Source organism: Paenibacillus daejeonensis DSM 15491 (genome assembly GCF_000378385.1).
In the GTDB taxonomy this organism is placed as follows: Bacteria; Bacillota; Bacilli; order Paenibacillales; family Paenibacillaceae; genus Paenibacillus_D; species Paenibacillus_D daejeonensis.
The window spans coordinates 57,672-105,186 of the sequence record NZ_KB899678.1 but is presented as its reverse complement, the minus strand read 5'-3'; the positions used below and the strand labels follow the sequence as shown (position 1 = coordinate 105,186).

Sequence of the window (47,515 nt, the reverse complement as noted above, 5' to 3'; positions counted from 1 at the left end):
AGAGGATTCGGGTTGTCGCTCCGGTACCTGCCTCCACGAATCCGAAGAAAGGCTTGCCGCACGATGCGTTTACCTATGATCCGAAGGCCGATGCCTACCAATGCCCTCAAGGCAACCGAAGCGAAAAGAAAAGTTACATTAAGCAAAGCCAAGGCTGGCAATACAAGTTTAATGCAGAACAATGCAACGCTTGCCCTATGCATGAGAGATGCACCACGAGCGAGAAAGGGCGAACGGTATTCCATAGCATTTTTTATGCGCAATATGAACAAGCACGCAAACACAATGCGACGGTCACAGGCGCTGCTGAACTTCGCAAGCGCGGGCGCATTGAGCGAAAGAACAATGAGCTCAAGAACCATTGCGGTCTGGGTAAGGTGTGGACCTGCAGCAAAGAAGCAGCTGCAATTAAAGCGCATCTTGCCGGCATCGTCGTCAACCTCAAAAGGGTCTCCAGGCGCTTTTCGCCTCCCGGTTCGGGGTTAATTAGACATGCAATTTGAGCCAAAACCCACGCACCAACCTCCTCAAACCTAGACTACCTGAAGACCTCTTCCATGCCTGTTTTTCGATATTTCCGCACATATTCTCATTTATTCATAGTTAATAGACAGTCACATATCTGCAGCTATAATACCTTAATCGCCACTTTCTTTGCATTTTTGTGACGATAGCGGCACCTGTGGCCGTTAGAATTGCTAGCTCCTCAAAATAGCCAAAATAAGCGCTTATGTGGCCGTTAGAACAATTTAGAACAAGTTAAAGTCGAGCATAACGCAGCGCAGGAGGTTGCCGTTTTATAGATCTGAGCGGTATGATTGTCTAATCAGATACGGTAGGATGGTGAACCAATGACTAATAAACGGGACACATTTTTCAATTGGGCCAAGGAAAATGGCTGGACAATCATCGAAAATAAGCAGAGTGTACTTCATTTAAACGAAGGTTTTCGAGCCAGATATAAAGACATCCCAACGAGCTATGTAGAGTTTTTGCGTACCGTTAAGCAATGCGTGGCCCCTGATGAGTTGACCTGGTTCCTATGTGAAGACGACTACAACGGTCGTTCCGATTCTGAATTCACGTGGGATGCATTCGAACAACTCAGCTTGGAAGCAGCGATGGATGACACTATCTGGAGAGCAGAAATCACAGCTTGGTGGGATCAGCATTTGCCCATTATGATGTCGGTCGACGGGGGGTATTCGTTCTATGCCATTGAGCTCGCAACAGGCGCGATTGTTCGAGGCTCAGAGCCGGAGTTCGAAGAAGTAGACGTCGTAGCTCATCGTTTGGATGATTTTTATACCTATCTTCAACGGACGTAAGTGAAACATTATCAGTTCATATACGTATTGCAGAGGAAGGAGTGATGTTGAATGAATAGACTGACTGCACTTGAAATACATAATAAAGAATTTGACCGTAAGCTTCGCGGGTACGATGAGGATCAAGTGAACGAGTTTCTGGATCAGATTATCGTAGATTATGAAGCCTTCGAAAAACAGATCCGAGAACTCAAGGAGAAAGTGGCGCAGTTGTCGAATCAATCTGATACAAGATCTCTGAATAGCGCTTCCGACACGAGACAAATCCATCAGCGGATTCGCGAACTCGAAATTTATTGTTTTGGCAATGCAAAGGACTAAACGTACCACGAATCTCCAGGCCTAACAATGGTAAGAACGATGTTAGGTCTATTTTTGATTGTAGTTAAGGTTACAGGAAGGACGTGTGAAATGAAGCAGAAGGTGATTGCCGCTTACGATAAACTGGCGAGGGACTATGAAAAGAATGTAGATACAGCGAGTGGGTTTAATGCGTATTATGAACGGCCGGCCATGATGCAGCAATTGCCCCAGGACATGAACCACCTTGCCGTTCTGGATGCTGGGTGTGCCGCAGGGTGGTATACAGAGCAAATCCTTACACGCGGCGCTCAAGTAACCGCAATCGATCTAAGTCCCAATATGACCGCGGCATGCAAAAGACGTGTTGGCGATCGGGCACAGGTGTTCACTTGTGATCTGGCTGGCCCTCTGCCATTTGAAGAGGATGCGTTTGATCTCATTGTAAGCTCGTTGACCTTGCATTATGTTGACGACTGGGACCTGGCCTTACAGGAGTTTCGCCGGGTATTGAAGCCTGGAGGCTGCCTGTTGTTCTCTGTTCATCATCCCTTTATGGATTTCACACATTTTAATCGACCGGATTATTTTGCTCATGAGCTGCTGAGTGAAGTATGGCACAAACAGGAGTCCGGACCCGTTGAGGTTACTTTTTATCGAAGACCGTTACAGGAAATAATAAATACGACTGCCGCACATTTTAGAATAGAATCAATCATCGAGCCCCAGCCAAGTGCAGATTTTAAGCAGGACCCTGAGGCTAGTGCTTGGTATGACAAATGGTTTGACCGGCTATCTACACACCCCCATTTTCTAATCATCAAAGCCAAAAAAAACGAATAGAAACGCTTGACTCTAACGTTAGGTTATAGTGCATACTTCTGGCTATACCAAACTAGGAGTGAAAACAATGAACATTACAACCTTGCGTTCGGATCATATTTATAAGAGGGTAGCTGAGGCAGCTCCCGAGGACAAGGTGGAGCTCTTCCGAAACGAATTGCTGGCCCCCTATATGAAGCAATGGACTATCCAACAGATTCCTTTTCGGGCAGAGCAGGCAAACGGTTTTGACGTGTTGACCATGAATAATATGATGCATCGCTCCCCCGATCAGATTACCACGCAGATTGCAGCTGAGATTGAGCTCATCTCCTCCGATCGTTTTTGGTTGGAATGTGAGCATGCGGTGAAGACAAGTCTGGGCTTATTTGCGGAAAATGGGGTGCAGCTGCGCGAATCCGACTATTTGTTTACGATTCAGTTAGGGAATCCGGAGAGCCGTGCGTTGGTCATTAACGAAGGATACAGCGGTTTTGGCGGCATTCCAGGGTTCATCACATGCACACTCTTGCCGAATGCCTATACGATCCCTCGCATGAAGGCTGCATTGGCGCATGAATGCAACCACAATGTGCGATATCAGTTTATCCAGTGGGACCACACCGTCAATTTGGGCGAGCTCATAGTCAGTGAAGGGCTAGCTGAGAACTATGCCACGTTGCTTTTTGGGGAGGAATATCTGGGCCCTTGGGTAACGAAAACGAGTGGTGACACACTGAACAACCGCATCAAGCCAGTGCTGCGAGAGAAATTGCAGGTAACAGGCTTTGATCAGTTTGCCCCGTACCTGTACGGCGATGAGCTCGCAGAGCTGCAAGGCTTTAAACCGGTCAATATGCCCTACAGCGCAGGTTATGCTTGCGGCTATCATCTGATTCAATATTATTTGAGAAAAACGGGCCAATCCATCTATGAAGCCACAATCACACCTGCTCATCAAATACTCTACGAAGTCAAAGGATTCTGGGATGAAGAAACGACAATTCGCAGTTAAAGATATCGTTCAGATTACGGGCATCACGAGCCGTACGCTGCATTATTACGACAAGATCGGTTTGCTCATACCAAACCATCTAACGGACAAAGGGTATCGCCTGTATGACCAAAGCAGTCTGGAAAAACTGCAAACGATTATGTTTTTAAAAGAGCTGGATTTTTCGTTGAAGAACATTGCAGATATTCTCAAGCTGTCTCGGCAAGAACAAATTGAAATTGTAAAGCAGCAAAGACAAGCCTTAATAACTAGAAAACAACGACTGGAAACGATGATCGAAGCTGTCGAAGACTATGCATCGGGAATGGCAATTGGTCAATTGAAACTTTTTGATCACTCCTCTACTTTGTCAATACAAGAGCAATATGCAAATGAAGCGAGCTTCCTGTATGGTGAAACCGATTCGTATCAAGAATACCTTGCAACCATGGGGGCTTTGTCCCCAGAGGAACAACAAGCATGCTTTCAATCGATGGAAGCTGTATTCATACAACTGGCAGCCCATATTGATCGGGATCCTTCATCATCTGAAGTCCAGCAGCTAATCGAGGCGTGGAAAAGCAATCTCATGCACTTCATGTCTTGCGATGATGAGTTATTGGCTTGCATTGCCACCACCTACAAATCTGATGGACGATTCAGCAGCTACTTGGCGCAATATGGCAGGGAGGACTTTGCAGATTTTCTGTATGAAGCCATTATGAAATATCTCAATCGATAAGAGCTCAAAAATAGCAACCGGACATCGCTCCGGAAGCTATTTTTTTTGCATACCCATTTTTGCATACCCATTGATTATTGAAACGTGTAGCCGGCCAACACCAGCACGTCGCGTGCATTCTCCAATTGCTCCTCTTTGACAAGCAGATAATCCGTGTTATACGTAGAGACTGCAAATACAGGGATCTTGCGCTCCGCCAGGGGTTTGGTTAACGCATACAGAATGCCTGTCAGTCCAAAGTCCAGCACACCTGACACCTGAATGCAACGCCAGCCATGCTCGGCTTCCTTTCTATTCAGGTGATGAGCCGCGGATGTTGGGCACACGATGGATAACTCATCCTGAGTACGAGTCACGGAAAACCAATCTTGCGAGCTGACGACATCTGGAATGGGCTGATGCGGCTCTAATTTAATCACGGAGAGATTGAGAGGGAGGATGTGTAGGTTCATTTGATTCCATGCTCCATTAAGTGAGTTCTTGGTCCGCTCAGCATCTCATGTTAAAGGGAGGATTGCAAGTGAACGAACATCGGTTTTTCTATTGACTGTACGTTCAGTCTTAAAATATAATGACGATAGCTAATCATTTCATTCGAAGGAGGCTTTTATAATGGATCTTCATTACAACATTCAAGGGGAAGGCTCTCCAATCGTGCTCGTTCACAGCCCGGGAGTCGATTCAAGGGAATGGAGGGAGCTCTTGCGGGAGCTTATGACATCATGGCAGGTGATAACGTATGATTTAAGAGGCACTGGCCAGTCTCCCGCGCCGTTGAGTCCCACCAGTCTTGTAGAAGATCTGCGCGGTTTGCTGGATCATCTTGGGTTGGAGCGGGTGACGCTAATCGGACACTCAATGGGCGGGCAGGCCGTGACGGACTTTGCGCTGACCTATCCTGAGCGAGTGGAACGGTTGATTGTGATTGCCCCGGCTTTGACGGGATTTGTGTTCTCGGATGAATTCAATTCTTGGATGGCCGAGGTGAACGCGTTGGCGCCGAATGTGAACGCAATGGTGGACAAGTCACTGGCAGGACCAAATTATGTTGTGACGATGAACAGTCCCTTTAGGGATTTCGTTCGTGAGATGGCCACACTGTATATGACCAGGGTATTTACGGAATGGAAGAGCTATGAGGTAGTCTGGCCAGAGCCACCAGCGGTCACAAGGTTAGAGGAACTCACTGCCGATACGCTGTTTATTCAGGGTACAATAGAATGGCCAGATATGCGGAAGATCGCTGAGGCGTATCGTCGGGTACCTCAAGTTCGATTCATAGAGCTTGAGGGCGGCGACCATTACCTCACATTGACGCATGCTGCTGAGCTTGCCCGCCATATCCAAAAATTCATACAAGGAGAACCTTCTCGTGCCACGAACCAGGGAAGAGAATGAACGTATACGTCAAGCGGCGAGCGATAGAATTCGAACAGCAGCTATGGAGATTTTTATTGAACGCGGATATCACCATGCATCCATCGATGATATTGCCAGCCGGGCTGGCGTTTCAAAGGGCTTGCTCTATAATTACTTCAAAGGCAAAGAAGCGCTCCTCGCGAGTATGGTGCAATACAGAATCGACCAGATTAACGAGGTCATGCAGTCCGCCGCGAACCTGACGGATCCAACGGAACAGCTAAGATCAATCGTCGATGGCGCCATGGATGGCGTCAGGGAGCAGCCAGATGTATACCGTTTCTATTTGCATTTACAAACCCAGCCGGCCGAAGATAAAGTGCTGTTCAAGTACAGCGAACAGTTAAAACAAGCGACCTCAGACCATTTTGAGATCCAGTGCCGTTTATTCGAGAATTTAGGTGCTGCCGATGCCCGCCTGCAGTCGCTGTATTTTTCCTCCACACTTACAGGCATGATGCTGATGATCGCGACCTATCCTGAGGGATATCCCGTCCAGGCTATGAAAGAACAGATCATGGACCAGTTCTGCCCGAAGTAAAGAAGACACTTATCTGCACTTTTTTCTGGCTGTTGAAATAGATAACCTACAGTCACGGATCGATCTTCCGATCGCTGTTGTCCCCAGATTTCTCGATTGTTAACCGCTATAGCGGTTGAAATCCGGGGACAAAGGCGAACGCTTCGCTTCTCCAGATTCGATTCCGTGCCTCTCCGGCTCTTCTTCAACAACTTACTTTTTGCGATTGATGTATACCTCGCATACAACTCAAGCAAGATAATCATGAGGTGATACATATGAGAAGGGGCTGGATGATTGCTGCTTTTCTAATTGCGACAATGTTTATTGAACAGTCCGCAGATGCCATGCATTTAAAAAATAGGGCTCCAAGTCATAAAGACTCTATTGAATGGGTATCTTTTTCGACTTTTCCAACTACGAGAGAAGCACAATTAGAGTACATGTTGACATTGGAATTACAACGAAAGGTTTTATGGGCCCTCCAAGAGAATAACTATCTAGAGCCTGGAATAGACAACCCGTATTGGTTTGACCCATTTGAAGTCTCAATGATGAGACAAAATGAACATGGCTTTGCTGAAATAGTAGTCACAGCAAGAATACACGACATTGTAAATCAAGAAATCGAGAAGAAATATGATTCGTATATCATTTCGTTTCGACACGATTACGATGCTGGATTTTTTGTTACAGGCGTGAAAAAACAGAGTGGATTGGAAAGCGAGTGATAGCTGAATCAGCAGCCGTCCGCAATAAGCTTGATTTTTCATATGTATTTAGCCTTTAGGGAGCGTAGGTGCCCAAATAAGCTTGAAATTTCAAGCTTATGAAGCGATTTTCGTGGTTTTCGCCAGAATAAGGTTGAAAATTCGTGTTTCGCTCGATAGATGAATCCTGTAAGCGCAAGGAAGCAAAAATAGCCTGCTGATAAACCTCAACAGACAAATAGAACCCACACGACTCGTGGGTTTTATTGGTTCCGCTATTCGTTGCTAGGTAGGTGAAGTCTCCAACGACAGCGGCGCAAGCGCGTGGGTCTGGTCAAAGTAGATAAACGCATCATAGCGTTTGGATACGACGGTGGGCACGTAGTTGCCGCGTTCGCGCTCGGGATGATAGACGACGCCGATGGCCCGATGGCCGAGTGCAATATTGTCCAAGATCGCCGTGTCCCCTGAGAACAACAGCATCTTATCCTGCGCGCCAGCCCGGTGCAGCAGCTCTTCCCACGTCTTCTCCATCGCAGCGGGAACCTGCATTGCTTGAGCAGGACTGCCCCATGCACTCCCAGCGATGACGGTCCCTTCATAGGTGCCATACCCTACGGCAAACACCTGGTCGCCATGCTTCTCGCGAAGCAATTGGCCAACATTCACCATGCCTTCTAACGCCATGTCTGTCCATCTCGCATCCCCGATATGTGTATTATGCTCCCACACGACTGCACGAGCATCTGAACCGTGAAACGCCATCAGTTTCTCCAGCGAAGTCACCATATGACGATCCCGAACGTTCCACGACTCTGCATCATGTTGAATCATGGTCCGGTAATACGCCTCCGCTCCTTGAACAGCCAGTGCGTTCAGCTCTGCACTTAGTGCATCTTCCTGATCGCCGTCATCTGTCTGCTGCCATTTGCCCTGAAGCTTCCGCAGCAGCGCCACAACTTCATCCTGACACCCTTCCCCATAGAAAGCCGCCGCAACTCCGTACTGCTGTCCTTCCCGGTTGTGTCCGCCAAAGCACTCAAACACCTCTTTCGCTGCTTGAAGCTCCGTGTTCGCGTGCTTCTCTAGATAGCGCAATATTTCATCCAGTGACTCCCACAAGCTGTATACATCAATGCCGTAGAAGCCTGCCTGCTCCGATGCCGGCTTATCCGAATTGTAGTCCCGCAGCCATTCCGCGAGCGCCAGAATCTCTTCGTTCGCCCACATCCAGGAAGGCCATCTTGCAAATTGACTCAAGGCATCACGAGCGTCGGTTCCAGCGTCTGAGCGACCCTTCACATAACGGTTCAAGGCGTAGCAGGAGGGCCAATCGCCCTCCACGGCAATAAACCGGAACCCGTGCTCTTGGATCAGCTTCTTGGACCATTCTGAGCGATCCTTATAATACTCGGAGGTTCCGTGTGAGGCTTCACCGAGCAGCACGTACTTCGCCTTGGCCATCTTCGCAAGCAGCGCAGTTAAGCTCTCCTCCGAGGGATAGGGTGAGGCATTTTTTTGGATCATCTCCACTACACGTTGTTCCATAGCATTTGCCCTCATTTCCATACGCAAATTGGGTGAACGAGCCAACTAAAGTTTTCCCAGCTCCAGACTTACTATGCAAAATGAAGTATACTAGAAGGACTGTCTATTAGGTGGAGGAAGCGCATGATTACTCGTATTTCTTTGTTCAAAAAACTGATTCTGGCTCTACTCCTGATGTTCCTGGCGATCGTTCTGATCTTCTGGTGGACCTATCAGTTGAATGTTAAAGATATTCAACAGGAGCTCCGTGAAAATAAGCTGGGGGAAGTAAGATTTGTCACCTCTCAATTAACGTCGCAGTTCGAACAGATCTTATTCAACGTCCAGACACTCTCTGAAGACCAATCCGTACGACAATACCCCTACGCGCTGGTGTATGGCGACGACTATTCCCGTTATGAGGCCAAGCTGACCTTGATTGATAAACTGGCCTTGAACAGTGCCTCAACCGCTTGGAACAACACGATTGTGCTTTATTATCCGGAATACGAGCAGAAAGTGACGTTAAATAACCAGATGGCCTCCCAGCCTTTCGAACTGCCAAAAGGGGCTTACAACGAGTGGTTTATTCAGAAGAACTTAGAGGGGGAGGACGACTATGTCCTACTGACCTCCGGCCGTAGAAGTCCGCTCATTATCGAGACCCGGATCTCGCTGGATACGCTACGCCGGCTGTTGTCCCAATATACGTCGGGGAATCCGCTACTGTACAATCCGCGCCTGCAAAAGGTGATTCATGCCGATGCATCCCTTGAATCAGAGGCCGATAACAGCCATATATTGTCACGAATTCAGGAGGATAGCGGATATTTTCATGAAATGATCGACGGCACCAATTACCTGGTTACCTATATGAGATCCGAGTTGTCCGATTTCTATTTCGTCGACTTCCATCCTGTCTCTGCATTGACTGAGCCGATTCGGCGCAATAACCGCTTCTTCGTCGCATCACTTATCGCGTTGCTCGTTATTTCAATTCTGTACAGTCTCATGCTGCGCAGACAGGTAGAGCAGCCTGTTCATAAGCTGCGCAAGGCCATCGACCGCTTTGACAGAGGGGATTATAAAAGCCGGGTCGAGCCGATTCAGTCCGAGGAGTTCCACTTGCTCGGCAGCTCATTTAACCGGATGGCCGAGAATACACAGGTAATGATTGAACAAATATTGCTCGGTGAACTGGCAGTGAAGGAAGCGCGTCTGCGACAATATCAGTCCCAGATCAACCCACATTTCCTATACAATTGTCTGAACTATATTCAGAGCAAAGCCAGTATCGCGGATCATCAGGCTGTGACCGAGATGACCTTGCAATTAGCGACATACTATCGTTACATCCATAAGGTTGAAGAGGCAAGCGCCACGGTAGAAGAGGAGCTGGCCTTCGTCGAAAGCTATCTCTCGATTGTGCATATGCGCAAAAAATCGATTACCTTCCATATCGATGTTCCCAAACCGATTCGCCAATTGCGTATGCCAAGAATGATCCTGCAGCCGCTGGTCGAAAATTGTGTTCAGCATGGCATAGAGCCGGCTCTTGAACCCGGGCGCATTGAGATCAGGGCTCGACTAGAGGGCGATCTCTTGCAGATCAGCATTGAAGATAATGGGGTGGGAATTGAGACGGACCGGCTACAGCTAATCACTGGACATATGGAAGAGTTCACTGTTACAGAGAAGCGAATCGGCGTTGGTGTCCGCAATGTCAATCAGCGGCTGAAGCTGTACTGCGGCACTCGTTCAGGATTATCGATTGAGTCGGAGCAGGGGATGGGGACCAAATATACGATCACGATGGAACAGCAGGAGGACGAACATGCTTAATCTATTGCTAGTGGACGATGAAGCTTATGTCATTGACGACTTGGAGATTGCCTTTCCGTGGCAGCGTTATGGGATCGAAAAGATCTACAAAGCCTACTCCGGCTTGCAAGCTCTGGAGATGGTGGAGCGGCACCCTATCGATCTCGTCATAACGGATATCGCCATGCCCGTCATGAACGGCCTGGAGTTGATTGCACGAATCAAGCAGCTCCAACCGGATCTGGCTTGTATTCTGTTGACTGGGTTCGCCGAGTTTGAGTATGCCAAGGAAGCCATCCAGCAAGGAGTCGTAGAATACCTGATTAAACCACTTGACCATAAGAAACTGGCGGCTTGTCTGGAAAAAACGACGGTCAGCCTGATCGAGAAGCGGGAGCAGGCGGATTCCTATCGGCAAGCACTCCATAGCTTCCACGAGCATCTCCCGGCGCTCAAGGATAAATTGCTGAACGAGCTGCTGGAGAGACGTCCATATACCAATGATCAGCTTCAGGAGAAGTTAACGGAATACAAACTGCAGATTCATGAGGGTGACAGGATCTCCCTGTTACTCGTGCGGCTGGAGGAGCGGTTTAATCGCTATGGCGAGCACAGCCTGACGCTATTCGAATACGCGGTAACCAACATTGCTACCGAGCTGTTCGGTGATCGGTTCGAGGTATGGCACGCCAAGGCGTCCCACGGCTACCTTGTATTCGTACTGTGGCCGAGCCTGATGCAACCGGAGGTTTCCACACCCTGCATGACAGCAGAGCTAAGTGAGCGATCGCGGCAACTGCATGCCAATGTGAATGAATATTTGAAGGGTGGAATCAGTGCCGTCCTGACCGAACCCGGAATATTCCGCCAGGATCTCGTTCCGATGCATGGAAGTGCAGTATCTGCACTTCGAAGTCAGGTAGGGGAGGGGAGCGGGTACTTTCTGTCCTTGGCGGAGCTTCCAAAGAAGGTGCGCTTTCAATCGTTAAGCTCGCTGTACGAGCCTCCTATGTTCAACCAACTGCTGGAAGCCGGGCGATGGGATGAGTTCGACGAACGCTTGAAGCGATTGGCTTCAGAGTACGACGCACTTCATGGCCCGACAGTCGAGCATCTGGATGAAATTCAGAGCGTTCTGATGTCTGCCTTCCATTATGTAGCCCATACGAACCGTGTGCTGCTGACGGAGCTGGTAGGAGATGAGTTGACGCACCGAACGCTCTTCCGCTCCCTGACCCAATTGCTTCAATGGGCGAGGGGAATCGCCAATACGCTGCGGGATAAGCTGGAGACCAGGTCGGTCAGTCAACATGATGCCTTACTGCACACGATCGAAGCCTTTGTCAGCGAGCGGCTCAGCTCAATCAGCCTGCAGTCGATTGCCGATCATGTCCAGCTGCATCCCGTGTATGTGTCCAAGCTGTTCAAGCAGTTGAAGGGGATCAGCATCAGTGAATATATTCTGCGGGTGAGAATGGAGCAAGCGACGTATCTACTCAAGCATAGCCAGGATAAGATTTACGCTATAGCCGAGAAGGTAGGATACTCCAACTCCCAATACTTCATTAAAGTGTTCCGCGATCAATTCGGCAAGACACCCCAGGAGTATAGGGATCATAGCTGAATCTTATGTAAAAAAACAGGCGAAGCCATCTAACTGGCTTCGCCTGTTTCAATAAGACCATTATTTTACGCTGTCATACCATTCATTGACTTCCTTCGTAATGTCCTCGCCTCCAGAGGAGAGGTAACGTTCTACGAACGAATCAAAGTCATCGAGCGGCGTGCTGCCGTAAATGATTTTGTTGATGACTTCCTTCTCCAGCTTGTCCAGCATGTCGCCTTTGGAGAGCATGGTCTTGGTAGGTGCACCAGAGAACATGGTCATCATGGTCGTATCCTTCTGATCGATAACAATCTTGGCTGCCCGAATCTGCTCCGGAATCGATTGCGCCAGAGTTTCTTCGTACAGCGTCTCCGGCTCCTTGCCATCCGCCAGCTCTGCCAGCGTGTTCAGTCGCAGGGAAGGAATAATGGCACCGTCAAATCCAAGCGTATAACGAATGGCATCAATCCAGCCGCCTGGAATCTTGTCACTGTCTTGCTCCCGGTAAATCTCGCCATTTGGTCCAAAGTCATAGTCATAGCCTTCGGCGAATCCATACTCAAATTCGCTGTCTGCTGAAGGATTGGCCCAATTCTCATACAAGTAATTCTGGTAGACGAAGAAAGCATCCTTGTTCTTCATATCTTTATTAATGAGGATCGCTCCTGTACTGGTTGGCGTGCCGTGTCTACCGACTTTACCGTCCGGACCTGCTGGAAGCGGATAAGCCTTGTACTCTGCACCAGGTACGTTTTGCTTGACATCAGGGAGCGGCCAGCCGGTCATCCAGTAAGGTCCAACAATGATGCCCGACTTGCCAGCTGTGAACGCCTCCGCAGCCTTCGGCTCATCATGCAGACCGGCTTCTTTGTCGATGTAACCTTTGGCCATCCAGTCCTTCATGCGCGCCAGACCTTCCTTAATTTCCGGTTGAATCGTACCCCACTGGAGTTTACCCTCATCCGTCAGATTCCACTGGTTCGGCATGGCGCCGAACATCCCGAAGATCCAACCTGCATCGGACATCCATGTGTTCAGATCGTTCTTGAAACCAATCGAGAGTGCAATAGTATCATCTTGCCCGTTGCCGTCGGGGTCCTGATTGACAAAAGCGTCCATGACCGTCTCCAGCTCGTCGAGCGTAGTCGGTGCTTCCAGACCTACCTTTTGCAGCCAATCCTCACGGATATACATGACCGGATCATTATTGTAGGCATTCTCGAGAATCGGAATCGCCATTCGCTTGCCGTCACGAATATACGGGTTCCATACGGAAGGGTCTTCCGCCATCGCTGCTTTGTACGTATCGGATGCATATTTGTCGAATAGTTCACCAGCATCAGCGAATTGGCCCGATTCAATGAGATCACTGGTTAGGGAGCGCGCGCCACGGAAAGCAATGATATCCGGCATTTTTTGACCCGAGGTCAGCATCAACCGCAATTTCGTTTCATAGGCGTTGTTCTGCTCGCTGACGGTCCAGAGGTACTTAATATCGATGTTGAAGCGCTCTTTGGCCCAGCGGGTGTGAACATTATCTTCGATGTTTTCACCGTTTTTGAACTTGATCGAGCTGGTGATTGGAAAGACCGTCGAGATCGTCACCGGCTCGGTATATTTCCCGTCTTCAAATGGCGCGGAGTAGAAGCCGTCTCCTTCATTCGCACTACCTGTGTCATTGGTGTTATTGTCGCTGCTTGCACATGCGGACAGCGCACCTGCCAGCATCGTTGAGGCCATAAGAACCGCTAAAGGTTTTTTTAATTTATTGCTCATGTGGTGGTACCCCCTAAAATTAATAGTCACTCTATGGATGATGATAAAACGTGTGGCATTTCATTCCCGAGAATCGCTTGGCATCACCTCCTTATTCGTACGGAAACCTTATTCCTTGACCGCGCCGATGACGATCCCTTTGACAAAGAACCGTTGCAGAAGCGGATACACGAATAGGATAGGGGCCATACCAATAAAGATTTGCGCTGCCTTGACCGTCCGCTGGGAGATATTCTCCAGATCCTCGGGACGAGCTGAGACTTTGGAGAAATCCTGTTGTACAATGACGGTTTGCAGGAACGTCGCGAGCGGATAGTTTTTGTGATCTGTCATGAAGATTAACCCATCGAACCAGGAATTCCAATGGAAAACCATGGCGAATAAGGATAGAGTAGCTATCGCTGGCAAAGAAACTGGGAGATACACACTGATTAACGTCCGAACATGTCCGGCTCCATCAATTGTCGCGGCTTCTTCCAGCTCACGCGGCACTCTCCGGAAGAAGTTGAGCATCAGAATCATATTCCATACGTTGACGGCAGAAGGCAGAATGAGCACCCACAGCGTGTTCATCATATTCAGATTCTGGATCAGAATATAGAACGGAATCAGACCGCCATTGAACAGCATCGTGAACACGAAAAACCAGGTGTAGAAGTTGCGGCGTCTAAAGGCACTGTTCTCTTTGGAGAGTGGATAAGCAGCCAGAACAACGACTACCATACTGATTAACGTTCCCAACGTCGTCCGTTGTACCGCCACCCAGAGCGATTTCAGGAAATTTTCGTTATCCAGCGTCTTAGCGTAGGCCTCCAGATTGAAATCGACGGGAAGCAGGCCGACCAGATTGGCATTGGCGGGTGCTTTTCCACTGAAGGAAATCGCCAGGATATGAATTAGCGGAATAATACACAAGATGGACAGTACAGCAAGAAACGTATAGTTGAAAATGGAAAATATGCGATACGGCTTTGTTTTATAATACATACGGCAAGCCCCTTCTTTTTAGAAAATACGGTAATTAGCAAACTTGTAAGCCATCCGGTAAGCAGCTACGATCAACACGAATCCGACAACGGACTTGAATAATCCGACCGCAGCCGAGAATCCAAACTGCCCGTCAACTAGTCCAACGCGATAGACGAATGTGTCGATGATGTCGCCCTTATCGTAGACCAGACCGTTGTACAGATTGAAGATTTGGTCGAAACCGGCATTCAGAATATTGCCGAGAGACAGGGTGCCGACAACGATCATGATCGGAATCAGCGATGGAATCGTAATCGCCAAGGTCTGCTGCCACCGACCTGCGCCATCCACCTCGGCAGCTTCATACAGGGCGGGGTTGATTCCAGCCAGGGAAGCGAGGAAGATGATGGCACCGAATCCGAACTCTTTCCAGATATCGCTGACGACGACAACGAACCGGAACCAATTGCCATCCCCCAGGAAGAAGATCGGGTCAATATTGAACAACGCCACCAATACCTGATTCACGAGACCTTTCATCGAGAGCATGTCCAACAAGATGCCGCCCAAGATGACCCAGGATAGAAAGTGGGGGAGATAGACCAGCGTCTGCACGGATCGTTTGAAGGCGGATAAACGTATTTCATTCAGCAGAAGAGCAAACACGAGCGGGGCAATCAAGCCGCCGACCAGCTTCATACTGGCAATGATGAGTGTATTCCACACGACCTGCAGGTTCTCCGGTGTGCTGAACAAATATTGGAAGTGATCCAGGCCAACCCAGTTCGACTGGCCAAAGCCCAACCATGGCTTGAAGTCTTGAAAGGCGATGACGATGCCAACCATGGGGATATAAGCAAAGATAATCGTAAGAATTAGAGCCGGCAGCACCATGCCGTCCAGGGCAATCGTTCGTCGCCAATTGCCACGTCGGCGCTGCCTGAGTCCTGTTGGCGAAGATGGCTTGCGGGTTGAGGGAGGTGTTGATCTGTTCATGTTTCTGCTTCCTTTCTCTAGTTCAGCCTCTGATATCTCTAGTATAGAAGCAGGGGGTAAAGCTGGACATGATGATTCCATAACTTACATAACAAATTGTTAAGGTAGCTTAAAACTTGATATTTGTATGGGTATGCGATATATTGCATATATGAATAGATAGAAATGAGGAACGTTAACTATGCCCGTGCCCAAAAACTTCGTCTCCCCAGTGAGGATGACAGCCAAAGAACGAGCCTTCTCTCAGATTCAACGCTGGATCATTGATGGCACCTTGCAACCCGGAGAAAAACTGATTGACTCTGAATTAGCAGAATCACTTGGAGTAAGTCGAACCCCGATTCGTGAAGCCTTTCAGCTGTTGGAAATGCAAGGGCTCGTATCCACGCACCCGGGGAAAGAAACCAAAGTGAAAGAAATTGAAAAAGATGACATCTTCAAAATGTATTCCACGATGGCCGTTCTTCAAGCTCTTGCTGCTGATGAAACGGCAAAAATCATTACTGCCGAGCAAATGGAACAGCTACGGGCCATAAATCTGGCATTCGCACAAGCCATTCAGAGTGGTCAAGCCTATCAGGCGATGGAGGCGGATGAGCAGTTTCACAACCTGATAGTCGAGCTGTCAGATAATCCTTATGTTGCTTCCTTTTGCGCTTCTCTGCAGATTCATATCCGCCGATTTAAATACGTGTTTCTTAAACAACCGATGACCGAGGCTCAAGCTTCCATCATTGAACATGAAGCCATCATTACCGCTTTCGAGCATAACGATCCTGAACGCGCCCAGGCGATGATGAGACAGAATATTATACGGCCCATGCAAGAGCTACAGAAAATACTTCAGACAAATAGGAGTGAGAGCTGATGAAAGACAACAAGGATCTTCGGATACGCAGTAAGGTGATTAGTGAGGGGGCCAACCGGGTTCCTAATCGTGCAATGCTACGGGCGGTTGGATTCACAGATGAGGATTTTAAAAAGCCGATGATCGGCATAGCCAGCACCTGGAGTGAGGTAACCCCATGCAATATGCATATCAATGATTTAGCCGTTCATGCCAAAAAAGGAGCGCGTGACCATGGCGGCGCTCCGCTGATGTTTAATACGATAACGGTCTCAGATGGCATATCTATGGGGCACGAAGGCATGCTGTTCTCATTGCCCAGCAGAGAGGCTATCGCTGATTCCATTGAGATTGTTTCTGGTGCCGAACGCTTTGACGGTCTTGTGGCCGTTGGTGGCTGTGACAAGAATACGCCGGCATGTCTGATGGCGATCGGACGACTGAATATCCCTTCCGTATACGTATATGGCGGAACGATTCAACCCGGCAACCTCGATGGCAAGAAGGTAGATATCGTAACGGCATTTGAAGCGGTCGGACAATATCATGAAGGAAAAATAACAGCAGAACAGCTCCATAAGGTAGAATGCAGCGTGTGTCCGGGTCCGGGCTCGTGTGGAGGCATGTATACGGCCAATACGATGGCTTCTGCAGCTGAAGCGATGGGCATGAGCCTTCCCGGATCCTCATCGACGCCTGCCATCTCTCCGAATAAGTCAATCGAATGTGAGGCCGCTGGCAAACAAGTCATCTCGCTGCTAGAACAAGGCATTTACCCCAGAGACATCATGACCAAAGAAGCATTTGAGAATGCCATTACGGTCGTGATGGCCTTGGGAGGCTCCACCAATGCATTCTTGCATCTGCTTGCGATTGCGCATTCGGTTGACGTGGACCTCACCTTGGAGGATTTCGAACGAATCCGGCTTCGTGTTCCTCATCTGGCAGATCTGAAGCCAAGCGGCCGTCATGTCATGCAGGATTTGAATGATATTGGCGGCGTTCCAGGCGTCATGAAAGCCTTGCTGGCAGAAGGGCTGCTCCATGGTGACTGCATGACTGTAACAGGCAAGACCTTGGCAGAGAATCTTGCGGAAGCTGAAGCACTCCAGCCCGATCAAGAGATCATCCGTCCAATGGATAAGCCGCTCAAGCCTGATGGCCCCCTGGTGGTGCTCAGAGGTAACCTTGCCCCGGAAGGCGCAGTAGCCAAGATGTCAGGGATGAAGAAGCTACGCTTTGCCGGACCAGCCAAGGTTTACGACAGCGAGGAAGCGGCTACGAAAGCCATATTGCAGGATGAGATCCAGAAAGGCGATGTCTTGGTTATTCGCTATTGCGGACCAAAGGGAGGACCGGGCATGCCGGAGATGCTATCGGTAACCGCGCTCATTGTTGGCAAAGGTCTTAACGGCGAGGTTGCCCTGCTCACCGATGGTAGATTCTCAGGCGGGTCGCATGGATTTGTAGTTGGTCATATCTCACCTGAAGCGCAAGTGGGCGGACCCATTGCCTTGTTGAAGAATGGGGACATCATTACGATCGATAGTGAAACCCAGCAGATGATGTTCCAAGTGTCAGAGGAGGAGTTAGCTGCCCGGGCACAAGCTTGGGTTCAACCCCCGCTCAGAGTAAAGTCAGGTGTACTAGCCAAATATGCAAAACTTGTATCCTCTGCCTCAAAAGGTGCAGTAACTGACCTGTTCTAAGGAAGGCAATAAGGACACAATGAAAGAAGATCTCAATTCCTTGAGAACCAAGGGGATTGCGATCTTCTTGGCGTTGTTGCAGAATCCAGCCAAGCTGAGTGGCTACGCTACATTTTGATTGAATAAGCCCTTGAGGGATGCTAAGATGAAGGGCGACATCATATAAAGAGGGGGAACGTCTTGGAGATCGGGAATATCACGACACTAATCCTATCGATCGCAACGATCGTCAACATTATCTTCGCCGGTATCGTGGTTTTCATCGAACGCCGCGATATCGGCTCAACGTGGGCCTGGTTGATGGTTTTATTTTTTATCCCGGTAGTGGGATTCTTGGTTTACATTTTCTTGGGACGCCAGTTGAAGCAAAAAAACTTCTTCCAGCTCACCTCCGAGGAGCTTGCTTTTTTCCAGGACACGGCGGACAAGCAATTTCAAGACGTACATAAGCATGACGGTCTGCTTCAAACGTATTCCAATCTAGTAAAAATGAATTTGAAATCGTCAAACGCGTTGGTGACGACAAATAATGAAGTAAAGATTTATCATGACGGCCAGGAGAAGTTTGATGCGTTGTTTGCGGATATCCGCAAAGCGACGGACGAAATCAATATTGAATATTACATTATTAAGCCCGACAATCTGGGCAAGCAGCTGCGCGATCTCTTAACCGAGAAAGCCAAGGAAGGCGTAAAAGTCCGCGTACTCTATGATGAGGTCGGCTCGAGACGCATGTCGCCTTCCTTTTTCAGCGAATTGATTAAGCATGGGGGAGAAGTGGCGGCTTTTTTCCCATCCTGGTTTCGGCTTATCAACCTTCGGATCAACAACCGCAATCACCGTAAACTGTGCATCATAGATGGCAAAGTAGGCTATGTGGGCGGATTTAATGTTGGGGACGAGTACTTGGGACTTAACGAGCGCATGGGGTATTGGCGGGACACACATTTTCGGATTACAGGCGGGGCGGTCGCTCTGATCCAGGGTCGTTTCATCATGGACTGGAGCAAAGCTACCAATTATGAGCGCAACAATATCGAAGATCATTTCTCGTTCGGTCCGGATCATCATCCCGGTCATAGTGCCATTCAGATTATATCGAGCGGTCCGAACTCCCAAACCGAACATCTGAAGTACATGTATTTAAAGATGATTCTGAAGGCGAAGCGCAGCATCTTCATTCAGACCCCTTACTTTATTCCTGACGTCAGCTTCATGGATGCCTGTAAAATGGCGGCCCTGTCGGGGGTAGATGTCCGGATTATGATTCCGAACAAGCCAGATCATCCGTTTGTCTATTCGGCGACCCTCTCCCATGTTGGAGAGCTGCTGCCGTATGGAGTCAAGATCCTGCAATACGAAAAAGGCTTCATGCACGCCAAAACCATCGTCGTCGATGAAGAGGTTGCCTCGGTTGGCACCATGAATATTGATCCACGCAGCTTCCGCTTGAACTTTGAAGTAAACGCGCTCGTCTATGACGCCGACATTGCCAAGGAGCTATACGAGCTGTTCCTGCAAGACAGTGAAGTCTGCATGGAACTGACCAAGGAGCTCTACAGCAAGCGTACGATGGTCGCCAAGTTCAAACAGGCGGTTGCAAGGCTGTTGTCGCCGATTTTATAATAGGAATGCTAACACAGTGGCTGCATGCTACTGTGTTTCTTTGATTTTCGAAATCGTTGTTCAAGGTCTAGCGATATGATACAATCTATACATACTTATGAGTATCTAAATAGCACAAAAGGAGATCATATAATGAGCAAAAATGACGTTTACAAGTCAGCTGAACGTTTAGCGTTAGAAAAACCTTATGACCAGATTACGTTTGCTGAGGTAGCTGAGTCTGCGGGAGTGCACTGGACGACAGTCCGTCGATATTTTGGTGGGAAAACACAAATGCGAGATTGGTTGCGGAACAAACAGACTAGTGGTGGAGTGACGCATCGAGATACCCGATACCGTATTATCGAAGCTGCTGGGTCCGTGTTTTCTGAACAGGGTTACAATCAGGCTTCACTCGATTTAGTAGCCGAGTCTGCGGGAATGACCAAAGGAGCCGTATATTGGCATTTTACGAGTAAACAAGAGCTTTTTCTGGCATTATTGGAGCAGCACTTGCATACACAGATTCGAATGTTTTCCAGCAACGCCCATTTCATGCTTGAGTCGGAACACCCACAACAATCATTAGAAAATTGGCTAAAAATGCAATTGGGCGGTTTGTCTGAACCTCAAGGATATCCGGGCCTATTTATGGAATTCGTTGTGGCTAGCCGGGAACCGGATGTACGGGCACGACTAGTTCGGTTGCAACGTGAATTTTTGCAAGGAGTCAGTGATTTTATTGCCGAACTTCAGAATCAAGATAAACTGAATAGACAAGCAGATCCCCAACATGCTGCATTGCTCATTGATTCGATTATGAAAGGAACTGCCGTAGAATGGATGATTGATCCGGAAAAAAACGGTCTAGATACTTATATTGAGACCGTTTCTTCATTCCTGTGGGAATATTTCCGCCCAGACAAGCCTTCTTTATAAGTTAACTGCCGGATGCTTCATTCCCCCATGCAATAAACATACTCAAAAGTATTTGAATCATACATTTACGAGGATGTGATACAGTGAGAGAGAGGTGGAGAAAGAGGATGTACTGGCTAGTGATTGGTGGAATCTTACTCCTGTTTTTATTCATGTACAATCATTATCAATTCAACCAAGCAGAACAAAAGTTTCCTGCGAGCGGAAAATTTGTTTCCGTTGACGGAATTCGTCTTCATTATTACACAACAGGCAGGGAAGGGGATCCACCTGTCGTCTTTTTGCACGGCGGCTTGCTTTCGGGTAATGATTTTCGTCACGTCATGGAGCAGGCTGCTGTACAAGGATATCAAGCGTTTGCATTTGACCGGCCCGGATATGGCTACAGCGAACGGCCCAAGCAAGCAGAACCCGAGGAGCAGGCACGTCTCATCCGCGATGCCCTGATAGCACTTGGTGTAGAGCGTCCTGTCCTTGTCGGTCATTCTTGGAGCGGTCTGCTCGTTCTGGCTTATGCGCTTCAATATCCAGATGAGTTAGCGGGCGTGGTTTCGTTGGGAGGGGGGATGTACAAGGAGGGTTACCCGGCAGCAAAAGGGGATGTCATTTCGGCCGCGGTTACGACTCCGATGATTGGCCCGACTATTCTTCGCACAATGCTTGCCGTTGTGGGGCCTGTTCTATCCGATCGTATCCTGACTGCCACCTTTGCTCCAGAAGAGGTTCCACAAGACTATCGTTTAGAAGCCAGGGCCCTGTGGCTGCGTCCAGAACATTTCAGAGCAAACCGTGAAGACGTGCTTCAATTTCTTCCTGCTGTCACCAGACTATCAGACAAATACAATCAAATTTCCTTGCCTCTCGTTATCGCCGTCGGAGCAGACGACCCGTTTGATACGCGGGAGCATAGCTCCCGCCTGCACCAGGAGGTGTCTCATTCCCAACTACTCGTGTGGGAAGGCATTGCTCATATGATTCCCCAGCTACATCCAAGTCTCGTATGGGATGCCGTTGCAAAAATAACAAACTGAATAAGTTTGACGGCTAGACACAAGAGACTTTTTTCTTATAGACGAATCCGCCTGACCGCGCTAGGATAGATAATGCAACTTATACCCATCAAGAGGAGCCTTGACGTCTATGTTATTCCCCAGGCTTAAGGGCAACAGCCGCGGCTGTCTTGCTTTTGAACCCTTATTTCTTATTCCATACAGCATGTTCGCCACCTATGCTACGCTCTATATGAGCGAGCTCGGTCTCAGCGAGACCCAGATCGGCTGGGTGACGACGCTCTCCTTGATTGTTCAAGTGCTCTCGTCATTTCTCAGCGGATACTTAACAGACCGGATGGGCCGAAAAGCCGCGCTACTCACCTTCGATCTACTCAGTTGGTCCGTAGGCACACTCCTGTGGGCGGTATCTCAGAACTTCTGGTTTTTTGTGATCGCCGCGCTCATTAACGGGTTTCAACGCGTACCACATACGGCATTTTACTGTTTGCTCGTCGAGGATACAGAGCCCAGGGAACGTTCCTATGTCTTCACTGTGCTGCAAGTCATCGGCGTGATTGGCGGCTTGTTCGCACCACTTGGGGGATTGCTCGTCTATCATTATGGGCTGATCACGGGCGTTCGGATCATGTACTTGATTGCCTTTGTGCTGATGACGGCTCAGTTCCTGGGCCGCCATTACACGACGCGGGAGACGGAGATGGGCTACCGCAAAAAGCGCGAAGCCCGCGAGCTCGGACTGAACGCAAGCTTGAGGGATTATCTCGCTACGATTCGGGTTGTCCTGGCTGATCGTGGCTTGCTGCTCATGTTCGGCGTCTACATCCTGTTCAACTTCCAGATGATGGTCAAAGGCACGTATCTGGGGCTATTCCTGAAGGATGAGATTGGCATGGCGGACGATTGGATCTCGCTGGTACCGGCTGTTTCTTCGATCGTCATGCTAATCGTGTTGTGGCTGGTGGTGCCGCGCATTACGGAGAGATGGATGAGTCGGACCATGCTGTGGGGCTTCATCTTGTCAGCAATCTCCAATGCTATTCTGGCATTGACCCCGCCGGGAGCTATAAGCTGGATCGTGATCAGTACCGTGCTTGCCGCTGGGGCGACCATGATTACCGCACCTTATCTGGAAGCGGTCGTTGCCAACGCGATCGATGATGAACGCCGGGCCAAAATGTTCGCGGTCCTATCCGTGCTCGTATTACTCGTCGTCTCACCTTCGGGGATTATTGGCGGCTGGGCTTATTCCATTGCCCCACAGATCCCGATCTGGCTTGTCACAGGCGCATTTGTGCTGAGCATCCCACTCTTGATGGCAGGTGCTCGTAGGAGTAGAGAAGACGGAACAACAGGATAAGATAAACAATGATAATCCACCGTAACTCCCCGTGAGAACAGGTGGATTTTTGTGTAATAGGAAAGGTATGTTGGAACTCGGATTTGACGATAGTGGGGATGAGGTGATGATTGTGGATTATGGGAATTTAACGCTTCATACGGACAAATATCAGATTAACATGATGTACGCCCATTGGGTCAATGGCTCCTTAAACGACAAGGCCGTTTTCGAGGCTTATTTTCGCAAGCTGCCGTTCGGTAACGGCTATGCTGTTTTTGCAGGTTTGGAACGAATCGTGAATTATATGCTTCATTTGACTTTCACGGACGAGGACATCGATTATCTGAGGACCCAAGAAGAGAATTATAACGAAGGGTTTTTAGAGGAACTCAGACGATTTAAATTCAGCGGCGACCTTCACGCGGTTCGTGAAGGCACAGTAGTGTTTGCCCAGGAGCCTTTAATCCGAGTCGAGGCGAGAGTATTTGAAGCCCAACTAGTTGAGACGGCGCTGCTGAATTTTATGAACTACCAGACCCTTATCGCCACCAAGGCCTCCAGAATTAAGCGTGTCGCCTCAGGGGATACACTTCTCGAGTTCGGGACCCGAAGAGCGCAGGAAGCAGATGCAGCCGTGTGGGGAGCAAGAGCGGCCTATATCTCCGGATTCCATGCGACTTCTAATATGAGGGCAGGCATGCTATTTGGAATTCCGACCAAGGGCACGCATGCTCACGCGTGGATTCAGAATCATGATACGGAAGAAGAAGCCTTTCATAAATTTGCCGATGCCTTGCCAGATCAGGTTTCTTTGCTCGTGGATACGTATGATACGCTACGAAGTGGCGTTCCGAATGCCATCCAAACAGCTAAATATCTGGAGCAAAAGGGGAAAAGACTCCAATCCATTCGTCTGGATAGTGGCGACCTAGCCTACCTGTCTCAAGTGGCGAGGGATATGCTGAATGAAGCAGGTTTAGACTATGTTAGAATCATTGCCTCGAACGACCTGGACGAGAACATTATTATGGATCTGAAAGCGCAGCAAGCAAAAATCGATACATGGGGTGTCGGCACCCAGCTCATAACGGCTGCGAATCAACCGTCACTCGGTGGGGTGTACAAGCTGGTGGCCCGTGAGAATAATGGCAGCGAGGAGCCTGTCATCAAGATCTCGGGTAACCTGGAGAAGGTGTCCAATCCCGGCGTAAAGCAAGTCTATCGGTTGATTAACCGTGAGACGGGAAGAGCAGAGGCAGACTATATAGCTTTGCGGAGTGAAAGTGACGTTGCAGCGGGCGATCCCATTCATCTAGTTGATCCAGCCCATCCGCTCATGGACAAAGTGATTCGGGACTACGAGGCCATATCACTATTGCAACCTATATTTGTGAATGGAGAGTGTGTGTACACCTTGCCTTCCATTACAGAGATCCGTCAACATCACGAGGACGAAATCAGCCGCTTCTGGCCGCAATATCTTCGGAAGACCAATCCAGAGAAATACAGAGTGCATTTGAGCCAAGCCGCGTTGGATCTCAAGATGAAGCTCATTAAAAAATACCAGAGGTGAACTGGTTAGATGAACCTGAATTAAGGTGGTTTAGGGGTTGTTGTGTTCAATTGGAGTTCTGTGTTGAGTTCAGTGGTGCGTACAACCTTGCAGCCTGCAATGAAGTGGCGCATATTTTCCGCTATTTGGTTAGAAAACCTTTGTTCGCAGACTTTGTGGCGCATTTATTCCGCTATAGAGCCTGAAGACCGTAATTTTACCTGGTAAATTCGGCAATAACGGAAAATACAAGCCACAATATGTTGAATGAACCTCCAGAACGAGGAATAGCGGAATATAGAAGCCATATAGTATGCGGGTGCAGGGCTGGGATGCGAGCAAATAGAGGAAGAAAGGTGTGTTACAGTAGACGTGGTGGAGACGGGGGTGCATCTACTTCTTGATGGACCAAGTTAAGCGTGGTCTTTTTCGTGCAACCGATAAAGCAATTTTAACAAAGGACGGCGTAGTGATATAATATCGCATATAGATTCTCATGATGAAGCGAGGACGACTAAGCATGGAAAGTAAAGCAGCTGAAATAGCAGACTGGATGCTGGCAGAGGTAAAAGAACGGGGCATCCTGCGGCAGGAAGACGTGGTACAGCACATTGCGGACAATTATGGCGAGCAGTACCTGTACACGAACGAGAATGGAAACCAATCCATAGATAAAGAAGTGAAGAAGCTATTCAAAAAGCTCCATCGCGGAAAAGCTGCCTGGGATCGTGACGGTTTCTTCTGGGGCTGGACTTAAAATAGCGCGTGCTGTACCTCTCATGGAGAGTTGCTAGAGAGATGGATATGGCGCATATGTTCCGTTATTGGCTAACTAACCATTGGTTACCTTATTAATTGCAGCGCTTAGCGGAAAATAGAAGCCATCATCTTAAATTCATGCGCGATACAGACCGTTTAGCGGAAAAAATACTCCCTGTTATTTGAAATCGTAGTGCCGTGAGCGCTGCGTGCTACCTCCATGCAAGAAACTTTCGTTGCAATAGACTCAAAATAATAACCCATCTAAATTCTAGCATGCATTGATGCTGTTTTGGATGGTTTTTTTATTATCCTTACAATGTTGTAATTATAATTTCTATAAGAATACTTTTATAATTAAATGAGAATAGAAGAGGGGGGGTGCAGGCATTGGGAAGGTAATGTTTGCTTGCCGCAGTTTGACCACGTCGCGGTTGAAATGGAATCCAACGTAAACCAATTGAATCTATGGAGGTGAAACCCTCGATTTTGAGGGAAGGGATTGGAGATATCCACGATTATTAACCTGAGCATTGCAGCATTATTGATTCTTTTGACGGCTTTCTTCGTAGGCTCTGAATTTGCAGTGGTTAAAGTCCGGATTAGCCGAATTGACCAATTGGTAGCTGAAGGCAATAAGAAAGCACTCGCTGCCAAACGGATTGTAACCAATCTCGATTACTACCTCTCTGCCTGTCAGCTGGGGATTACCGTTACTGCACTCGGACTTGGTGCTCTCGGCAAACCGACCGTCGAACGGCTACTGCATCCAATCTTCGAGGATTGGGGAATCGCGGCAGCGGTAAGCACTGTCATTTCCTATGCCTTGGCGATGGGGATCATGACGTTTCTGCACGTCGTCGTTGGTGAATTGGCGCCCAAGACCCTGGCAATTCAGTTCTCGGAACGGATGACTTTGATCTTGGCCAGGCCTCTCGTGTGGTTCGGCACCTTGCTGTTTCCATTGATCTGGTTGCTGAACGGCTCCGCGCAGATTCTGCTGCGTGCGTTCGGCGTCAAGCCGGCTGGGCATGAGCAAGCCTACTCGGAAGATGAGTTGAAAATCATCATGATGCAGAGCTATCAGGGTGGAGAAATTAATCAAACCGAGCTTGCTTATTTAAATAATATTTTTTCCTTTGACGAGCGGGTGGCCAAAGATGTCATGGTGCCTCGCACACAGATTATAGCCGCCGACATGGAGATGAGTCCCGAGGACATCTTGCACCTGATCGATGAGTATCGTTATACCCGGTTTCCAGTAACCCAGGATTCAAATAAGGATGACATCGTGGGCTTCATTAACGCCAAGGAATTTGTCACGCAAATGGCCACGAAGCGGATGGGCGACATGAAGGAACTGATTCACGAGATCTTCGTCATCCATGAATCCACTCCGCTGCATGATGCACTCGTCAAAATGCAGAAAAAAGGGGTACACATGGCACTGGTGATCGACGAATTTGGCGGCACGGCGGGCATTATCACGATGGAAAACATCCTCGAAGAGATTGTCGGGGAAATCCGGGATGAGTTCGACACAGATGAAGTCGAAGATATCGTCGAGCTAGCGCCAAATGAATACCGTATCAGCGGCAGAGTACTGCTCAGCTTGCTGGAAGCACGCTTTGGGCTTAACTTTGAAAACAGTGAGAATGTAGATACCATCGGGGGATGGCTCCAGATCCAGGCCAACACCATGGATGGCCATGCGGAGCCTGTAGACCATGGCAAACATCGTTGGTATATAGATGAGCTCGACAATTACCAGGTGTTGAGCGTCACGCTTAAGATGAATATAGCAGCTGAACATGAGGTTGACGAGTAATACGTTCGACTAGGATTACGGGAAGGAATGATGCTGGCGATAGGCTGCCGGTGTCAGGCCTTCTTTTTCTTTGAATCGTTTAATGAAATAACTCACGCTGGGATAGCCGCACATCTGAGCAATCTCACCAACCGGATAATCCAAATCATCCATTAATTGCTGTTTCGCACGGCGAATCCGACAGAGGGTGATAAAGTCCATCGGTGACATCTGGGTGGATTTGCGGAAGAGCTTACAGAAATATTGAGGGGTTACCCCGATTTGAGCTGCCCAATCCTCGAGCACAAAAGGCTGGCAGGCGGAATCCTGCATCGCCGGGAGTAGCTCCCTAATCGCTTCTTTTGTATCGTGTTTCCTCCGCAAACGAAAAGGCACCGCTTGCTCCATAAATTCGGCGAGCACGCCGTAGGTTGCTGTCGACAGAGCGGAGGGCCGCAGCAGCTTGGAGCTTTCAACTACGTCGATCAGGTGTTGAATAGAGGCTTCAAGCGCCTTTCCGTGACGAGTCGACCAGATGACGGATTGCCGGAATCCTTGCTCTGTAAGAATCTCGGCCAGTCGATCTCCATAAAAATGCAGCCAGTACACGTCCCAGGGATTGCTCTCACTTGTTCTATATTTCTGATGTTGATTGGGGAAGTAGAGGAACGCATCCCCGGCATAGAGCGGCTCCCACTGACCATCCACTTCAACGAAACCTTCCCCTGACTTCACATAATGCAGATTGAAGTGAGGGGTGTTATGAGCTAAGCGCTCCAACTTGTGATCTGGTTCATCCATGTAGCGCCCTGTGGATTCAGGAAATACCAGGAACGGATTAGAGTCCATCAAGGGTAGTGTCAAGTGCGTCCTCATATAAGCCTCCAGAACAATATCGTTACATCTCTTGCAATATCGTGTCATATACAAAGGGATGTATTGAAATTATAATAACAATATACATCTATGAAATAAAGAAAAACGAAACCAAGTAGGGGGAAGAGTGTCATGTCTGAACAACCAATGGGATCCATTCGTATCGCCGGGGTGGATCAACCGGTATCGCAATTGATTCTTGGGTCGATGCTGTTAAACGACGAGCAGATGGAGAATTCCTCTGCGCTGCTTGATGCTTACACTTCCATTGGCGGCAATTGTCTGGACACTGCCAGGGTGTATGGACCACGGGGAATGGGGGCCATTGGGAAGTGGATGACGGAGGAAGGCAACCGTTCCGAGTACGTTCTAATCGTCAAAGGCGCTCATCACGATGCTAGTGGCCCGAGGATCAACCTCTTGGCCGTGGAAGAGGATTTGAACTATTCGTTAGACTTAATGCAGACGGATTATGCCGATATCTTCATGCTCCACCGGGATGATGCCGACAAACCGGTAGGGGAAATCATCGAATTGTTGCAAAAGCCGCTCGAAGAGGGAAAATGCAAGGCGTTGGGAGCTTCCAATTGGACGACTGCGAGATTGGAAGAAGCAAACGCTTACGCGGCCGACCACGGCTTGACCGGATTCGCTTGCAACAGTCCCAATCTAAGTCTGGCACGGGCGAATGAGCCTAGATGGCCCGGCTGCGTATCTGTGGATACAGACGATGTCCTCTGGCATGAGCGTACGCAGCTTCCACTGCTGTCCTGGTCCTCGCAGGCAGCTGGATTCTTCACCGGTCGATATGCTCCAGACAATCGGGACAATGAAGAGATCGTACGTGTGTACTACAGCGACGCTAACTGGGAACGACACCGCAGGGCTACTGTACTCGGAGAGAAGAAAGGGGCGGATGCCAACCAAATCGCGCTCGCTTACGTGCTCCAGCAACCGTTCCCTACATGTGCGCTGATCGGACCGGCGAATGCAGGTGAATTGTATTCCAGCGCCAAGGCATTGAATGTTCAATTAACAGCGGAAGAGACGCGTTGGTTGGATTTAAAAACCGACTAGCATTTTTGTATCATAAACCACGCCAAAACGTGGTTTTTTTATGTCTGAAAGTCTTATCGACTACAAAAAATCCAAAAAAACTTGTGCCTATGGTACATTAATTAAATCCAAACCCCCGAGTCAGCTGTCTATAGAACAGGAGGTGAAAGACAATGATCGATGCACAGCAACAAATCAAGGCCGCACAAAACGGAGATCACGATGCTTTCGTTTCTCTTATACAGGAGCGAACGGATAAGCTGCACCGAGTGGCTCGCCATTATGTGCGGGAGTCCAAGGATGCGGAGGATATCGTACAGGATGCTCTGGTTAAGGCTTATGAGTCACTGCATACGCTGCAGCAAGCCGAAGCGTTTGAGAGCTGGCTTACCAGAATTGTGGTGAACCGGGCGCTCAATCATTTGAACAAATCCAAGCGTGTTCACCTGAGCGACGACCCGCAGGCGCAAGAGCCCGCGGCCGTTACGGATATCGATCAAACTCTGGATCTGGAGCGTGCATTGGCCAGTCTGAATCCGAAGCTGCGTCAGCTTCTATTCTTGAAATATAAGAAGGACCTGACCCAGCAGCAAATCGCCCACCTCCTGGACATGCCATTAGGTACTGTGAAGACACAATTACGGAAGGGGCTGGAACATTTGCGCAACGAAATGGCTCAAGATGTTCTCGAACGAGAGCTGGATACATTACGCCTTCAGTTAAGACAACAGGCAGAGCACCTGTTTGCCGTTTCACCGGATTATGATCTGATCGTCAATGAATATCAAGAGAACACCATGAGGGGAACAGGGAGGGGAGAAGCGGGATTCTTATGGGTTAAAACGGGAAGCGATGACGCTGTTTCTGCCACGCTCTCCAGGGACGGCAACTTGCTGGACTATGCCATTTCCTGGGCCTCATTTGACAAGGAGACACGGCTATCTGAGGAGGAGCTCAAACAACAGGCAGAGCAATTCCTGGAAGATCATTATCCCGGCGCACGGCGCGATTTTCCGTATTGTGAGATGGAGTGGATGGAAGGGATGTTTGGGTACACACGACAGCAGAAGGCGATGGGGCTACCGCTTCCTGAGACGGGATGCCTGATTATGGTTCACCCCAGCGGTCGCGTGGTCGGATTCAGGTACTACGGAACCGTTCCAGGGCCAGCACTCCCAACCATGATCACACCAGAAGAGGAACAGATGGCGTGGATGAAGGCGAATTTGTCGCTACATGTGGAATATTGCGTATTGGACAAAACCGTGTACACGGATGGTGACGATCAGGTCCATCTTGTTTACGCCCCCCGAAGTAGAGGACTAATCTATTCTGCATCATCACAGGAGGAAGTCCCGACAGCCTATAGGGCAGAAGCTGTCCCCTCTGATCCAAGAACACTGGACGAGTGGCCAGGTGAGTTCCCGCCACCACGGAGCCTGGAAGAATGGATTGGCGTAGACAACGACCAATTTCAGTTCGTACAAAACGACAATATTGACTCGAACACCAAGATGATGGTGTGGAAGCAACGGACTGAAGGGCGTCCAGCCAAGAATGACCGGTCTTGGAAGGCTTATTGGGCTGAACAGATGGAGGGAGCGGTCAAGGCGCGAGTAGACAGCCAAACCGGACAACTGATTGACTTTGCTTCGCATGGTAAGTCAGATCAACTAGCTCCACCAACCTGGGATCGAGACGCATGTATAGAAGTAGCCATGGACTATGTCCGAGGACTGGCAGCCGACATGTTGCCGTATCTCAAGCTTCTAACTGAAGAGACCGACGACGAAGATCGTTTGGAATACATTCGCTTTGGTGTATATGTTCAAGACGTACCTCTCCGGGATGAATGCTATCAACTAGCCGTTGACCGCTCCAATGGGAGGGTCAAAAGCTTGATGTCCCCCTCCATAAGGCCAGAACAGTTAAAGAAGCTGGAGCCCGTGCCTTCATTTGATTCCCAGACAGCCATCCTCCGATGGATGGAACAGGCCAAGCTGCGTTTGCAATGGGAACGAATGCACAATGCCAGCGCGGGAGAGGCCCCTTACGAACTAGTGTATCGAATGATTGGCCGAGCTAACGAACGGACTCCTGAAGTGCTTGATGCACACACCGGGAAGGTATACGAAAATTCGTTTTACTGACAAACAAAAAAAGATCTAGCCCGCAATCAAGGGCTGGATCTTTTTTGGCGCTGAGCCTATGTGGATTGGGTGTCCAAATTAACCTGATTTTTCTGTCCCCACATTACGATGTATTCGATCCATGGAACCAGTTCTTTGCCAGAGTCGGTAAGCGAATATTCAACCCGGGGCGGCACCTCGTTATATTGTTCTCACTTTATATTACGCGACCGACCCGATATGCTCTCATTGCTGGGCATTGGAACCGGTATTGAATCGGTTTCTTCATGAATATGGAGATCAGGTGAAGGTTCAACCGCTCATGGGAGGCCTGCTGGCAAGCTGGCATGGGTTTGCGGACCGTGCTAATGGGATACAAAAGCCTGCTGATGTAGAATAGCATTGGAAGGAGGTTGGCGTTTACTCCAGAATGCCCATCGATGGTTCCTTATGGAGGGACAATCCCATTCTATCTTCCTACCCTCCGTCCCATGTATACAAGGTCATTGAGCGAGATCATGCAGGTAGAGCGATGGAGTTTTTGAGAAAAGCCAGAGAAGCGGTCTTTGCGTTCAACCGTAATATTGGGGAAGCGCAGGTGCTCGTGGACCTCGTGAATACGATGGGGCTAGATGGAAAACGGGTGTACGAACAATCGCAAGAGGAAGCTGCGCAAGACTTGCTAAATCAAGACTTTGAGCTGGCAGCCAGCTTGGGCGTCCGTGGTTTTCCAACCATCATTTTGGTCAACGAAGAGGATAAGGGTGTGAAGATTGTAGGTGCCCGGCCGCACGAGACGTACGTGGAGGCACTGAAGCAGCTCACAGACAGACCGCTGCAGCCCAAGAAGCTTCCTTCCTTAAGTCAATGGTTAACAGAGCAAGACCTCTTGTTCACCAAAGAAATCGAAGTGATGTATAATCTGGAGCAGCACCAGGTCCAAGCCTTCCTCCAATCAGAATTGCCAGCAGGTACGTTTCAGACCAAAGAGTTGTTCGGTGAATTGTACATTCAGCAAAACTCGAGTGCATCGAGAATGTGAAGTTTAATTCAATCGGTGTAATGGAGTTCATTCGACTATAAGCCAAGCTAACGGAACTGACAGACGTTATCCAAGCGCAAAGCCCTAGTTTTCAAAATCTAACGGAACTGAAGGACCTTATGGAGGCTAAAACCTACGTTTTTATTGGGATTTTCCTTTAATAACGGCGGTGAGTTCCGTTAGAATATAAAAACACGCTGAAAATCCAATATAACGTCGCTCAGTTCCCTTACTAATTGGTGATCCTCTATTATCACTCATTACCAAGGTTGCTCACCAATAACCGACACTCTCGTCGCAAGCGTTAGAGCCGGAAACTCATATGGAGGTGCCCTCCAACAGACGTCTGAAGCGTTCTCGCGCCTCGAAATTAGAGCATGAACGCCAGCAGGCGTTTTTTTGTGCGAATAGATTAACATTATCTATAAAATTATCCAGTCCTAACCGATAAACGAGATAGGTACGCTTGAACATGTAGGAATTGAACTGAAGGAGAATACCTATGAGCGATGAATTAAATCCGGATTGGTTACTAAGAAATGCAGCTTGGGAAGGTGAATTGGAGCTGGTAAAACAACTGGTAGAAAAAGGGTTAGATATTAATTATTCTGAGCCTGACAGCGTGCACCCATATGGAGATACACCTATCATGCTGGCAGCTGGAGCTGGACAAGAAGACGTCGTTAAGTATTTGCTGGAGCGCGGAGCCGACGTAACTTATCATGATTTACTCGGTACGCGAGCATCTATTTATGCCAAAGTATCGGGTTATCCGGAGATTGCAGAAATGATTATAGAAAAAGAACCTGAGGAGTTTCATGATTATGCATATGTAATGAAGAAATTAACAGCTGCGGGTGTTCCTGAGCATATCCTCGAAACGTTGGGGACGGAGAACAAAAGACTAGAATTTGAAGGAAACCATAACGAATATCTCATTTTTCGCAATGTATTTGAAGTCACTTCATTTAAGGTGTACGGGTATGAAGTGTATGACCTGCTGCTGGAATTAGATAACTACGATGCCAACGGAGTCATTAGTTGGTGTCCCGCCAGACAGCAATTTATAAGCATCGATGAAGAGCATGATTGGATTTTTATTGTGCATGATATGACCTGGGAAGCTTTCCTCGCTGATCCTGCTTACTTTCTCGATCGCATCCTTTACATGGAATATGACGAAGAAGAAATTGACGAGGATATGGAGAAGTTCTAATAACAAGACCGTCCCTTGCATTTAGGGGGACGGTTTTTTTTACAAATGGAGTTAGATATTTAGATACAAAGAGGGTAGAGAGTTTTTGGATCAAAATTCCATTTCGGATAATTATCGTCTACACTCGCAAAGGATCTCTAACTCCACAAAATGTAAGCGGTGCTATAGTTAAGAAGTTCAATCTAACCTAAAGAAGGAGAGTTGAAAAATGAATCAAGCGGTAAAGAGGCTTTTAAGCGCAATTCTGATTCTCGTGTTCGTTACTCAGCCATTTGCACTCCATTTTGAAAGCGCAAACAATTCAAACATCCTACGAATGCAAGTAGCAGAAGCTGCAGATCCTGGCTTGCCTGCGGCAACAAAAGATGGCGTCATTCTGCATGCATGGAACTGGTCATTTAATACAATCCGCAGTCGCTTGCCGGAAATTGCTGCCGCTGGCTTCAAAACGATTCAGACCTCGCCGATCCAGGGTGTTAAGGAAAACACGATGGCCGGAAATCTGTGGTGGATCTTATACCAGCCGATCAATTTCAATATTGGTAACGCACAGCTAGGAACAAGAGAGCAGTTTAGACAGCTATGCGCTGAGGCTGCGACTTACGGGATCAACATTATTGTCGATGTGGTTGCTAATCACACAGGAAATGCAGGCATTGACGGGTCGTTACAATATGTACCGGCTTACAATGTTGACCCTTCCATTCGGAACAACCCTTATTTTTGGCATCAGCTAAGTGGCATTACGAACTGGAATGATCGCTGGCAAGTGACGCAGCTTGGTATTGGCTTGCCCGACCTGAACACCAGTAATCAAGAGCTGCAAGATAAAATCATCGCTTTTCTGAATGATGCCATTTCACTTGGTGCGGATGGATTCCGATTTGATGCAGCCAAGCATATTGAGCTGCCTACCGATCCAGCTGGTGCCTCGAATTTCTGGACCCGCGTGTTAGGCTCATTGAATAACCCATCCAGCCTGTATAACTATGGAGAAGTTCTGCAGGGCGGAGCGGATGCTTTTGCGCAGTATGCTAATTATTTGAATGTTACAGCTTCTTATTACGGTGACAATGTGCGGCACGCGGTCGGATTTAATAACGCCAAGAATGTGAATATGGCTTTTAACTTCAATGCAGCCAACGTTGCACCTTCCAAGCTGGTAACCTGGGTGGAGTCCCATGATACGTATGCCAACCTTGGTGATGAATCCACGAATATGAACGACTGGCAAATCAAGATGGGGTGGGCCATTATCGCGGCGAGAGCCCACACGGTGCCCTTATTCTTCAACCGTCCGGCAGGAACCGGTAAATTCGCTGCGAGTTTGGGAACAGCCGGCAATAATTTGTGGAAAGATCCGGATGTTGTGGCCGTGAACAAATTCCATAATGCCATGGCAGGTCAGGGTGAGTACCTGCGGAATCAAGGGAACGAGATCATGCTGATTGAGCGTGGTAATAAAGGAATGACTATTGTCAATCTGGGTGGCAATGCAGCGATCAATCAGCCTACGAATCTGGCAAACGGAGTCTACGTCAACAAAGCAACGGGCAGTGGCACATTTACGGTAGCCAATGGCAGAATTACCGGCAACATCGCTGGCGGTACAATTGCTGTCCTTTATAACGACACGCAGTCTGTGAATGTCACGTTTACCGTGAGAAATGCAACAACGGTGATGGGACAGAATATCTATTTGGTTGGCAACATCCCTGCGCTGGGGAACTGGAACGTCAGTCAAGCGTTTGGTCCAGGCAGCACGGCCAATTACCCGCATTGGGGCTTTACCGTCAACTTGCCAGTCGGTACGACGTTCGAGTATAAAGCGATCAAAAGGGATGGAGCCAACAATGTCGTCTGGGAGTCAGGGGCCAATCGCACCTATACGGTCAGCGCCAGTACCAACCAAGTCTCATTTGATTTTAGAAATTAAAGTGTTGAAGAAAACGCTGAATGGCCTTCGACACCTTGCTTGCGGAAGTCGGAGGGGGTAAGGCCAATAGCCTGCTTAAAGAGCCGGTTGAACGAGCGATAATTTTCAAACCCAATGTCCTCGGCAATCTCGAAGGTCTTGCGGTCCGTTGTCAACAGCAGCAGCTTCGCTTTTTCCAGTCGCAATTTATTGAGATATTGGACGAAGCTCTCACCCGTTGTTTTCTTAAACATGCTGCTGAAGTATGGCACACTATAGTTGATCGACGCAGCGAGCTCCTCCAGCTTGAACGGTTCGTTCAGGTTCTCGTGGAGCCGCTGCACGATCTTGGCAATGGAAGCGTCGAGCTTTCGTTCCCCCTGCAACAGCTTAAGCTGGCGGAAGCAGGCGACCGTAGAATCATGAACGGCGTCAAAGGTCTGGCATTGCTCCAGCCTTTTTCGGAAAGTGGCCTCTATATCCGACATCCCGTCAGATTCATGCCTAAACTGACTAAGCTCCAGAAAAATCCGAAGGTATAGCGATTTCATTTGCTCGGGGTCCCAGTTGTGCTCCATGGCTTGTTTATGAAAGGATTTTCGTTCGTGCTCCACCGCAGCTGAACTTACATGTGACTCCAGTAATGCCCCCTTCAACACCTTGCCCCAAAAGCGGACATACTGCTCCGGGATATGTGTATACCTGATTCGTTCCGCCGAGGAGGCGCCACCGCCAAGAGTCGGTCGGTTATCATAAAAAAATGGATAAGCGGCGGACACCCAAGACTTTAGCTCGCCCATATAATCCTGAAGCCCTGACGGGAACGTTCGAAGCAGAACCAAGCTGTCCATCTTCAGATATTTTGAGAAGGAATCCGCAACCTGGTCTATCAGTCTCTCCAGTGAAGATTCAATCGTCAGGGAGAAGATCGCGACGAACCTTCCTTTGTCCAGCGCGATTACCTTGTGAGGACCAAGTGTGTCAAGCAATTCGTTGAGCACATTAACCCCGGCAAATTGCCACAGTTTGAGTTCCTGAGGCAGTTCGACCGAGAAGCGCAAGGAACTCCGATCAAGCTCCAGCATCAAGGCGTAAACCTGGGATCGGTGGACTGGGATACCTATCTGCTTCAAAGATTGCAGCCACTTCTCACCAGCAACGGGATTACGGAGCATCTCCAGAAACAGATTTTGCTCAATTACGATTTCATTGGAACGAACCTTTTGCTCCAGCTCCTGCTGCTTCTCTCTCATCGCATCACGACCGACAACTTGCTCCGTCATTCCCTCGAGCGTGCGAACCAACAGCTCAGGATCGTTCAAACAATCATCCTTAATAAGATAAGCTCCAGCCTTGAGTTGAATGGCCTGTTGTGCGAACTGGAAGTCTTGATGGCAGGTCAATATAATCACTTGTGGCATGGTTGCGGTGGCGGACTCGATCGCTCGAAGCATCTCGAGTCCGTTCATGCCTGGCATCGTAATATCGGTTACAATCAGCTGGGGCAGATGACGCTTATACAATTCCAGGCCATCCTGACCATCCTCTGCTTCTCCCACAAGCTCGAACAGGTCTCCGCGCGCTTCAATCATGCTCCGAAATACGGTTCGGGCTGGAATCTCGTCTTCGACGAGCAGTACCTTATAGCCGCTCATATTCTTCCTCCTTGATCTGAACCTGATCCGCCTGCAATTCGATGCGAATAAGCAGGCCACTGCCTTCTTCACTCAACATCTCCATGGAAGTCGACTGACCGAACATCAGCTTGAGCCTCATCCTCACGTTCTGCAGGCCGATATTTTCGCTAGATTCCTCTCGCAGAAGATGCACCCTCAGTTTTTCCAAGTCCTCATCAGACAGCCCCGTACCGTCGTCCCGGATCTCAACAACGACCCGGTCCTGCTGCCGATCGGTGAAGGCACGGACAGCGATGAGCCCGGTATCGGCTTTCTTAGGCAAAATACCGTGGAATACCGAGTTTTCGATGAGGGGCTGCAGGCTAAGCTTCGGTATCTGCATTCTGCCAAGCGGCTCCTCAATCTCATACGTTAACGTGATCTGGCATTTGTATCGCATATTGAGCAGCCCGACGTAATCCTTCAGATAATCCAACTCTTGATCGAGCTGGACGGTTTGGTCGTAGTTCTCCATGGAATAGCGAAGCAAACCGACGAACCGGCCCATCAATTTGTTAATCTTGTCATAGTCCTTTAACATGGCAAACATACGAATAGTATTCAAGGTATTGTACATAAAATGCGGATTGATCTGCGATTGGAGGGCCCGGACCTCGAGACGGCGCTTCAGCTTCTCCGAATCCTGCAGATCGTTAACCAGCTCCTGTATCCGAATGGCCATCGCATTCAGCATTCGCCCGAGGTCGCCGATTTCGTTATTGGCAAATGTGTTAACCCTCGCATCGAGCTGCCCTTTCTTGATTGCGTTTACATGACGTTTGACAGCCTGAAGCGGACGATACAAGTGATAACCGAAGCCCAGAACGGACGCTGCACCCAATACGATCAGAAGGGCCAAGAAATAAATGACGGTCTCCCGAATAATACCGGTGTCCTGGGTCAGCTCCTTGGATGGAATCTCGGATACGACGATCCAATCGTCATACGTTCCCGTCTGCTTCACCGAGATGATGGAGGAGGCCTCCGCGAACTGATCAGGTGCGCCCAGCTCACGCCAATGCGACAGGATGGTCGCTACTCGCTCTTTGTCTTCTTCGTCGCTCAGCTTGCTCGTCGTGGCAATCGGACTGCCAGCTGGTGTGAGCAGGGTGATGGAGCCTTCGGAGCCAAGCTGGATATTCTCAATCTGTTGCTGGAATTGATCGTTGTTCATGGAGATCAGAATAACGCCTTTCATCTCTTCGTATCTGTTGTACGGAATTCGTGCCATATAGACGCTGGCATCACGCAGCATATCCATTTCGGGAATGGAGTCCCGGTCAAGAAACAGCTCGGTCCTGGGGGAGCTCAAGAAAAGCTCAATCAACGGTCCATAGACCGATTGCTCGACCCGGGAAGGGGCTTCTGTGGAGGAGAGGATCTCGCCGGTGACGGCAGAGTATACTTGCAACCCCTCAACATTGCCGATCATGGCCGATGCGGTGGTCAACACCGAGATCAGTTCACGCTTCAGTACCACATCTTCGTAATACAGCTCCGAAGGGGAGACCAGCGCATTCTTAATTGAGGACAAGCCCGAGTATTGCACACTCAGTTCACGAAACCGGTTCATGGACAGCTCAATGCGGTCTATAACCTGATTGACCAACTGTGCGTTTAACTTGTTCACCTGCTTCTCCACCGTGGAGCTGGATACTGAGATGGAGATATAGGAGAGCACGACTAACGGAATGATCGAAACGGCGAGCATAATCAAGATCATGCGAACATAAAAGCTTCGCGTTAAGAAACCAAAAAAAGGTGACGGCATCCATCTATCCCTCTCATTATGACATTAGCTAAACTAAGTATAGTACATCAGCTTGATTCAAAGATATACATCCGGCAAACCATCTTAAAAATGGTGACACTTTCGCTTGTTTCCGTCATGTCAAGCGAGTCACTGGCTCATCTATAATAAATCTTGCAACAGCGTGAGGAAAACTTGAAACGGGGGATGAACATGTCAATTAAAAAACATCTGGCGCAAGTCGTAGCTGCATCACTTCTAATGACGACTGCGCTTGCGGGCTGCTCCAGCAACGAAGGCGGAGCTGGTAATCCGAACAATCCAGCAAATGGCCAACAAACAGCGGCTCAGGGATCGGAGACAACTACGATTAAAGCGATGACCATCACCTTTGGCGATCCGCCGTCTACGGACAATAATCAAGCGAAGGCTGACATCGAGAAACGCGGCAATGTGAAGCTCGATTTGTCCTTCGTGCCTTCGGAGGCTTATGGTGACAAGCTTGCGGTTGCTGTATCCGCTAACGATTACGATCTGCTGCTGATCGATAGTGGCAAGGACGACAAATACATTAACTTGGTGCGAATGGGTGCCTTTCACGACCTGACAGATTACATTGATAGCACAGAGAACATCAGCCTGATCGAGGACGCGGTATGGGACAATACGAGTGTTCAAGGCAAAATTTATGGCATTCCCAGACCGCGCGGGTTGTACGGCGGTGGGGAAGCCAGCGTGCTAATCCGCAAGGATTGGCTGGATAAATACGACCTTGAGGTCCCTACAACAATCGACGAGCTGACACACGCCCTCCAGGTATTTAAGGACAACGATCCAGCCGGAGGAGGGACGACAATCCCTCTGGCGGTGTATGGCGTAGACGGTGCTGCTGGTCCCGGACCATTTGGCTCCGTGTTCCCCATGCTGTTCGCCTTCGGTGTTCCACATATATGGACGATTGACGATAACGGCCAACCCGTTCGTGATTTTCAGACGCCCGAGTTCAAAAATTACCTTGAATGGCTTAGAGACACATGGAGCAAAGGCTTGATTGACAAGGACGCTCCCGTTCTGAAAGGCCAGCAGCAAGCCCGCAACAAATTCCAGTCCGGCGTAGCCGGCGCATTTGTAAGTAATGTGGGGGATATCTCGGAGACGAGTATTGAAAAAATGAAGCAAGTCGACCCGAATGCCGAAATCGCTGTGATTGACGTGCTGGAGGGAAGAGAAGGGCAGAAGGGCGTCGCACTGATTGGCGGTTACTATGGCATCTGGGCGATTCCAAGCTCCGTGCCGGAGGACAAAGTCCAAAAAATTATCGACTTCCTGGACTTCACGTCTGCAGAAGAAAATATCGCTTTCTCCAAAGCCGGCGTCCTCGGTGTGCATGCCAACGACTTCAAGGACGGTCTTCCGGTACAAACCGAGGAGCAAATGAAGCTTTACGATCTGGAGAAACCGAGCGCATTCGTTCTGCAAAATCGTGTAGATCCTTACATTTATGCCAACTCCAAAGTACCAGAAATTAAGGAAGCGCAAATGTCGTCCCTTGACGTGATCGCCGATTACGGCATCCCGAATCCGTTCCTTAGCTACAGCTCGCAGACAGCTACGAAGAAGCCGGATACTTATAAACGAATGAGTGCCGTCATGACACAATATGTGTTAGGCGAAGCAACGTGGGAAGCCGTACAAAAGGAGATTGATGCTTGGACCGCAGGGGACGGCGCAATCATTGCCCAAGAGCTGCTGGAACAATATCACGAGGACCAAAACGAACGCTAGGTTTAGACAACGACAAATGATAGGGGTCGTGCATGGCCCCTATTTTTTTGTCCACGGATAAGGGGGAACGAGAGCTCATGGTGAGAAGCCATCGCTTCAACCGATTCAATCAACTATGGCCATTTCTTTTGCTGGCTGCCCCAGGCATCTTGTATTTTCTAATCTTCCATTACGTTCCCATGTGGGGACTGGTCCTTGCCTTCAAGGATTATAGCCCGTTTATCGGCATGATCAAGAGTCCATGGGTAGGCTTGGAGCATTTCACAAATTTCTTTAGCACGGACAATTTTTTTGTCCTTCTCAGAAATACCTTAATGATTAGCTTGCTTAGCCTCATCATCTATTTTCCGTTTACGATTCTGCTTTCGATTATGCTGAATGAGCTCCGCTTGAAGATGTTCAGACGCATTTCCCAAACGATCGTCTATTTGCCTCATTTTCTGTCGTGGGTTGTCATTTACGGCATTACGATCTCCTTCTTTGGTCCATCCGGGGTCATCAACTATTATCTGGAGCAATGGTTCGATACGACCGCGCTGTTCCTGGTCAGCAATGACTGGTTTCGGCCGCTCATCATCTTCCAGGCCATCTGGAAGGATGCGGGATGGGGGACGATTATTTTTCTTGCGGCGCTGGCCGGTGTGAATCCCGAGCTCTACGAGGCAGCCAAGGTGGACGGCGCTAACCGCTTCCACAACATTTGGCATATTACGCTGCCGGGCATCAAGAGCACCATCGTCATTTTGCTGCTATTGCGGCTGGGTTCTTCTCTGGATTCCAACTTCATGCAGATCTTCCTCATGACCAACAGTCTGAACCTGGATGTCTCTAACGTGTTCGACCTGTTCGTGTACCAAACCGGGCTGCAGCAGTTCAATTATAGCTTCGCCATTACGGTCGGCATGTTCAAATCCGTCGTCAGTCTTATTCTAGTGGTGGTTGCTAACTATTTGGCACGATGGATGGGCGAAGACGGCATTTTCTAACACAAAGGTGGGACATTTCATGAAACTTCGCATCACTTGGTTCGATAGCGTCCTTGCAGTCATCATCCTTCTCATTTGTTTGATGGTGGTACTGCCTTTCTTATATATTATCGCGGTATCCTTTAGTCTCCCTGGCCAATCCATGTCTGGCGCATTCTTCATCTGGCCCAAGACATGGACGCTCGATGCGTACAAATATTTGCTTAATGCCAATACGTTTATGACGTCAGTCAAAAACTCGGTATATATTACCGTGCTCGGCACTTGTGTCAATCTGGTTGTCTCTCTTTCGCTGGCGTACGCGCTCTCCAAGAAGATCATGCCGGGGCGAAAAATCATGCTTCTATTCATCTTTTTTACGATGATTTTCCATGGTGGCATGATTCCAAACTATCTGGTCGTCAGGGAGCTAGGACTGTTGGATTCATATTGGGCTATCGTGCTGCCCGCGGCCTCAAGCGCCTTTAACATTCTTGTGATCCGGACCTTTTTTCAGCACCTTCCGGAAAGCCTGGACGAAGCAGCGCGCATTGACGGAGCAGGCGAGTTCCGGATTCTATGGTCTGTTGTACTGCCTTTATCCAAGCCGATCATTGCAACCTTCACCTTGTTTTTTATGGTGCAATACTGGAATGAGTTTTTCACGGCTATCATCTACATTAACGATTCGACGAGATGGCCCATTCAACCCCTGCTCCGGCAGATGGTTGCCATCAGCTCCTCCAACATATCCGCAGATGCCGCGCTCGACGCGCAGATGGCTGCCAATCTCGGACCAAACGTGCAAAATGCCGCCATTCTTCTAGCCATGCTGCCTGTCGTCATCGTCTATCCATTCTTGCAAAAATATTTTGCCCAGGGCGCTATGCTGGGTTCTATCAAAGAATAGCTGTTCAGGAGGTAAAAAAGATGGGGTATAAGGATCTGCGACATGACCCGCAATATACGAAGCCACTTCCCTCGGACGAGTCATTCCTGCGGGGCGAGCTGGATCTCGATCGTCCGCAGATGGAAGGCGTACGCGAGAAGTTAAACGCTGGCGATATCATCGGCGCCCGGGATGTCTACCTGGCGCTGATCGCATCCGGGACGACGAAACGTTACTATTTTGAGCCATCCGATGTTCCCGAATTAGCTGCTTACTCCCGTAATCAATACGCGGATGATCCAGAGGCTTTGCTTGCCCTCGAAGAAGCGGAGCTGCTGATCAAGAGCAATTTTCCGCTATTCAAGGGAAGGCGAATTACATTCCCAGAGGGAACCTACGACTGGAATGGCTGGTTGTTCGACAGCTCTCAGTATCAGCTGCATCTGACCCGCTTCGGCTACCTGAAGCATCTGACCCGCGCCTACGCATTGACGGGCAACGAGGCGTACGCGAGATGCTTCAATGATATGATGAAGCATTTTACTCTCGACAATCCCATGCCCAAGGATGGTACCTTCCGCGTCGAGCATTGCACTTGGGATCCGCTGTCGGTCGGTGTTAGACTATTCGTGCTGCCAGAACCGTTCATCGCCATGTTCCGTTCGCCTTCCTTCGAGCCGGAGGTCAAAATGCTGATGATCAAATCCTTCCATCAACACGGCACGTATACCCGGAGCTATCATGCTTCTCACGGTAACCACGTCTGCATGCAGCTTCGCGGCTTGATTACGTTATCACTGTTGCTGCCTGAGCTGAAGGACTCCCGGGAATGGCTAGCATATGGGATGAAGGAGCTGCCCGGCTACATCCGGCAAAATGTATACGAAGATGGTGTCCAATTTGAAGCCAGCCCGAACTATCACCAAATCGTCATGCGGGATTTATACGAGCTTGTGGCGCTTCTCCAGAAGCTGGACCTCCCGGCGAACGAATATGACCTAACGCTTGAGAAGATGTTTGACGTGCTCATGCATCTGATGACGCCAGACGGACAACTCCCAAGGTTTGGTGACACGGATGTCTTGTCCTCTCAGGACCTTCGCACGGTGATGAGTCTGGGCGCTTATATGTTCAACCGTCCGGACTACAAGTCACGCGGGTTCGAGGAACTGCCATTTTCCCTGCTGTGGCGACTCGGTCCGGAAGCGCCTGAGCGCTATAGCAAGCTCAAGGCCCTATTGCCGCAAGCCACGGCAGCGCACTTCCCAATCGGCGGCTATCTTGTATCCCGTCAAGATTGGAGCAGCGATGCGCTCTACATGGCAGCGCGGGCTGGCGTCGGCGTCGCCGGACACGCGCATGCCGATACGCTGAGCTTCATTGCGCTATCCGGTGACCAGGAGTTGATTGTCGATTCCGGTATAGGTCTGTTTGAATGGAATAAGGAGCGTAAATATGTCATCTCGACACGAGCCCACAATACAATCGTCGTCGACGGCGGTGACCAACATGTCCGAAGCGCCCATTGGAACACGCCACAGACCGCCCCTTGCCACATCTGGGATTTTCGGAGCACGGAGCACTACGATTACTGGTTTGCCAGCCATTACGGCTATACCCGGTACGAGGATCCCGTCATCCATTCCCGCAAGGTGTTGTTCGTCAAAAACAGATATTGGCTAATCGTGGATCTTCTCGAAGCCCAAGAGCAGCATGTCTACGAACAATATTTTCACTTGCCTCCAGGCTCGGCGATCGCGGATTTCGGCCGCGGTCACGTGCGGACGAACAGGGAGGACGGCTCCAATGTCATGCTTGCCTACCCTGAGCTGGTCACGGACCAGCTTGCGCTGGAGTCGGGCTTATACTTTCTCCAAGGGGAATACCATACGAAGCCGGTTATCAAACGCACGCTGCAAGCTACGGGACGGGTGGTCTTGGAAACCGTTGTGCTTCCTTATGGCCTCAAGGCACCGTCTATTGAGCTATCACGGCTTGGCGTCGTCTCGGAGGGCGAAGAATTGGATCCACTCGATGCGACGGGTCTTCGCATCACTGGAGATGGTTGGTCGGATGAGATTTGCCTCGACCATCGCGGAATACGGGTAGCCGATTATTTGGACCATACAGGCAATCCCGTGACGGAAGGGCTGCTGCCCAAGCACACGGTTCGCGAGATGGAATATGGTGGCCGCCTGGGGTTCGACGATGTTCTCATTCATTCACTAACCTAGAGATTGCGAATAAACAACCTCTTGTCATCGAACAAACGCCCCGGACTCGCGAACTGATCGCATATCCGGGGCGTTTATACATTCATCTAATGGAGGGATGTCTCCCGCTTGAAGACCCGAATGCCGTTAACAGGAAGTGGAACAACCGCACCTGCTGCTTCTCCCGTCTCGAGGTCAACATAAGTCTGACCATCCAGGGGGACTTCAGCCGACTTGTCGCTGAAATTCATCAGGAAAATATACTCGGAGCTGCCGTTCGTTCGCTGTTGTGCTGTGACACCCGCCGGCAGTTCCGTATCAATCACACGGGCAACTCCGGCTTGTGCGGATACCGCGCGATAGAATGCAAGGAGGAAGTCATCTCCCAAGCGGGTGGCCATGTAATAAGCCTTGCCTAGTCCCAGACAATTGCGAGTCAGGGCGGGCCGCTTGGCGTAGAAATCATCGGTGTAGCAGCCTAGCGCTTCTGCCCCTTCCAGATGAATCAGTTCGCATAGCTCACGGGACTCATAACGGCCGGACAGCCCTAGCGGGTTGCCTTCCAACAAGGTCAAGCCGTTGCGCTCGTGGTCTTGCAAGGCGTCGATTTCCTCCGCCCAGATGCCTAACGTCTTGCGGAGGGGTCCTGGGAAGCCTCCCAGGTGACATCGGTCATGCTCGTCCACGATGCCCGACCAGTACGTCACGACTAGTAGTCCGCCGCGCTCCACCAACGCTTCCAGCTTGCGTCCCGTTTCTTCTCTGCACAGGTACAGCATAGGTGCAATTATGAGCTTGTATGGGGAGAAGTCATCCTCGCTGCCAATCACATCTACCGGAATACCCTGTTGCCATAACGCACGGTAGTGGTCATGCACTGTCTCCTCGTAATGCAGTCCGGCATTACGCGGGCCTTTCGCATCCTTGACAGCCCAGCGGTTCTCCCAGTCGAACAAGATTGCGGTCTCAGAGGGAGTCAGGGACCCCGCAATTTCCGAGAGGTCAGCCAACGTGCCGCCCAGCTCGGCTACGTCGCGGAATACGCGGGTATGTTCGTGACCGGCATGGTCGACGACCGCGCCATGCAACTTCTCGCTGGAGCCTCTGCTTTTTCTCCACTGGAAATATTGGATGGAATCCGAGCCGTGCGCAATTGCCTGCAGAGAGGACAATCGGTGCATGCCTGGCTTCTTCAGCTTGCTCACCGCCTGCCAGTTGGTCATGCTGGGCGTGCTCTCCATTAATAGAAACGGTTTACGCAGCATGGAGCGAAACATGTCATGCATGAAAGCAAACGTGGCGGCGACCTTGACATTGTCCTGTTCCTTATGCCAGTCCGGGTAGGCATCCCAAGAAATCACGTCCAATATTGGTGCGAAGCGCCTGTAATCCAGACTTTCGAGCGTATACATATTGGTCGTTACCGGTAGGTCGGGATTAGCCCACTTGACGGCATCAATCTCATGCTTGCAAAAGGCGACCGTCTGCTCCGTCACGAAGCGGCGCCAGTCCAGATTCAACCCATGCACCATTCGTTCGCCGTGGGGAGCAGGGGATTCGATCTGCTGCCAATCCGTATAGGTGTGCGACCAGAACGAGGTCCACCATGCCAGATTCAACGCGTCGAGCGTACGGTACTCGCGTTTCAGCCAGTTCCGGAACGCATCCTGGCAGAGCTCGCAATGACACTCACCGCCGTATTCGTTCGAAATATGCCAGCCGACGACTGCGGGATGAGCCCCGTAACGCTCCGCCAGCTTGCGATTCATGATGGCGACCTTCTCGCGGTAAGCAGGGGAGGTAAAGCAATGATTATGTCGTCCGCCATACAAATTCCGAACCCGGTTAGGAGCTACCCGCAGCACCTCCGGATAGCTGTCCGACAACCACGCTGGTCTGGCGCCGCTCGGCGTTGCTAACCACGCATAGATCCCGTTGTTGCAAAAGCGCTCCAGCACGTGGTCCAGCCACTCGAACCGGAATTCGCCCTCGGCGGGCTCAAGGGCCGCCCACGAAAAAATGCCTATGGCCATCACGTTGCAGCCGGCAAGCTTCATTAACCGGATGTCTTCCTCCAGCACGGCTGGATCATGCAACCATTGGTCGGGATTATAGTCGGCTCCATGCATGAGCACAGGAAGCTTCGGACTTATCGGTGCATTTACGATTGTCATTACGTTCCACCTCATCAACTTGGATTTAACTCATGCCTCGATCATAGTTCATAATCAACCTTGAATCATCGAAGAGAAATATCATTATATCGTCCGATCTTACTATGCAAAGGAGCGCGTCGCTTATGATGCCATTTTTGTTAGCCAACAACGCCAATCTGGAGCAGCAACTCCCCCTGTATGTCCGGTGCGCGGGCAGTCACGAGCAGAGGGAGATTGACCGGCTGAGCCATGGCTATTCCATACACCAGCTATTTTTCACCCGGAGAGGCCACGGCACCTTCCGTCTCTTCAGCGGACAAGAGTACAAGGTGTCGGCTGGTATGGCGTTGTTGATGCCTGCACATAGGGGACATCATTATCGACCAGACTCATCAGAGGACACCTGGGATCTTGGTTTTGTCGCCTTTGGCGGAAGCGCTGCTGACGACTTGGTCTCGAAATTGGGGGTTCGTCCAAGCGAATCGGAAGCGATTGTCTTCCACACGTCCAATTTCGAAGAGCTATGGCTGAAGTTAGAAGGGATCTGGCATTTGATTCAGGAGGGTGGCGAGCATGCCTATGAGGCATCAAGGCGATTGTATGATCTGCTGCTCAGCTTGATGGAGGGAGAACATCCACCGTCAAGATCCTCTGCAAAAATCCCAGCTACCGCCCTGTCTCATTCCGGATTGCAGGCGGCGGTGCAATGGATTCACGATCATTCGTCCGAGCGGTTGCTCTTGTCCA

At 49.5% G+C, this 47,515-nt stretch carries 38 protein-coding genes and 2 pseudogenes (1 of these 40 running past the window's edge); 30 read left to right on the top strand and 10 right to left on the bottom strand.

Annotation, left to right across the window (positions count from 1 at the left end; all coding sequences use genetic code 11):
- The 6 genes and pseudogenes from F556_RS0130450 to F556_RS0130425 all read left to right on the top strand — a co-directional run.
- The coding region (locus F556_RS0130450) for a transposase (protein WP_026297593.1) at nucleotides 1-503 on the top strand (503 nt) is incomplete at its 5' end.
- A gap of 348 nt (nucleotides 504-851) precedes the next feature.
- Nucleotides 852-1,328 carry an SMI1/KNR4 family protein gene (locus F556_RS0130445; RefSeq protein WP_020620798.1) on the top strand — a complete coding sequence of 159 codons (477 nt, stop codon included), beginning with the start codon at nucleotides 852-854 and terminating at the stop codon, nucleotides 1,326-1,328.
- Between the two features lie 51 nt (nucleotides 1,329-1,379).
- Nucleotides 1,380-1,556, top strand: a pseudogene (locus F556_RS38970) (DivIVA domain-containing protein); the annotation flags it as partial.
- Between the two features lie 183 nt (nucleotides 1,557-1,739).
- Nucleotides 1,740-2,471: a class I SAM-dependent methyltransferase gene (locus F556_RS0130435; protein ID WP_020620796.1), complete on the top strand. Its 732-nt coding sequence runs from the start codon at nucleotides 1,740-1,742 to the stop codon at nucleotides 2,469-2,471.
- A gap of 67 nt (nucleotides 2,472-2,538) precedes the next feature.
- Nucleotides 2,539-3,465: a DUF2268 domain-containing putative Zn-dependent protease gene (locus F556_RS0130430; RefSeq protein WP_020620795.1), complete on the top strand. Its 927-nt coding sequence runs from the start codon at nucleotides 2,539-2,541 to the stop codon at nucleotides 3,463-3,465.
- Entirely contained in the window at nucleotides 3,440-4,186 is a 747-nt protein-coding gene (locus tag F556_RS0130425) for a MerR family transcriptional regulator (RefSeq protein ID WP_020620794.1), read from the top strand. Before F556_RS0130430 ends, F556_RS0130425 begins: the two co-directional genes overlap by 26 nt.
- A 74-nt stretch (nucleotides 4,187-4,260) precedes the next feature.
- Here the strand turns inward: F556_RS0130425 and F556_RS0130420 are convergent, their stop codons facing one another.
- On the bottom strand, nucleotides 4,261-4,605 hold the full coding sequence (locus tag F556_RS0130420) for an ACT domain-containing protein (protein WP_245583166.1): 345 nt from the start codon (nucleotides 4,603-4,605) through the stop codon (nucleotides 4,261-4,263).
- A 193-nt stretch (nucleotides 4,606-4,798) separates the two neighbouring features.
- Between F556_RS0130420 and F556_RS0130415 the strand changes: the two genes are divergently transcribed.
- From F556_RS0130415 to F556_RS0130405, 3 genes are all read left to right on the top strand, one after another.
- A complete protein-coding gene (locus tag F556_RS0130415; RefSeq protein ID WP_020620792.1) occupies nucleotides 4,799-5,584 on the top strand; it encodes an alpha/beta fold hydrolase in 786 nt (261 codons plus the stop codon).
- Nucleotides 5,559-6,146, top strand: a complete 588-nt coding sequence (locus F556_RS0130410; RefSeq protein ID WP_020620791.1) for a TetR/AcrR family transcriptional regulator — start codon at nucleotides 5,559-5,561, stop codon at nucleotides 6,144-6,146. The genes F556_RS0130415 and F556_RS0130410 overlap by 26 nt, the downstream gene beginning before the upstream one ends.
- Before the next feature lie 257 nt (nucleotides 6,147-6,403).
- Nucleotides 6,404-6,856 (top strand): hypothetical protein, encoded by a 453-nt coding sequence (locus tag F556_RS0130405; RefSeq protein WP_020620790.1) that lies wholly within the window; start codon nucleotides 6,404-6,406, stop codon nucleotides 6,854-6,856.
- Nucleotides 6,857-7,120: 264 nt separating this feature from the next.
- Here the strand turns inward: F556_RS0130405 and F556_RS0130400 are convergent, their stop codons facing one another.
- On the bottom strand, nucleotides 7,121-8,383 hold the full coding sequence (locus F556_RS0130400) for an erythromycin esterase family protein (RefSeq protein ID WP_020620789.1): 1,263 nt from the start codon (nucleotides 8,381-8,383) through the stop codon (nucleotides 7,121-7,123).
- A gap of 123 nt (nucleotides 8,384-8,506) precedes the next feature.
- Between F556_RS0130400 and F556_RS0130395 the strand changes: the two genes are divergently transcribed.
- Together F556_RS0130395 and F556_RS0130390 are read left to right on the top strand one after the other, a co-directional pair.
- The gene (locus F556_RS0130395) at nucleotides 8,507-10,204 is read left to right on the top strand and encodes a sensor histidine kinase (protein ID WP_020620788.1); all 1,698 of its coding nucleotides are present in this window, start codon (nucleotides 8,507-8,509) and stop codon (nucleotides 10,202-10,204) included.
- Complete coding sequence (locus tag F556_RS0130390; RefSeq protein ID WP_020620787.1) at nucleotides 10,197-11,807, top strand: response regulator; 1,611 nt, start codon at nucleotides 10,197-10,199, stop codon at nucleotides 11,805-11,807. The genes F556_RS0130395 and F556_RS0130390 overlap by 8 nt, the downstream gene beginning before the upstream one ends.
- Nucleotides 11,808-11,867: 60 nt before the next feature.
- Here the strand turns inward: F556_RS0130390 and F556_RS0130385 are convergent, their stop codons facing one another.
- From F556_RS0130385 to F556_RS0130375, 3 genes are all read right to left on the bottom strand, one after another.
- A complete protein-coding gene (locus F556_RS0130385) occupies nucleotides 11,868-13,565 on the bottom strand; it encodes an extracellular solute-binding protein (RefSeq protein ID WP_020620786.1) in 1,698 nt (565 codons plus the stop codon).
- Nucleotides 13,566-13,673: 108 nt separating this feature from the next.
- Nucleotides 13,674-14,552, bottom strand: a complete 879-nt coding sequence (locus F556_RS0130380; RefSeq protein WP_020620785.1) for a carbohydrate ABC transporter permease — start codon at nucleotides 14,550-14,552, stop codon at nucleotides 13,674-13,676.
- A gap of 18 nt (nucleotides 14,553-14,570) precedes the next feature.
- On the bottom strand, nucleotides 14,571-15,530 hold the full coding sequence (locus tag F556_RS0130375; RefSeq protein WP_020620784.1) for an ABC transporter permease: 960 nt from the start codon (nucleotides 15,528-15,530) through the stop codon (nucleotides 14,571-14,573).
- Between the two features lie 181 nt (nucleotides 15,531-15,711).
- On the opposite strand from F556_RS0130375, the gene F556_RS0130370 reads away from it, so the two are divergent.
- From F556_RS0130370 to F556_RS0130325, 9 genes are all read left to right on the top strand, one after another.
- Complete coding sequence (locus F556_RS0130370; RefSeq protein WP_020620783.1) at nucleotides 15,712-16,398, top strand: GntR family transcriptional regulator; 687 nt, start codon at nucleotides 15,712-15,714, stop codon at nucleotides 16,396-16,398.
- On the top strand, nucleotides 16,398-18,086 hold the full coding sequence (gene ilvD / locus F556_RS0130365) for a dihydroxy-acid dehydratase (protein WP_020620782.1): 1,689 nt from the start codon (nucleotides 16,398-16,400) through the stop codon (nucleotides 18,084-18,086). The genes F556_RS0130370 and ilvD overlap by 1 nt, the downstream gene beginning before the upstream one ends.
- A 180-nt stretch (nucleotides 18,087-18,266) precedes the next feature.
- Nucleotides 18,267-19,712 (top strand): cardiolipin synthase, encoded by a 1,446-nt coding sequence (gene cls / locus F556_RS0130355; protein ID WP_020620780.1) that lies wholly within the window; start codon nucleotides 18,267-18,269, stop codon nucleotides 19,710-19,712.
- Between the two features lie 132 nt (nucleotides 19,713-19,844).
- Entirely contained in the window at nucleotides 19,845-20,630 is a 786-nt protein-coding gene (locus F556_RS36790; RefSeq protein ID WP_020620779.1) for a TetR/AcrR family transcriptional regulator, read from the top strand.
- A gap of 107 nt (nucleotides 20,631-20,737) precedes the next feature.
- A complete protein-coding gene (locus F556_RS0130345) occupies nucleotides 20,738-21,661 on the top strand; it encodes an alpha/beta fold hydrolase (protein WP_020620778.1) in 924 nt (307 codons plus the stop codon).
- 109 nt (nucleotides 21,662-21,770) lie between these two features.
- Nucleotides 21,771-23,000, top strand: a complete 1,230-nt coding sequence (locus tag F556_RS0130340) for an MFS transporter (protein ID WP_020620777.1) — start codon at nucleotides 21,771-21,773, stop codon at nucleotides 22,998-23,000.
- A gap of 67 nt (nucleotides 23,001-23,067) precedes the next feature.
- Nucleotides 23,068-24,555: a nicotinate phosphoribosyltransferase gene (locus tag F556_RS0130335; protein ID WP_020620776.1), complete on the top strand. Its 1,488-nt coding sequence runs from the start codon at nucleotides 23,068-23,070 to the stop codon at nucleotides 24,553-24,555.
- A gap of 499 nt (nucleotides 24,556-25,054) precedes the next feature.
- Nucleotides 25,055-25,291 (top strand): DUF6953 family protein, encoded by a 237-nt coding sequence (locus tag F556_RS0130330; protein WP_020620775.1) that lies wholly within the window; start codon nucleotides 25,055-25,057, stop codon nucleotides 25,289-25,291.
- Nucleotides 25,292-25,795: 504 nt separating this feature from the next.
- Nucleotides 25,796-27,121 (top strand): hemolysin family protein, encoded by a 1,326-nt coding sequence (locus tag F556_RS0130325; RefSeq protein WP_020620774.1) that lies wholly within the window; start codon nucleotides 25,796-25,798, stop codon nucleotides 27,119-27,121.
- A gap of 15 nt (nucleotides 27,122-27,136) precedes the next feature.
- On the opposite strand, the gene F556_RS0130320 is transcribed toward F556_RS0130325, so the two are convergent.
- A complete protein-coding gene (locus F556_RS0130320) occupies nucleotides 27,137-27,976 on the bottom strand; it encodes a helix-turn-helix transcriptional regulator (protein ID WP_026297590.1) in 840 nt (279 codons plus the stop codon).
- Nucleotides 27,977-28,108: 132 nt separating this feature from the next.
- On the opposite strand from F556_RS0130320, the gene F556_RS0130315 reads away from it, so the two are divergent.
- Together F556_RS0130315 and F556_RS0130310 are read left to right on the top strand one after the other, a co-directional pair.
- On the top strand, nucleotides 28,109-29,053 hold the full coding sequence (locus F556_RS0130315; protein WP_020620772.1) for an aldo/keto reductase: 945 nt from the start codon (nucleotides 28,109-28,111) through the stop codon (nucleotides 29,051-29,053).
- A 152-nt stretch (nucleotides 29,054-29,205) separates the two neighbouring features.
- Entirely contained in the window at nucleotides 29,206-31,182 is a 1,977-nt protein-coding gene (locus tag F556_RS0130310) for a sigma-70 family RNA polymerase sigma factor (RefSeq protein ID WP_020620771.1), read from the top strand.
- A gap of 56 nt (nucleotides 31,183-31,238) precedes the next feature.
- On the opposite strand, the gene F556_RS37470 is transcribed toward F556_RS0130310, so the two are convergent.
- A complete protein-coding gene (locus F556_RS37470) occupies nucleotides 31,239-31,358 on the bottom strand; it encodes a winged helix-turn-helix transcriptional regulator (RefSeq protein WP_245583165.1) in 120 nt (39 codons plus the stop codon).
- Between F556_RS37470 and F556_RS35710 the strand changes: the two are divergent.
- From F556_RS35710 to F556_RS35705, 3 genes and pseudogenes are all read left to right on the top strand, one after another.
- Nucleotides 31,340-32,203, top strand: a pseudogene (locus tag F556_RS35710) (DsbA family protein). The gene F556_RS37470 and the pseudogene F556_RS35710 sit on opposite strands and share 19 nt — an antisense overlap.
- A gap of 502 nt (nucleotides 32,204-32,705) precedes the next feature.
- Nucleotides 32,706-33,419 carry an ankyrin repeat domain-containing protein gene (locus tag F556_RS0130300; protein ID WP_020620769.1) on the top strand — a complete coding sequence of 238 codons (714 nt, stop codon included), beginning with the start codon at nucleotides 32,706-32,708 and terminating at the stop codon, nucleotides 33,417-33,419.
- A 316-nt stretch (nucleotides 33,420-33,735) separates the two neighbouring features.
- On the top strand, nucleotides 33,736-35,355 hold the full coding sequence (locus tag F556_RS35705) for a carbohydrate-binding module family 20 domain-containing protein (protein WP_245583164.1): 1,620 nt from the start codon (nucleotides 33,736-33,738) through the stop codon (nucleotides 35,353-35,355).
- Here the strand turns inward: F556_RS35705 and F556_RS0130290 are convergent.
- Both F556_RS0130290 and F556_RS0130285 read right to left on the bottom strand, forming a co-directional pair.
- Nucleotides 35,352-36,989, bottom strand: a complete 1,638-nt coding sequence (locus tag F556_RS0130290) for a response regulator transcription factor (RefSeq protein WP_020620767.1) — start codon at nucleotides 36,987-36,989, stop codon at nucleotides 35,352-35,354. The genes F556_RS35705 and F556_RS0130290 overlap by 4 nt on opposite strands.
- Nucleotides 36,976-38,733, bottom strand: a complete 1,758-nt coding sequence (locus F556_RS0130285) for a sensor histidine kinase (RefSeq protein WP_169447658.1) — start codon at nucleotides 38,731-38,733, stop codon at nucleotides 36,976-36,978. Before F556_RS0130285 ends, F556_RS0130290 begins: the two co-directional genes overlap by 14 nt.
- Nucleotides 38,734-38,973: 240 nt before the next feature.
- Here F556_RS0130285 and F556_RS36785 point away from each other — a divergent pair, with 240 nt between their 5' ends.
- The 4 genes from F556_RS36785 to F556_RS0130265 all read left to right on the top strand — a co-directional run bounded on the left by F556_RS36785 (nucleotide 38,974) and on the right by F556_RS0130265 (nucleotide 44,633).
- Nucleotides 38,974-40,545: an extracellular solute-binding protein gene (locus F556_RS36785; protein WP_020620765.1), complete on the top strand. Its 1,572-nt coding sequence runs from the start codon at nucleotides 38,974-38,976 to the stop codon at nucleotides 40,543-40,545.
- A 77-nt stretch (nucleotides 40,546-40,622) separates the two neighbouring features.
- Nucleotides 40,623-41,531: an ABC transporter permease gene (locus F556_RS0130275; protein WP_020620764.1), complete on the top strand. Its 909-nt coding sequence runs from the start codon at nucleotides 40,623-40,625 to the stop codon at nucleotides 41,529-41,531.
- 19 nt (nucleotides 41,532-41,550) lie between these two features.
- Nucleotides 41,551-42,420 carry a carbohydrate ABC transporter permease gene (locus tag F556_RS0130270; RefSeq protein ID WP_020620763.1) on the top strand — a complete coding sequence of 290 codons (870 nt, stop codon included), beginning with the start codon at nucleotides 41,551-41,553 and terminating at the stop codon, nucleotides 42,418-42,420.
- A 20-nt stretch (nucleotides 42,421-42,440) separates the two neighbouring features.
- On the top strand, nucleotides 42,441-44,633 hold the full coding sequence (locus F556_RS0130265) for an alginate lyase family protein (RefSeq protein ID WP_020620762.1): 2,193 nt from the start codon (nucleotides 42,441-42,443) through the stop codon (nucleotides 44,631-44,633).
- A gap of 86 nt (nucleotides 44,634-44,719) precedes the next feature.
- Here the strand turns inward: F556_RS0130265 and F556_RS0130260 are convergent, their stop codons facing one another.
- Nucleotides 44,720-46,786, bottom strand: coding sequence for a beta-galactosidase (locus tag F556_RS0130260; RefSeq protein ID WP_020620761.1), 2,067 nt, complete (start codon nucleotides 46,784-46,786; stop codon nucleotides 44,720-44,722).
- Nucleotides 46,787-46,911: 125 nt separating this feature from the next.
- On the opposite strand from F556_RS0130260, the gene F556_RS0130255 reads away from it, so the two are divergent.
- A protein-coding gene (locus F556_RS0130255; protein ID WP_020620760.1) for a helix-turn-helix transcriptional regulator crosses the window boundary here: on the top strand, nucleotides 46,912-47,515 show its 5' portion. 266 nt of this gene lie beyond the right edge of the window; the window shows 604 of its 870 coding nt (coding positions 1-604); its start codon is at nucleotides 46,912-46,914; its stop codon lies beyond the right edge, outside the window.

Excerpts from the sequence above, each read along its gene's own strand:
- F556_RS0130385 (WP_020620786.1), bottom strand. The coding sequence starts at position 13,565 with ATGAGCAATAAATTAAAAAAACCTTTAGCGGTTCTTATGGCCTCAACG.
- F556_RS0130415 (WP_020620792.1), top strand. The coding sequence starts at position 4,799 with ATGGATCTTCATTACAACATTCAAGGGGAAGGCTCTCCAATCGTGCTC.
- F556_RS0130395 (WP_020620788.1), top strand. The coding sequence starts at position 8,507 with ATGATTACTCGTATTTCTTTGTTCAAAAAACTGATTCTGGCTCTACTC.
- F556_RS0130290 (WP_020620767.1), bottom strand. The coding sequence starts at position 36,989 with ATGAGCGGCTATAAGGTACTGCTCGTCGAAGACGAGATTCCAGCCCGA.
- ilvD (WP_020620782.1), top strand. The coding sequence starts at position 16,398 with ATGAAAGACAACAAGGATCTTCGGATACGCAGTAAGGTGATTAGTGAG.
- F556_RS36785 (WP_020620765.1), top strand. The coding sequence starts at position 38,974 with ATGTCAATTAAAAAACATCTGGCGCAAGTCGTAGCTGCATCACTTCTA.
- F556_RS0130285 (WP_169447658.1), bottom strand. The coding sequence starts at position 38,733 with ATGATCTTGATTATGCTCGCCGTTTCGATCATTCCGTTAGTCGTGCTC.
- F556_RS35705 (WP_245583164.1), top strand. The coding sequence starts at position 33,736 with ATGCAAGTAGCAGAAGCTGCAGATCCTGGCTTGCCTGCGGCAACAAAA.
- F556_RS0130340 (WP_020620777.1), top strand. The coding sequence starts at position 21,771 with ATGTTATTCCCCAGGCTTAAGGGCAACAGCCGCGGCTGTCTTGCTTTT.
- F556_RS0130270 (WP_020620763.1), top strand. The coding sequence starts at position 41,551 with ATGAAACTTCGCATCACTTGGTTCGATAGCGTCCTTGCAGTCATCATC.
- F556_RS0130375 (WP_020620784.1), bottom strand. The coding sequence starts at position 15,530 with ATGAACAGATCAACACCTCCCTCAACCCGCAAGCCATCTTCGCCAACA.
- F556_RS0130260 (WP_020620761.1), bottom strand. The coding sequence starts at position 46,786 with ATGACAATCGTAAATGCACCGATAAGTCCGAAGCTTCCTGTGCTCATG.
- F556_RS0130430 (WP_020620795.1), top strand. The coding sequence starts at position 2,539 with ATGAACATTACAACCTTGCGTTCGGATCATATTTATAAGAGGGTAGCT.
- F556_RS0130445 (WP_020620798.1), top strand. The coding sequence starts at position 852 with ATGACTAATAAACGGGACACATTTTTCAATTGGGCCAAGGAAAATGGC.
- F556_RS0130335 (WP_020620776.1), top strand. The coding sequence starts at position 23,068 with ATGTTGGAACTCGGATTTGACGATAGTGGGGATGAGGTGATGATTGTG.
- F556_RS0130390 (WP_020620787.1), top strand. The coding sequence starts at position 10,197 with ATGCTTAATCTATTGCTAGTGGACGATGAAGCTTATGTCATTGACGAC.
- F556_RS0130330 (WP_020620775.1), top strand. The coding sequence starts at position 25,055 with ATGGAAAGTAAAGCAGCTGAAATAGCAGACTGGATGCTGGCAGAGGTA.
- F556_RS0130315 (WP_020620772.1), top strand. The coding sequence starts at position 28,109 with ATGTCTGAACAACCAATGGGATCCATTCGTATCGCCGGGGTGGATCAA.
- F556_RS0130300 (WP_020620769.1), top strand. The coding sequence starts at position 32,706 with ATGAGCGATGAATTAAATCCGGATTGGTTACTAAGAAATGCAGCTTGG.
- F556_RS0130310 (WP_020620771.1), top strand. The coding sequence starts at position 29,206 with ATGATCGATGCACAGCAACAAATCAAGGCCGCACAAAACGGAGATCAC.
- F556_RS36790 (WP_020620779.1), top strand. The coding sequence starts at position 19,845 with ATGAGCAAAAATGACGTTTACAAGTCAGCTGAACGTTTAGCGTTAGAA.
- F556_RS0130380 (WP_020620785.1), bottom strand. The coding sequence starts at position 14,552 with ATGTATTATAAAACAAAGCCGTATCGCATATTTTCCATTTTCAACTAT.
- F556_RS0130265 (WP_020620762.1), top strand. The coding sequence starts at position 42,441 with ATGGGGTATAAGGATCTGCGACATGACCCGCAATATACGAAGCCACTT.
- F556_RS0130320 (WP_026297590.1), bottom strand. The coding sequence starts at position 27,976 with ATGAGGACGCACTTGACACTACCCTTGATGGACTCTAATCCGTTCCTG.
- F556_RS0130345 (WP_020620778.1), top strand. The coding sequence starts at position 20,738 with ATGTACTGGCTAGTGATTGGTGGAATCTTACTCCTGTTTTTATTCATG.
- F556_RS0130400 (WP_020620789.1), bottom strand. The coding sequence starts at position 8,383 with ATGGAACAACGTGTAGTGGAGATGATCCAAAAAAATGCCTCACCCTAT.
- F556_RS0130370 (WP_020620783.1), top strand. The coding sequence starts at position 15,712 with ATGCCCGTGCCCAAAAACTTCGTCTCCCCAGTGAGGATGACAGCCAAA.
- F556_RS0130435 (WP_020620796.1), top strand. The coding sequence starts at position 1,740 with ATGAAGCAGAAGGTGATTGCCGCTTACGATAAACTGGCGAGGGACTAT.
- F556_RS0130425 (WP_020620794.1), top strand. The coding sequence starts at position 3,440 with ATGAAGAAACGACAATTCGCAGTTAAAGATATCGTTCAGATTACGGGC.
- F556_RS0130275 (WP_020620764.1), top strand. The coding sequence starts at position 40,623 with ATGGTGAGAAGCCATCGCTTCAACCGATTCAATCAACTATGGCCATTT.
- F556_RS0130405 (WP_020620790.1), top strand. The coding sequence starts at position 6,404 with ATGAGAAGGGGCTGGATGATTGCTGCTTTTCTAATTGCGACAATGTTT.